At 42.8% G+C, this 57,671-nt stretch carries 52 protein-coding genes (1 of these 52 running past the window's edge); 35 read left to right on the forward strand and 17 right to left on the reverse strand.

Annotated features, from left to right (window positions below; genetic code table 11):
• Positions 1 to 131 precede the first annotated feature (131 nt).
• Positions 132 to 1,037 (reverse strand): LysR family transcriptional regulator, encoded by a 906-nt coding sequence (locus Q0788_RS07040; protein ID WP_298809057.1) that lies wholly within the window; start codon positions 1,035 to 1,037, stop codon positions 132 to 134.
• A 137-nt stretch (positions 1,038 to 1,174) separates the two neighbouring features.
• On the opposite strand from Q0788_RS07040, the gene Q0788_RS07045 reads away from it, so the two are divergent.
• From Q0788_RS07045 to Q0788_RS07055, 3 genes are all read left to right on the forward strand, one after another.
• Positions 1,175 to 1,555, forward strand: a complete 381-nt coding sequence (locus tag Q0788_RS07045) for a DoxX family protein (RefSeq protein ID WP_057761496.1) — start codon at positions 1,175 to 1,177, stop codon at positions 1,553 to 1,555.
• A 346-nt stretch (positions 1,556 to 1,901) separates the two neighbouring features.
• Positions 1,902 to 2,615, forward strand: a complete 714-nt coding sequence (locus Q0788_RS07050; RefSeq protein WP_298809061.1) for a pirin family protein — start codon at positions 1,902 to 1,904, stop codon at positions 2,613 to 2,615.
• A 109-nt stretch (positions 2,616 to 2,724) separates the two neighbouring features.
• Complete coding sequence (locus Q0788_RS07055) at positions 2,725 to 3,336, forward strand: nitroreductase family protein (protein ID WP_298809062.1); 612 nt, start codon at positions 2,725 to 2,727, stop codon at positions 3,334 to 3,336.
• Positions 3,337 to 3,519: 183 nt separating this feature from the next.
• Here the strand turns inward: Q0788_RS07055 and Q0788_RS07060 are convergent, their stop codons facing one another.
• The 3 genes from Q0788_RS07060 to nadR form a co-directional block, all read right to left on the reverse strand.
• Positions 3,520 to 3,954 (reverse strand): DUF962 domain-containing protein, encoded by a 435-nt coding sequence (locus Q0788_RS07060; RefSeq protein ID WP_102091859.1) that lies wholly within the window; start codon positions 3,952 to 3,954, stop codon positions 3,520 to 3,522.
• A gap of 221 nt (positions 3,955 to 4,175) precedes the next feature.
• Positions 4,176 to 4,907, reverse strand: coding sequence for a nicotinamide riboside transporter PnuC (pnuC, locus tag Q0788_RS07065; RefSeq protein ID WP_160022375.1), 732 nt, complete (start codon positions 4,905 to 4,907; stop codon positions 4,176 to 4,178).
• A gap of 126 nt (positions 4,908 to 5,033) precedes the next feature.
• Entirely contained in the window at positions 5,034 to 6,092 is a 1,059-nt protein-coding gene (gene nadR / locus Q0788_RS07070; RefSeq protein ID WP_298809072.1) for a multifunctional transcriptional regulator/nicotinamide-nucleotide adenylyltransferase/ribosylnicotinamide kinase NadR, read from the reverse strand.
• 746 nt (positions 6,093 to 6,838) lie between these two features.
• Here nadR and Q0788_RS07075 point away from each other — a divergent pair.
• The 4 genes from Q0788_RS07075 (at position 6,839) to Q0788_RS07090 (ending at position 11,202) form a co-directional block, all read left to right on the forward strand.
• Positions 6,839 to 7,051: a PspC domain-containing protein gene (locus tag Q0788_RS07075; protein WP_238052839.1), complete on the forward strand. Its 213-nt coding sequence runs from the start codon at positions 6,839 to 6,841 to the stop codon at positions 7,049 to 7,051.
• Between the two features lie 475 nt (positions 7,052 to 7,526).
• On the forward strand, positions 7,527 to 8,528 hold the full coding sequence (gene glyQ, locus Q0788_RS07080) for a glycine--tRNA ligase subunit alpha (protein WP_298809588.1): 1,002 nt from the start codon (positions 7,527 to 7,529) through the stop codon (positions 8,526 to 8,528).
• Positions 8,529 to 8,537: 9 nt separating this feature from the next.
• Positions 8,538 to 10,631 (forward strand): glycine--tRNA ligase subunit beta, encoded by a 2,094-nt coding sequence (gene glyS / locus Q0788_RS07085; RefSeq protein WP_298809082.1) that lies wholly within the window; start codon positions 8,538 to 8,540, stop codon positions 10,629 to 10,631.
• Positions 10,632 to 10,911: 280 nt separating this feature from the next.
• The gene (locus tag Q0788_RS07090) at positions 10,912 to 11,202 is read left to right on the forward strand and encodes a hypothetical protein (protein WP_238052841.1); all 291 of its coding nucleotides are present in this window, start codon (positions 10,912 to 10,914) and stop codon (positions 11,200 to 11,202) included.
• Positions 11,203 to 11,279: 77 nt separating this feature from the next.
• Here the strand turns inward: Q0788_RS07090 and Q0788_RS07095 are convergent, their stop codons facing one another.
• Entirely contained in the window at positions 11,280 to 11,741 is a 462-nt protein-coding gene (locus tag Q0788_RS07095; RefSeq protein ID WP_298809089.1) for a cell division protein ZapA, read from the reverse strand.
• Positions 11,742 to 11,849: 108 nt separating this feature from the next.
• Positions 11,850 to 12,290 carry a hypothetical protein gene (locus Q0788_RS07100; protein WP_057761479.1) on the reverse strand — a complete coding sequence of 147 codons (441 nt, stop codon included), beginning with the start codon at positions 12,288 to 12,290 and terminating at the stop codon, positions 11,850 to 11,852.
• A 212-nt stretch (positions 12,291 to 12,502) separates the two neighbouring features.
• On the opposite strand from Q0788_RS07100, the gene Q0788_RS07105 reads away from it, so the two are divergent.
• From Q0788_RS07105 to Q0788_RS07115, 3 genes are all read left to right on the forward strand, one after another.
• A complete protein-coding gene (locus Q0788_RS07105; RefSeq protein WP_057761477.1) occupies positions 12,503 to 13,156 on the forward strand; it encodes a UPF0149 family protein in 654 nt (217 codons plus the stop codon).
• Positions 13,157 to 13,203: 47 nt separating this feature from the next.
• Positions 13,204 to 14,472, forward strand: a complete 1,269-nt coding sequence (argE, locus tag Q0788_RS07110; protein WP_298809092.1) for an acetylornithine deacetylase — start codon at positions 13,204 to 13,206, stop codon at positions 14,470 to 14,472.
• A gap of 157 nt (positions 14,473 to 14,629) precedes the next feature.
• Complete coding sequence (locus Q0788_RS07115; protein ID WP_298809095.1) at positions 14,630 to 15,358, forward strand: LysE family translocator; 729 nt, start codon at positions 14,630 to 14,632, stop codon at positions 15,356 to 15,358.
• Positions 15,359 to 15,554: 196 nt separating this feature from the next.
• Here Q0788_RS07115 and miaB read toward each other — a convergent pair whose 3' ends face one another.
• Positions 15,555 to 17,048: a tRNA (N6-isopentenyl adenosine(37)-C2)-methylthiotransferase MiaB gene (miaB, locus tag Q0788_RS07120; protein WP_298809097.1), complete on the reverse strand. Its 1,494-nt coding sequence runs from the start codon at positions 17,046 to 17,048 to the stop codon at positions 15,555 to 15,557.
• A gap of 347 nt (positions 17,049 to 17,395) precedes the next feature.
• On the opposite strand from miaB, the gene Q0788_RS07125 reads away from it, so the two are divergent.
• The 4 genes from Q0788_RS07125 (at position 17,396) to Q0788_RS07140 (ending at position 22,599) form a co-directional block, all read left to right on the forward strand.
• Positions 17,396 to 19,528 carry a lytic transglycosylase domain-containing protein gene (locus Q0788_RS07125; protein ID WP_057761464.1) on the forward strand — a complete coding sequence of 711 codons (2,133 nt, stop codon included), beginning with the start codon at positions 17,396 to 17,398 and terminating at the stop codon, positions 19,526 to 19,528.
• Positions 19,529 to 20,023: 495 nt separating this feature from the next.
• Positions 20,024 to 20,704: a hypothetical protein gene (locus tag Q0788_RS07130; RefSeq protein WP_296208049.1), complete on the forward strand. Its 681-nt coding sequence runs from the start codon at positions 20,024 to 20,026 to the stop codon at positions 20,702 to 20,704.
• A gap of 376 nt (positions 20,705 to 21,080) precedes the next feature.
• Positions 21,081 to 22,064 (forward strand): malate dehydrogenase, encoded by a 984-nt coding sequence (locus Q0788_RS07135; RefSeq protein WP_101205831.1) that lies wholly within the window; start codon positions 21,081 to 21,083, stop codon positions 22,062 to 22,064.
• 295 nt (positions 22,065 to 22,359) lie between these two features.
• Positions 22,360 to 22,599 (forward strand): DUF2789 domain-containing protein, encoded by a 240-nt coding sequence (locus Q0788_RS07140; protein WP_057761462.1) that lies wholly within the window; start codon positions 22,360 to 22,362, stop codon positions 22,597 to 22,599.
• A gap of 77 nt (positions 22,600 to 22,676) precedes the next feature.
• Here Q0788_RS07140 and ribF read toward each other — a convergent pair whose 3' ends face one another.
• Positions 22,677 to 23,759 (reverse strand): riboflavin biosynthesis protein RibF, encoded by a 1,083-nt coding sequence (ribF, locus tag Q0788_RS07145; protein ID WP_298809100.1) that lies wholly within the window; start codon positions 23,757 to 23,759, stop codon positions 22,677 to 22,679.
• 215 nt (positions 23,760 to 23,974) lie between these two features.
• On the opposite strand from ribF, the gene Q0788_RS07150 reads away from it, so the two are divergent.
• Complete coding sequence (locus tag Q0788_RS07150) at positions 23,975 to 24,595, forward strand: GNAT family N-acetyltransferase (RefSeq protein ID WP_298809103.1); 621 nt, start codon at positions 23,975 to 23,977, stop codon at positions 24,593 to 24,595.
• A gap of 11 nt (positions 24,596 to 24,606) precedes the next feature.
• Here the strand turns inward: Q0788_RS07150 and Q0788_RS07155 are convergent, their stop codons facing one another.
• The 3 genes from Q0788_RS07155 to ampD form a co-directional block, all read right to left on the reverse strand.
• Positions 24,607 to 25,230, reverse strand: coding sequence for a hypothetical protein (locus tag Q0788_RS07155; RefSeq protein WP_298809105.1), 624 nt, complete (start codon positions 25,228 to 25,230; stop codon positions 24,607 to 24,609).
• A 129-nt stretch (positions 25,231 to 25,359) separates the two neighbouring features.
• Positions 25,360 to 26,910, reverse strand: coding sequence for a murein biosynthesis integral membrane protein MurJ (murJ, locus tag Q0788_RS07160; protein WP_102091874.1), 1,551 nt, complete (start codon positions 26,908 to 26,910; stop codon positions 25,360 to 25,362).
• 112 nt (positions 26,911 to 27,022) lie between these two features.
• Positions 27,023 to 27,652 (reverse strand): 1,6-anhydro-N-acetylmuramyl-L-alanine amidase AmpD, encoded by a 630-nt coding sequence (gene ampD, locus Q0788_RS07165; RefSeq protein ID WP_298809108.1) that lies wholly within the window; start codon positions 27,650 to 27,652, stop codon positions 27,023 to 27,025.
• A gap of 151 nt (positions 27,653 to 27,803) precedes the next feature.
• Between ampD and Q0788_RS07170 the strand changes: the two genes are divergently transcribed.
• The 12 genes from Q0788_RS07170 (at position 27,804) to lpxC (ending at position 43,207) form a co-directional block, all read left to right on the forward strand.
• Entirely contained in the window at positions 27,804 to 29,966 is a 2,163-nt protein-coding gene (locus Q0788_RS07170; RefSeq protein ID WP_298809111.1) for a DUF4105 domain-containing protein, read from the forward strand.
• Between the two features lie 209 nt (positions 29,967 to 30,175).
• A complete protein-coding gene (locus Q0788_RS07175) occupies positions 30,176 to 31,015 on the forward strand; it encodes an SDR family oxidoreductase (RefSeq protein ID WP_298809112.1) in 840 nt (279 codons plus the stop codon).
• A 102-nt stretch (positions 31,016 to 31,117) separates the two neighbouring features.
• A complete protein-coding gene (locus Q0788_RS07180; protein WP_298809114.1) occupies positions 31,118 to 32,152 on the forward strand; it encodes a hypothetical protein in 1,035 nt (344 codons plus the stop codon).
• Between the two features lie 62 nt (positions 32,153 to 32,214).
• The gene (gene pyrE, locus Q0788_RS07185) at positions 32,215 to 32,931 is read left to right on the forward strand and encodes an orotate phosphoribosyltransferase (protein ID WP_298809117.1); all 717 of its coding nucleotides are present in this window, start codon (positions 32,215 to 32,217) and stop codon (positions 32,929 to 32,931) included.
• A 65-nt stretch (positions 32,932 to 32,996) separates the two neighbouring features.
• Complete coding sequence (gshB, locus tag Q0788_RS07190) at positions 32,997 to 33,968, forward strand: glutathione synthase (protein WP_298809119.1); 972 nt, start codon at positions 32,997 to 32,999, stop codon at positions 33,966 to 33,968.
• Between the two features lie 296 nt (positions 33,969 to 34,264).
• Positions 34,265 to 35,350, forward strand: coding sequence for an undecaprenyldiphospho-muramoylpentapeptide beta-N-acetylglucosaminyltransferase (gene murG, locus Q0788_RS07195; protein ID WP_298809121.1), 1,086 nt, complete (start codon positions 34,265 to 34,267; stop codon positions 35,348 to 35,350).
• A gap of 65 nt (positions 35,351 to 35,415) precedes the next feature.
• On the forward strand, positions 35,416 to 36,855 hold the full coding sequence (gene murC / locus Q0788_RS07200; RefSeq protein ID WP_298809123.1) for a UDP-N-acetylmuramate--L-alanine ligase: 1,440 nt from the start codon (positions 35,416 to 35,418) through the stop codon (positions 36,853 to 36,855).
• A gap of 23 nt (positions 36,856 to 36,878) precedes the next feature.
• Positions 36,879 to 37,871 carry a D-alanine--D-alanine ligase gene (locus Q0788_RS07205; RefSeq protein ID WP_298809125.1) on the forward strand — a complete coding sequence of 331 codons (993 nt, stop codon included), beginning with the start codon at positions 36,879 to 36,881 and terminating at the stop codon, positions 37,869 to 37,871.
• Between the two features lie 377 nt (positions 37,872 to 38,248).
• Positions 38,249 to 39,037, forward strand: coding sequence for a cell division protein FtsQ/DivIB (locus tag Q0788_RS07210; RefSeq protein ID WP_298809128.1), 789 nt, complete (start codon positions 38,249 to 38,251; stop codon positions 39,035 to 39,037).
• 164 nt (positions 39,038 to 39,201) lie between these two features.
• Positions 39,202 to 40,494 (forward strand): cell division protein FtsA, encoded by a 1,293-nt coding sequence (ftsA, locus tag Q0788_RS07215; RefSeq protein WP_298809130.1) that lies wholly within the window; start codon positions 39,202 to 39,204, stop codon positions 40,492 to 40,494.
• 265 nt (positions 40,495 to 40,759) lie between these two features.
• Positions 40,760 to 41,965: a cell division protein FtsZ gene (gene ftsZ / locus Q0788_RS07220; protein ID WP_057761433.1), complete on the forward strand. Its 1,206-nt coding sequence runs from the start codon at positions 40,760 to 40,762 to the stop codon at positions 41,963 to 41,965.
• A 324-nt stretch (positions 41,966 to 42,289) separates the two neighbouring features.
• On the forward strand, positions 42,290 to 43,207 hold the full coding sequence (gene lpxC / locus Q0788_RS07225) for a UDP-3-O-acyl-N-acetylglucosamine deacetylase (protein ID WP_298809133.1): 918 nt from the start codon (positions 42,290 to 42,292) through the stop codon (positions 43,205 to 43,207).
• Positions 43,208 to 43,505: 298 nt separating this feature from the next.
• On the opposite strand, the gene Q0788_RS07230 is transcribed toward lpxC, so the two are convergent.
• Positions 43,506 to 44,021 (reverse strand): hypothetical protein, encoded by a 516-nt coding sequence (locus Q0788_RS07230; RefSeq protein ID WP_298809136.1) that lies wholly within the window; start codon positions 44,019 to 44,021, stop codon positions 43,506 to 43,508.
• 249 nt (positions 44,022 to 44,270) lie between these two features.
• Between Q0788_RS07230 and Q0788_RS07235 the strand changes: the two genes are divergently transcribed.
• A complete protein-coding gene (locus Q0788_RS07235) occupies positions 44,271 to 44,999 on the forward strand; it encodes a CHAP domain-containing protein (protein WP_160022325.1) in 729 nt (242 codons plus the stop codon).
• A gap of 139 nt (positions 45,000 to 45,138) precedes the next feature.
• Here the strand turns inward: Q0788_RS07235 and Q0788_RS07240 are convergent, their stop codons facing one another.
• Positions 45,139 to 45,912, reverse strand: a complete 774-nt coding sequence (locus tag Q0788_RS07240) for a hypothetical protein (protein ID WP_298809139.1) — start codon at positions 45,910 to 45,912, stop codon at positions 45,139 to 45,141.
• 219 nt (positions 45,913 to 46,131) lie between these two features.
• A complete protein-coding gene (locus Q0788_RS07245) occupies positions 46,132 to 46,443 on the reverse strand; it encodes a YhbY family RNA-binding protein (RefSeq protein ID WP_298809141.1) in 312 nt (103 codons plus the stop codon).
• Between the two features lie 334 nt (positions 46,444 to 46,777).
• Between Q0788_RS07245 and Q0788_RS07250 the strand changes: the two genes are divergently transcribed.
• The 6 genes from Q0788_RS07250 (at position 46,778) to Q0788_RS07275 (ending at position 52,638) form a co-directional block, all read left to right on the forward strand.
• The gene (locus Q0788_RS07250) at positions 46,778 to 47,410 is read left to right on the forward strand and encodes an SAM-dependent methyltransferase (RefSeq protein WP_057761424.1); all 633 of its coding nucleotides are present in this window, start codon (positions 46,778 to 46,780) and stop codon (positions 47,408 to 47,410) included.
• 401 nt (positions 47,411 to 47,811) lie between these two features.
• Positions 47,812 to 49,707 carry an ATP-dependent zinc metalloprotease FtsH gene (gene ftsH / locus Q0788_RS07255; RefSeq protein WP_057761422.1) on the forward strand — a complete coding sequence of 632 codons (1,896 nt, stop codon included), beginning with the start codon at positions 47,812 to 47,814 and terminating at the stop codon, positions 49,705 to 49,707.
• A 163-nt stretch (positions 49,708 to 49,870) separates the two neighbouring features.
• Positions 49,871 to 50,764: a dihydropteroate synthase gene (folP, locus tag Q0788_RS07260; protein WP_298809145.1), complete on the forward strand. Its 894-nt coding sequence runs from the start codon at positions 49,871 to 49,873 to the stop codon at positions 50,762 to 50,764.
• Positions 50,765 to 50,890: 126 nt separating this feature from the next.
• The gene (locus Q0788_RS07265) at positions 50,891 to 51,172 is read left to right on the forward strand and encodes a succinate dehydrogenase assembly factor 2 (protein ID WP_057761419.1); all 282 of its coding nucleotides are present in this window, start codon (positions 50,891 to 50,893) and stop codon (positions 51,170 to 51,172) included.
• 52 nt (positions 51,173 to 51,224) lie between these two features.
• Positions 51,225 to 51,683, forward strand: coding sequence for a hypothetical protein (locus tag Q0788_RS07270; RefSeq protein ID WP_298809147.1), 459 nt, complete (start codon positions 51,225 to 51,227; stop codon positions 51,681 to 51,683).
• A 241-nt stretch (positions 51,684 to 51,924) separates the two neighbouring features.
• On the forward strand, positions 51,925 to 52,638 hold the full coding sequence (locus tag Q0788_RS07275) for a YidB family protein (RefSeq protein WP_298809150.1): 714 nt from the start codon (positions 51,925 to 51,927) through the stop codon (positions 52,636 to 52,638).
• A gap of 208 nt (positions 52,639 to 52,846) precedes the next feature.
• Here the strand turns inward: Q0788_RS07275 and Q0788_RS07280 are convergent, their stop codons facing one another.
• From Q0788_RS07280 to trmB, 3 genes are all read right to left on the reverse strand, one after another.
• Positions 52,847 to 53,938 carry a regulatory protein RecX gene (locus tag Q0788_RS07280; RefSeq protein WP_290178793.1) on the reverse strand — a complete coding sequence of 364 codons (1,092 nt, stop codon included), beginning with the start codon at positions 53,936 to 53,938 and terminating at the stop codon, positions 52,847 to 52,849.
• A gap of 40 nt (positions 53,939 to 53,978) precedes the next feature.
• A complete protein-coding gene (recA, locus tag Q0788_RS07285) occupies positions 53,979 to 55,031 on the reverse strand; it encodes a recombinase RecA (RefSeq protein WP_101205782.1) in 1,053 nt (350 codons plus the stop codon).
• A 1,058-nt stretch (positions 55,032 to 56,089) separates the two neighbouring features.
• A complete protein-coding gene (gene trmB / locus Q0788_RS07290) occupies positions 56,090 to 56,929 on the reverse strand; it encodes a tRNA (guanosine(46)-N7)-methyltransferase TrmB (protein ID WP_298809154.1) in 840 nt (279 codons plus the stop codon).
• Positions 56,930 to 57,130: 201 nt separating this feature from the next.
• On the opposite strand from trmB, the gene Q0788_RS07295 reads away from it, so the two are divergent.
• On the forward strand, positions 57,131 to 57,671 hold the 5' portion of the coding sequence (locus Q0788_RS07295; protein ID WP_298809157.1) for a DUF2628 domain-containing protein. 389 nt of this gene lie beyond the right edge of the window; the window shows 541 of its 930 coding nt (coding positions 1-541); its start codon is at positions 57,131 to 57,133; its stop codon lies off the right edge, out of view.

Consider the following 57,671-nt stretch of genomic DNA (forward strand, 5'->3'; position numbering starts at 1 on the left):
CTTCTGTTATTTGTCATTGCTATTGACGCTGCTATTCGGGTTTACGGGGCTGACGATTAGTCGGGTTAAAGAGGGGACGGCGACCCAAAATCAATAGCAATTGATATCGTTAGGGAGAATAAGAGTGTTGATTAATATTGATCCCAGTATGGATTGTCACCGAATTGCTCGGCAATAAAATCAATCAAGTAACGACAACGCTGCGACAAAAAACGATTCTTTGGATAAACAGCATAAGCGGTTAGGGTTGGCAATTGATAGTGTTGGAAGACAGGTACAAGCTCGCCCAGCGCCAGTTGTTTATAAGCAATAAAAGTCGGTACAAAAGTAATGCCATGCCCTTTGACTGCCAAATCCACTAAGAACTCACCATTGGTGGCTTTGATTTTGGCATCTATCGTACGATGATGACTTCTGCCTTCAGTATCCACCAAGTTTATACTATTGGTTTGACCGAGACTGTATTGCAAAAGCGCATGGTTGTCTAAATCGTCTAGCGTTTCAGGCGTGCCCATTCTTGCCAAATAATCGGGACTGGCGCAAATCACACAACGAATCAATGCCAACTTTTTTGCTTGATAGCTAGAATCTTGTAGCTCTCCGATTCGAATGGCCAACTCATAGCCTTCTTCAATCAAATCAATACGTCGGTCAGAAAAATCCAGATCGAATCTCAGATTGGGATGTTTATTGGCGTATTTATCAATCACATCGTTCAGATGCATGAGTCCAAAGGACAACGGCGCTGTCATTTTTAGCGTACCTTCAATACGCATGGGAGCGTCAGTAGCATGCTCATTGACAGCGTCAACCGCACGCAAGATATTATTCACTTGCTGATAATATTGCTCACCAGCTTGCGTCAATTTAGATTGGCGGGTAGTACGGCTGATTAATTGACTGCCTAAACGCTCTTCCAATTCTTTAAGTCGGCGACTGACGGCTGATTTTGCAATATTTAACTGCTCAGCAGCCTTGGTAATACTACCTGCCTCAACAATGCGTACAAACATCGCCATGTCTTCTAATTGACCCATTATCGATGCCTCATGATTGTTCTTACCCCAAGAACTTACATTTGTAATTATTGCTGTTTATCCCATGCTAGTCAACGCCTATAATCGCGCTATTCTCTACTTAGAGACATGATTAAACACACTTTTGGAGCATCATTATGGACAAATTACAGCAATTTAGCGCACCGCTCGGTCGTCTATTATTATCAATCATTTTCATCTTTGCAGGCATTGGTAAAATCACAGATTATGCGACCACTCAAGGCTATATGGAGTCAGTAGGTGTGCCTGGTATGTTATTACCATTGGTAATCGCGTTTGAGGTACTAGGTGGTATCGCTATCTTGCTAGGTTATAAAGCTCGCCCAATCGCTTTCTTGTTTGCTGGGTTTAGCATCGTGTCAGCTATTATTTTTCATCAGTTCTGGACTGACGAATCACAGATGATCTCATTTATGAAGAATATTTCGATCGCAGGTGGGTTTTTGATGATTTTTGCTCATGGTGCGGGTGCTTACTCAATAGACAATAAGCGATAAACAATCAGTAGCTGAGTTACCTCTTATACGCTTACGAAGAATAATCATAAAGGGATAGTTTCAAATAAAGAGCATCATTAACATTTTCACAGAAAATTTCAACAGCAGACAGTTTTTTATATAAGCATAACTTAAAGTAATTTATATAAAGTTAGCTGTGCTAATATATGTAAAAAATCTACATTACGTTAAAACTGCTCTGATTGTTCTACAAAACAGAATAGTTAATTGCATTTAGCGTTGTTTATCTATGTATGGTTAATAATTATAATAAGCCCATTGTTTAAATAGATTAATCGATAATAAGTATATAGAGGATTAATCTGTTGATAGCTAAGGACGAATTATGAAAACAATCTATCATGCAGCAGACTCACGTGGCGATGCCAATCATGGCTGGCTTAAAAGCAGACATACCTTTAGCTTTGCCAATTATCATAATCCTGAGCGTATGGGCTTTGGTGCCTTACGCGTTATTAATGATGATTTTGTCATTGGTGGTCAAGGGTTTGACAATCACTCGCACCGTAACATGGAAATTATCAGTATTCCTCTATCCGGCAAGCTTGCTCACGGCGACAGTATCGGCAACGAGGGCGTCATAGAAACTAGTGAAATTCAAGTGATGTCAGCGGGTACAGGCATTACCCATAGTGAAATGAATGGTGACGATGCAGAGGCTGTGAGGTTTCTGCAGATTTGGGTGATACCAAACAAAATGGATGTCGCACCGCGCTATCAGCAAGTGCATATGGGCGATATCATGCGACCTAACGAGTTTAGCCAAGTGCTATCACCTAATGCCGATGATGCAGGGGTTTGGATTCATCAAGATGCTTGGTTTAGCATGGGTGGTTTTGACGAAGGCATATCGCAAACTTATCAGTTAAATAATCCCAACAACGGTGTCTACGTATTTGTGCTCAGCGGTGAAGTCGTGATAAATGGCCAAGTCCTGTCTACTCGTGACGGCCTTTGCATTTGGGATACTCAGAGCTTTACGATGGACGCAACAGTAGCTAGCCGTGTGCTAGTGATGGAAGTACCGCTATTTATGTAGTCATCGGATAGCAAAGTGCTTTATCAATTAAAGTACTCATACCAATAAATATTAATGCTAAAAATTACTCTTATTAATAACTATTTTACTAACAACGTGGAGAAACACTATGTCAGATTTAACAACATTACAGCAGCTAGCAGAAAAACGTCGTTCTATCTATGCGCTAAGCAACCAACTGCCAGTAGCTAACGACGAAATCGTGAAAATAGTTGAACATGCTATTTTGCACACGCCATCGTCGTTTAACTCGCAATCAACGCGCATCGTTGTATTGTTTGGCGATGATCATCGTAAATTGTGGGATATGACCGAAGATACGTTACGCGAAATCGTTGGTGACGAAGAGAAGTTCAAATCGACCAAAGAGCGTGTCAATGGTTTCCGTAACGGTGCTGGTACTGTATTGTTTTTTGAAGATCAAGCGGTCGTCAGAGGCATGCAAGAAGCAGCGCCACTATATGCTGATAACTTCCCAATCTGGGCAAGCCAGACCAGCGCCATGCATCAGTATGTTATATGGACGGCACTCGCCAGTATCGATGTTGGCGCAAGCTTACAGCACTACAATCCAGTAATCGATCAAAAAGTAGCTAGCGCTTGGGATATCGATAAAGACTGGACGCTAAATGCACAATTGGTATTTGGAACGATTGAGCAGCCAGCGGGCGAAAAAGCATTTAAGCCAGTCGAAGAACGTATGAAAGTGTTTGGTGCTTAAGGTAAGCTAGTTTATTCCATTTTATATAGCCCCAAAAGCTTACGTAAAAAAAGCGCCACTCAGTAATTTCTGGGCGGCGTTTTCTTATTGGTAATATTTTCTTGTTGAGGGTCAAGATTGTATAGGTTATCAATAGCCTACAGCTAAGCTAAATTCCTGCAAAAATTAAGCAGAGATTGACAACTATTTACGTTGCATCAAACTATTAGCCACCCATGCTGGACCGATTAATAAAAACTGTAGATCCTTAAAGAAAGAAGGTTTTTTGCCTTCGATTTTATGCCCGATGAATTGTCCAATCCACGCAACGACAAAGACCGCTGCCCACGCTTTGAATCCCCATGGCATCGCTGCCATCACTGACAGACAGATAAGAATAAACATCCCCATCGCTAAAAACAGTGGCGTAGATAAACGCATATAAAACAGTAGTACCAATGCGCTAAGCACCAAGGTAAACCACACAGATAATGACATACCCATACCTAGCAGACTGACAAAGATCGTCGGCACACATAGCCAATGGATTTTTTTATTGACCAAGTTTTGGTGACTGACAGAGTACTCACTAAGCCATTGCTCTAGCGTACGTTTGGACATTTTTGGTTGACGAGACATACTAACCTCCCTGTTAGTAAATAAGATAAGTAACTCATACTAGCTAATGGACTCGCTACTAATCTCAGTATGAAGATGATTGTTAACATCAGTTGTAGCACTAATTGCGCCTGTCTACCACGTTATCTGATAGACGGCACAGTCAATTTCACTTGTACTATTGATACTATATCAGCAAGATTTTATTCAAACTTCCAAGGGGTTTTTGTATAAGAGACGCGTTATCCTTGCTCGCTGCGATGCCATTCATAAAGACCGATAAAGGCGTTTACTTGATACACCATAGTCTGAATAGCAAAGATATAGTTGCCAGACATGAGGTTCACGATGAGCCAGACAAAGTTGACGATAATCCATAACCACCAGTTAAACGAATAACGCAGAATCATAGCTGCCTGAGCGGTAATAGAAAGCACAAAGGCAATCACATTAATCCAAAAGAAAGAGATAAATCCCAAAAACAGACTACTATCATCCTCTACGACCGCATAGCCATAGCTCGCCAGTAGATCATTTATCGTAGGAAACAAGGCAAGACCAATGATAATAAATGCAGCAGTGATTAACCAAACAGCTTTACTTGCTGATTTAGGTATCATGTCGCCATCAGGATCGGTGTGTTTCGACCAATAAAAAATACCGTAAACGTGGGTAAAAAAGTTAAATAGTGGAGCAAGCATCAAACCAACTGCGCCAGACGTTGCCTGCACGATGACTTCGCCGGCCGTTGCCCCCATACCAAAGCCATTGCCCATGACGTTTTTGCGGAATGATAACGAGACCACGCAAACCAAACCAATGAACGAGACCGCTAAATAAAACCAGTCAAGCGTGGTATGGTCTGTCGTGAGCCAAAAACCTGCGGATAAGGCAATGACACCGCAAATAAACCAAATGATAATCCATTGCATCGCCCATTTTCCGGTGATGTTGTCCAATAGCTGAATACGCATCGCTTTTCCCCTAAAGTAAATACTGATATCAATATAGTGCTAACTGTCATGTATTAGTTAAACAACGTGTGCTAGTTGAATAACATGTGCTAGTGAATAAATTATTATAAATATGCTCAGTACAGCTTATGATTTTTTGCCATAGATATATTGATCAATCAATAACAATGCTTGCTGGTAGCGAGCGTCATAGTCAGGCTGGTCAATCATATGCGGCGTAATATCGTGACGCGCAAAAATATCTATCAAACGCTGCTCAAAGCGTCCACGCGCTTCAGGCGTACCCAAAGATCGCATACCATCATCGACCCATGGCGTATTGTTATCTAGCATAATGGTGTGGTCTAAGCGAAACTCATCGATACAAGCATCCACAAAGGGATGCGTGCGACCCTCATACTCTTCACAAAATGCTTGCGTAGTGACAAAGTCAGTATCAACGATGGTGATAGGGGCCGTTGCATTGGCTTTAGCTTCTCGGATTGCTTCAGCATGATCAAGACATATAGGGCCATAATCACTGTACTGTAATCCAACCTCGCTACCGCCCAAATCCGTACCGACATACAGACGACCCATTTCTAGGGCAAAGCTGGCACCGTAATAATTGGCAAGCTTATGGACTAGCGTTGTCTTACCTGAGCTTTCACCGCCGACGATAGCGACAGTCTTGGTATAGTCGGCGCGGGCTTGCGGATGAAGTGCTGACCAATGGGCGACTGGATCACGCGCAATCGCATAAGAGTCAAATTCCGGCTGTAGCGGCGTAGTGACGACTGGCAAAAGCAACTGCTCTTGTATGTCATTGCGAGTGAGCGGATGGTTTTCCGCCATAAACAATACAGTCTCTGCTGATAGTGATAGTGCGTCCATTAAGCGTTGCAATTTGGCATTACTAGCAGCGCCATCGATACTGACATCATCGCTAGTGCTATACAGATGTTCGTGCAGCGGTAGCTCTATCTCATGAGTAGTATGAATATGAATAAATGGCAAGTCGGCACAGGCCATCTGTAGCCAACGCGCTTTGTCTTGTAAGGTAATGGTAAAATCAGGATGCGGCAATGGATGCGCCATAATAACGATATGTAAGGTTTTGGCTTGTCCTGCTGCATCCAATATGCTGCGCATCTGTCCTAAATGCAGGGGCTCGAAATGTCCAATCATCAACCCAGTGTCGTACATAGTTATCCTTATTATTTTTTTATTCTAATCTTAGTGTTCTATGTCTATTCTAAAAAATACGGTCGATACTGTCTAAGTTGAATGATCCAAACTAGATATCTATCAAGATCCAAATCAGCAATCTATTAAGACCTGTAACACTAACCTCGTTACTTACTTCTACTATTCTTCGTAAAGGTGTTTTTATCTAACAGTTGAGCAGTGTTATAACTTTCATCATAGAACGTCTGAAAACTTAAGTTGCTTATCAGCATGGTATAAAGCTTTTGGATGATTTGCAGGTGGGTTATTGTAAAAATAAGGTATATCGCACGTACATGGAATCGCACGTTTTCTAATTGAGGGTTCTTTTAATCGAGTAAACTTGGTCAGCTAAAATATTATTCAGTCTATCAAAAGTTTGACTCGATTTTAGCGTTGTAAAGCGCGCTTATCTCTTTGATTAAATTAAAAATTACAAGATATGTGAAGCTGGATTGCAAGGTTGTAGCAACAAAGGTGGTTTTGAAACATTTTGAAATAACTATTTAAAATCAGGGGCTTGCATGGTGCTATGACAGATTAGGGTAAGCTTGAGTAGCATAAACTCACAAAGTACTGCTATACCTTCAACAGATAAATCCTGAATTATTGATATACTGATTCGTAAGTTAGCAAAGCAAGATAATGTTTTAGCTATATACGTAAGACAATCAGAAAAATAGAATAAAAAATAAACAAGAATAGAAAATAGAGAGGTATTTGATTTGGCTAAGTTAGCAAAATTACATCGCTCACCAAACAATCGCATGATAGCAGGTGTGATGGGTGGCATTGCAGAGTATGCTGGTTGGTCGCCAACATGGGTGAGAGTATTATTCGTAATCATCTCATCGTTAAGCGCAGCAGTACCAGGCATTTTGATTTATATCATCCTATGGATAATTATGCCAAAAGCCAATAATCAGTCTTATCAATAATAGGAGCCTGATAGTTATTTTTAAAATTAGCTTTTTTAGAATTAGGTTTTCTGAACCAGTTAAAAAGACAAATTTAAGTTAGACGTAGTTGCTAAAAACAGTAGACCTCCAAAAAATAAAAAGCCTGATCAATCAGGATGCCCAAGATACAATTTTCCTCCTGCCCGAATGCTAGCGCATTTGGGTATTTTTTTATTTATTGTATTAGTGCGACTTCCATGATGATTTGCCTGAAAATACGCTATACAACTGAGGTTTTGTGCTCGCTATGCAAATTTAGTTGATGTAAATATGGATAAAATAGTCAATTTTTAGTAAGGTGAGCAGGCAGATAGAGTCGTTGCCGAATAGGTCGCGCGTGCGCTATCAGAGATTTATTTAATAATACTCATTTCACAGTGACTTTACTATGAAAACCGAAACTATGACATCCCAAGCGATAACCCCGATGACACAAGATAAAGATTCTCAACCGATGACTTTTCAAGATTTAATCTTAACTTTGCAAAATTATTGGGCCGATAAAGGCTGCGTTGTATTGCAGCCCTACGACATGGAAGTCGGTGCAGGTACTTTTCATACCGCGACGTTTTTGCGCTCATTAGGTCCTGAGCGCTGGAATGCAGCGTATGTACAGCCATCACGTCGTCCTACTGACGGGCGCTATGGTGACAATCCAAACCGCTTGCAGCATTATTATCAGTTCCAGGTCGTGCTAAAGCCAAACCCACCGAACATCCAAGAGCTGTATTTGGACTCACTACGAGCCATTGGTATTGATCCATTGGTGCATGATGTGCGTTTTGTAGAAGACAACTGGGAATCGCCAACTCTTGGTGCATGGGGACTTGGTTGGGAGATCTGGTTAAACGGTATGGAAGTCACGCAGTTTACCTATTTCCAGCAAGTCGGCGGTATTGAATGTTTCCCAGTCACAGGTGAGATTACTTACGGTCTTGAGCGTTTGGCCATGTATGTACAAGGCGTTGATAGCGTTTATGATTTGGTCTGGGCAGATGGTGAGTTTGGTCGCGTCACGTATGGCGATGTTTTTCATCAAAACGAGGTCGAGCAGTCTACCTATAATTTTGAGCACGCTGATGTGCCAATGATGGGCGAGATGTTTGATTTTTATGAGCAACAAGCCGACAAATTGGTCGATGCAGGATTGCCATTGCCAGCTTATGAGATGGTATTAAAAGCATCTCATGCGTTTAACTTGCTTGATGCACGTGGCGCTATTTCAGTGACTGAACGTCAGCGTTTTATCCTACGTGTGCGTACACTTGCTCGTAAGGTTGCTTTTGGTTATGTCGAAGCTCGTGCCAAATTGGGCTTCCCATTGGCTGATGAAGAGCATCGCCAAGCCGCGCTTGATAAGTATTTGCCAAAAGAAGACGTGTCAAAAGACAGCTTAGCAGCAGACAACTCAGCAAAAGAAACTACTGCCACCAACCAATCTACTAACGATAAATAGGAGCATCCCATGAGTACTATTCTATTTGAACTGGGGTGTGAAGAGCTACCTCCAAAGAGCCTAAAACCATTACGTGATGCGCTACAAGCCAGTGTTACTGAGCAATTAACAGCAGCAGATATCACCTTTGATAGTATCAAGGCTTTTGCTGCTCCGCGACGTTTGGCCATTCAGATTCAAGGTATTAGCGATAAGCAGCCTGATCGCACTGAGCAAAAACGCGGACCAGCGATTAAAGCGGCGTTTGATGCAGAGGGCAATCCAACACGTGCGGCCATGGGCTTTGCCAAAGGTTTGGGTATTGAAGCCAGCGAGCTTACGACGATTAATACCGACAAAGGTGACTATGTCGGTTTTGAGCAGACTATCCGTGGTCAAGCGACTACTGAGTTACTGCCTGCTATTTTCCAAACCGCGCTAGATAATTTGCCAATTGCTAAGCGTATGCGCTCAGGCGCTAGCCGCAACGAGTTTGTACGTCCAGTACAGTGGGCAGTATTGATGCAGGATGATACTGTCATTGATGCCACTATCCAGGGTCATCAGACTGGTACGCAAACGCGTGGTCATCGCTTCCACAGCCCTGACTACCACAATATTGCTCATGCCAATGATTATGAAGAATTACTAAGTGGTCTAAAAGTAGTGGCAGATTTTGATAAGCGTCAAATGCTGATCAAAAACCAAGTCAAAGCTTTGGCAGATGAAGTCAATTCTGATGCCATCGTACCGCAAGATTTGTTAGATGAAGTCACCGCATTGGTCGATTTTCCAATTGCACTACGAGCAAGCTTTGAAGCGCGCTTTTTACAAGTACCGCAAGAAGCGCTTATCTCGACCATGCAAGCGGATCAAAAGTATTTTTGCTTGACGGATAAGAATGGCAAGCTGCAGCCGTATTTCATTTTTATTACCAATATTGAATCAAAAGATCCTAACCAGATTATCGAAGGTAATGAAAAAGTTGTACGTCCACGTTTGGCTGATGCAGAGTTTTTCTTCTTACAAGATCAAAAGCAGCCGTTGTTTGCGCTTACAGAAAGCCTAAAAAATCGCGTATTCCAAGACAAACTGGGTACGATTTGGGAGAAGTCTGAGCGTATTGCTAAGCTTGCTGCATTCATCGCTACATTGATGCAGCAGCAAGGCCACGGTATCAATGTTGATGAAACCGTACGTGCAGGTATTTTATCTAAAGCAGATTTGGCCAGCTCGCTCGTCGGCGAGTACCCTGAATTGCAAGGTATCGCAGGTACTTATTATGCGCGTCTAAACGATGAGCCTGAAGCGGTTGCAGCCAGTTTAGAAGAGCAATATCTGCCTAAGTTCAGTGGCGATGTATTACCACAAACACCGATTGGTATTTGCTTAGCGTTAGCTGATCGTTTGGATACATTGGTTGGGATCTTTGCGATTGACCAAGCACCGACGGGTTCAAAGGATCCGTTTAGCTTACGTCGTTCTGCTATTGGCATCTTGCGTATTTTGATCGAAAAGCAGCTGCCGATTAATTTGGTTGCGCTCGTTGAGCAAGCGATTAAAGGCTATAGCGATGCTGAAGGTAGTAAGATTGAAAAAATGGGTGATACCTTTACCCAAGTCATGGCATTCCTAAACTCGCGCTACCGTGCGATGTATACGGAGCAGGGCGTTAGTGTCGATACGATTCAAGCAGTGCAAGCGATTAACCCGCATATGCCACTTGATTTTGATCAGCGTATCCGTGCAGTGCAAGCATTTAGCGAGCTATCACAAGCGTCGATGTTGGCTGATTCAAACAAACGTGTTGCTAATATATTGGCCAAGTCAGAAGTGAGCGTGGCTGATACAGTCGATGAAGCACTACTGTCTGAACCTGCTGAGCAAAACTTATATGCAAATGTGCAGCAAGCACAGACAGTGGTACAACCATTGCTGGAGCAAGCGGACTATACGCAAGTATTGCAAACGCTGGCTAGCTTAGATGAGCCGTTGACCCAGTTCTTTGATCAAGTAATGGTCAACAGTGAAGATGCCTCGCTTAAAAACAATCGCTTGGCATTGTTAAAGCAGGTTCGCGCCTTGTTCTTGACGGTAGCTGATATCAGTGAGCTACAGCTGTAACTCTGCTAAAAGCTGATGGTTACTTTAACTTGACGGTTACTTTTGATAAAAAACCTGGCTTATCATGGCCAGGTTTTTTGTTATGCAGTTGACTGGTTTACTCATACAGTTATCCGTTAGATATAGCCAGTCAGTTAGCGCAATTAGCAATTAAACGGTAAATGCATTGTATTATCGCTATTATTGACGGTAAAATTTATGCTATCAAAACGTATTAAATAATCTTATTTAGTAGATTTCGTTATTTCTTGCGTTTACCCGTAATCGAAGGAGCACTGCCGTGTTTGCTGTTATTATTGTCATCCTTATTATTTGGGCTTCAATGTGGGCTTTTTATAAGTTTATGTACCCGCGCGCACCTAAGAGTATGATGCCAAAAGAAGGAGATGTGACCACTCCGCGTCAGTGTAATTTCTGTGGCAACAGCTTGGCTGAATATCGCGGCGTACTTGAAACCAAACCAAGTACAGCTACCGATGGCAATGTTGAATCGAACCAAGAGTTATTCTTTTGCAATTATGAGCATCAAGCAGACTTTCATGCAGGCAAGACCTACACGCCTTATGCATAAATAGATAAATGATTGACCAAAAAAAGCGCCTAACTTTATTGGCTAGGCGCTTATATGTCTAATACAGTACGATGCATCTATAGAATAGAATGAGCATCTTTCATGATTTTATTCAGCAATGCTTCGGACTGTTTGTTTTTCTGCAAACGATCTTCATCACTTCTTTGATTGGCATGGATTTTTTCATATAGGTTCAAGCAGCACAGTACCAGTATGCTTTCTTGGCTAAGACTTGGCGCATCTCTTTTTAAATCAAGCGCATAGTTGTTGATATACGAAACCGCTGACAGTAGCTCTTCTTGCTCATGTACTGGACAAAATATTGGATAAGTAACCCCAGCAATCGCGATATCAACTTTTTTGATTTGTGGTTCAGGCGCTTTAGGTGTTTTGGTATTAGATTGTGTCATGGCGCTTGATATATTTGATGCTGCTGGTGTCGTTTTTTGCGCTGGTACTGGCACATTTGGTACTGGCGCACTTGGTGCTTGAGTATTTTTTGGTTGTTTGTCTATCGATTTGCTTTGGTCATCGGTCATGATAAATCCTACAATGTCTGGTCAGTGAAATGAGTGATATCAGATTTTACAAATAGCGCTGGGTAGCTCAATAAGCAGTACTTCTTTGCCATCTATTACAAGAGCGTGTTAGCCTTCTGCTTGATCGATACGGGTTAGGCGTTGTAACACGACTTGCGTACGCTCAGCTGCCAATTGGTTCTTCTTTTGCAGTTCACTGTTCTGTTGTTTGATATCGCTATACTGCTGCTTTAGCTCATTATTGTGTTGTTGCAGCTCGCTGTTTTGTTGTTGTAATTGGCTGATCTGTTTTTGCAGTTTGTCTTGTTCTTCACCGATCATATGGTGCGCTTCTGCAAGACTTTGATAGCGTTTATCGAGATCGTTCAGTTGTTTTTTGGCACCGTCACGTTCGTTATGACTGTTGTCTAATTTGGTTTTTAGGGCGGCAAATTCTTTTGAATCAGTAACAGGGTGTTGTTTTAAGCTGCTAAGTTCAGCACTGACAAGCTGATACTGTTTTTTGATGTCGAGTACCATTTTTTCTAATATTCTAAGTTGATCATACATAGTCAGTTTTTATCCTTAACAAGTAAGCGTGAATGAATTTTGTTCGCTGCATTTAATAATGCCATAGGTGACCGCATAATATCTATATCAACAAAGTAATTACAAGCATCAGGCTTTGTCTTTTCACTTTTATTTATCGATGATTTGTTCATGACATTTTATCGCGACTATTTTTATTTTATGAGCAGTAATCAATTACTAGGACATCTATTATGAATGATAATATCTCTGGCTGGAATACTTGGCTGACCGCGTTTGATGATTGGACTGACGTGTCTATCAGCGAAGTGCATGGCATGATGACAGGGCTTATGACGGCTTGTAATGCACCTGATGAAGCAACTTGGGCTAAGGTGTTTGAGGAGCTTAGCTTTGCTCCATTACCGGAGCCTGCATTGACCTTGCTGACAGAAGAAGCGGAAGACATCGTGTTTCAGCTAAAAGACAAAGATGATGCCTACGCGTACATGCCGCTCATCCCAGATGATGAACATGATTTATACGAGCGCGTGATGGCGTTGAAACAGTGGGCAAACGGTTTTATGACCGGTTTTGGTATTACTGATTGTGGTTTGACCAGTGAAGAAAACGAGATGCTATCTGATTTGGCTAAGATTGGCGCAATCCGTCTCGAAGATGATGAAGATTTTGAAGGTGGCGAAGAGTCTTATCTTTATATCTATGAATTTGCTCGTATGGTACCCGTAAGTTTTGCCACGCGTAAACGCAAGGCTGTCAAAGATATCGCGCTCATCGCTGGTTTGTCTATCGATGCCAAAACAACCAAAGAGCTACAGGCAGAAGGTAAGTTACCAAAACCAATGCCGCCAGTGGTGGATGTGATGAATCATAACAATCCATCGTAAGCAGCTCTGACACATCATAGTTCTGAAAATTGTAGTAAGGATATTTTATGATCCAAAATAACAGTAGTAATAGCGATAATGTCGGCAGTAGCAACGATGTCCAGCTGAAAAGTGCTGAGCATCCTACTCAAAGTCTCGATTGGCTAACACGTCTCATCGCCTTTGATACGGTCAGTCGTCACTCTAATTTGGCTTTGATTAATGATGTAAAGTCGTACTGTGAGCAGTTAGGCTTGACGGTAGATTTGACCTTTAATGAAGCTAAAACCAAAGCCAATTTGTTTGTGACTGTACCAGCTGGTGAAAACGCTGATATTATCAATAACGGTCTGGTCTTATCAGGTCATACCGACGTTGTGCCAGTTGATGGACAAGCGTGGTCTTCAGAGCCGTTTACCGCGACGATACGTGGTGATAAGCTATATGGACGCGGTGCATGTGATATGAAGGGCTTCATTGCTTGTGCACTAACGGTATTGCCGCAAGCCGTGCAGTTATCGAATAGCGGTCAGCTACGTCGTCCGTTGCATTTGGCATTGTCGTTCGATGAAGAGGTTGGCTGTTTGGGTGCGCCATTGATTTTGGCAGACCTAAAAGCACGTGGTATCACCCCTGATTATTGTATCGTCGGTGAGCCGACCAACATGGCTATGGTAGTTGCACACAAAGGCATCGCAGTTTATCGTTGCCGTGTACATGGCAAGTCGGCGCATTCGTCACTGATTGCACAAGGTGTCAATGCTATTAGCTACGCTAGCAGATTGGTTGGCTACGTAGATACGCTTGCTGAAGAGCTGAGTACTCGTGATGATAACGATGCGTCGTTTACAGTGCCATACTCGACATTGTCAGTAGGTACTATACATGGTGGTACAGCGACCAATATCGTGCCCAACTTATGCGAGTTTACTTTTGACTATCGTAACCTGCCGCACATGACGCAAGACGATATACTAGCGCCCATTCGAGCCAAAGTCGCTGAGCTAAATGCCCAAATGCAAGCACGTGCGCCAGAGACTGGTATTGAGCTGATGCAAGAAGAAAGCGTCCCAGCCATGACTGATGACGATAGTGCTGAGCTACAATCGTTAATCGCTGCGCTGACAGGAGATGATGAGCGTCATAAAGTGGCTTACGCGACTGAAGGCGGTCAGTTTACCAATGCAGGTATCCCAACGATTATCTGTGGCCCTGGTAGTATTGAGCAGGCGCACAAAGCGGATGAGTATGTGGAGCTTAGCGAAATTGAACGCTGCGATGCGTTTTTAAAGAAATTGTTAGATAGCTGTACGACTCAGCCATCTATGCAGTCATAATTACTCAGTAGTAGGCGTATCGGTCCTTTAATAATTTTTTTCGAGACTTTTTGATATATAGATATAAGTGACACCGTCTTAATGGCGGTGTTTATTTTTTAGTCGCATAGCCGTTCGTATTAGAACCATTTACACATGACAAAGTAGGGGTGGGTTGATGTCTTGGCATCTGTTTGCAGTGTTTTTCGCAAGTACGTTTTTTATCTCAGCGACCCCTGGTCCTAATATGCTGCTGGCGTTTCAGTATGGCATGAACTATGGCGTTAAACGAACCTTATGGACGCTGGCAGGTCTGAGCCTTGGTTTGTTTGTATTACTGCTATCGACACTGCTTGGCTTGGACGTAATTAGTCGCCAGTCACCGTGGCTACTGACCATCATCAAAGCAGTTGGCGCGGCGTATTTAATCTATTTGGGTATCAGCTCATGGCGCGATGCTGGTGACGGTAGCTTGATGAGTGATGCTAAAGAGTTGAGTGCCGAGGTAGCAGCAGACTATGCTGCCACTGACGGTGCGCCTAGTAAACCGCAGCCGCGTTCGCTCTCTAGTGCTGCTACCAAAATAGCGCCGAGCAATACAACCTTGTTTCGTACTGGTGTTTGGGTGTCATTATCTAATCCGAAAGCTATTTTGTTCTTTGCGGCCTTTTTCCCTAAATTTATCAATTTCAGTGCACCACTATGGCCGCAATATGTCCTATTGACTATCGGCTTGTTTTTGAGCGAAACGATTTGGCAAATCGTATATACGTTAGGTGGCAAAAAGCTAGCAAGTTGGCTCGATGTTGGTAATCGCTTAGCTTGGCTCAATCGTGGTTGTGGGGTAATATTTATAATTATCGCTGCTGCTTTATTGGCTGAAGTGTTAAATAGTTTTATGGTATAAAAGGTGCTATTCACGAAAAGGAAGATATCGACATCGTCCGCAAAAAACGTCGCCGCGAGACCAAGCAACAGTTACGGAAGACAGATTGGTTATCAGAATAATGATGGTTAATATTCACGCACAAAAAAGCCGTTCGCTATTATAGTGAACGGCTTTTTTATTCAAGCTTATAACTTAACCATTGTTACCTTAACCACTATGCCAATACTTCGATTAGCTCACCTTTTACCATGTGCGGGCTGACGAAATCAGTAATACGTACGCTCACGAGTTTACCCAACATCTCATCCATTTTCTCAACATCATGAGGGAACATGACGGTACGAGTGTTATCTGCCGTACCGATTAAGCAATCAGGATGACGGTTGGCAACTTGCTCCACCAAGACGCGAGTCGTAGTGCCGACCATCTCATGCGTTTTGGCAAGCGTTGAGTCAATGATGACTTTCTGGAATTCAGCTAAGCGGGCTTTTTTGGTCGTGAAGCTCACATCATCTGGCAACTCAGCCGCTGGCGTGCCTGGACGCTTAGAGTAGATAAAGCTGTAAGAGTGATCGAAGTTCAACTCTTTCGCCAAGTTCAAGGTATCTTGGAAGTCTTGATCAGTTTCACCAGGGAAGCCAATGATAAAGTCGCTCGACAAGTGAATATCTGGGCGAATGGCTTTTAGCTTATTAATCTGATTGATATACACATCAATCGTATGGTTGCGCTTCATCGCTGCCAAAATAGCGTTTGAGCCACTCTGAACCGGTAGATGTAAGTGCGATACTAGCTCAGGTAACTGTGCATACGCATCAATGATGTCATCAGTGAACTCTAGTGGATGGCTAGTCGTATAGCGAATACGCTCAACACCATCGACATGCGAGACATAATGCAATAGCTCAGCGAAACGGCAAATGCTGCCATCGTCTTTTTCGCCGCGATAGCCGTTAACGTTTTGACCCAATAGGTTAATTTCACGGATACCTTGAGCAGCAAGGCTGTCAATCTCAGCCAAGACGTCATCAAGTGGACGCGATAATTCTTCACCACGCGTATAAGGCACCACGCAAAACGAGCAATATTTTGAACAGCCTTCCATGATAGAGACAAACGCTTTGTAGCCTTCTACTCTTGGCTCTGGCAAAAAGTCAAACTTTTCGATGCTAGGGAATGATACGTCAATTGTGCCAATACGATTTTTTGGCGCGATTTCACGTTGTTCGTTTGATTGATCGTATAGCTCTGGCAGGCGATGCAAAGTTTGCGGACCAAATACCATATCGACATAAGGCGCACGCTTTTGGATGTTATCGCCTTCTTGTGAAGCGACACAACCACCGACGCCAATGACGAGGTCAGGGCGTTTTTCTTTTAGTTTGCGCCAGCGGCCCAATTCTGAAAAGACTTTTTCTTGCGCTTTTTCGCGAATAGAGCAGGTGTTCATCAGTAGTACATCGGCCTCATCGATATCATGAGTCACTTCCATACCGTGAGAATCACCGAGCACGTCTAGCATTTTGCCAGAGTCATAGACATTCATCTGACAGCCTTGTGTCGTGACAAAGATCTTTTTTGTCGCTGCTTTTCCGACAGGTGCTTGGGCTGAACTTGCTTCTTTGAGTGCAGTGACAGCACGTGCGGTGACAGTCGTCTCAGCAACAGCATCGTCATCGATGCGGGGATTGAATACAGTAACACTCATAAGGATAAGTCCATGATTGACCAAAAATATAGCGGAGTAGCCGATTAACAGGTGGCGTATTTTATCACAACCCTGTGCCAATGTGAAAAATTAGCACAGGCGATGAGGTATCAATATGATAAATAATTCATAGCAGTATCAATTATTTACTGTCGTTCATATTACTATTCATAAAAACTGCGGCTCGTTATCACTTCTATGTTACACCGTGCTGTCCTATTTATTAACAAAAGGTAAAGGAGATAGTTGAAAGCACAATGAGTATAGTATGATGATTGCTATACCCTTGGCGGTACTTAGCGAACCGTTATTCACATATTTATAGAGATATCATAAAGAGAGTCAGTATGACAAAGTTGCGTGTTGCGCATAGCATCAAGGATGAAGAGTCTATCAGTCAAAAACACGCGTCAAAGCGAATCACAGTAGGTACGCTACGGTTGAGCGCGTTGAGCGTGGCAACAGCGGTAAGTGCACTTGGTGTGTCACAAGTCGCTTGTGCCGAGTTGACCTGGGGCGATGAGGAAAGCTATCAACAAGAAAGTAACTATCAACAAGATTATCAGCAAGACAGTAGTATTGACTCATTTATGGCAGCCGCTATCGCCGCAGATCGCGGTGATGTGAGTGCGCTCTATAACTATGAGCAAGTCATGAGCGGCGGCTTGTTTGCGATGTATCCGACCTATTGGCGTATGAATCTAGATCTTAATTCACAGAGTTCAGCGGCGGTCTCGCAGTTTGTGCGTCAGTATCCAGACACGGTTATGGCTGAGAAATTAGTGGCTGATTTTGCGGAGACCAAAGCAGGATCGAATGATTATGCCTCGGTTAGACAGGTAGCCAATTTGATTACCAATGCCGATGCCAGTGAGCGCTGTGCGGTTGCGCTTGGGTTTAATAATGGCGGTGACACCATGCGTGCTATGGCAGCCAAATCTGATGTTTGGCTAACCACCAAAAAGCAACCAGCATTGTGCGATCAGCTAGCGATGGAGATGAACAACAACGCGCTGATTAGTAATCAAGATCGTGCGGCTCGTCTCAAGCGTATGCTACGTAAAGGTAAGACCGGTGATATTATGGCATTGTCCTCACGCCTTGGTACGCCAATTGCTTATTCGGCGCTCAGTGAAATTCAGCTAAATCCGTCTTCTTTCTTTAGCCGTTTTGGTCGTGAGCCTGCAAGCCAAACCAATCAATACCTATATATGTATGCAATCGGCCGTATGGCTGATAAGTCTTATCGTGAGGCGGCGCTACAGTTAGACTTTGATATCAAACAAGACAATCAGCGCGCGGTCAGATTGTTGAATGACGAAACCCGACGCTATGCTTATCGTACGCTTGGCGTACAGCGTATGAATCACAACACTGATGATGGCTTTAACGCTGAAGCAGTCGATTGGTTCCGCAACAGTTTGGATAATGATTTTAATTTTGAAGAAGCTGAAGATTACGCGATGGCAGCGATTCGCTTCGGTCGTTGGGATGATGTGGTCGAAGCTATCTCAAAAATGGACGGCGAAACCCAAAAAGAAGCCCAGTGGCAGTATTGGTTGGCTCGCGCGTATGAGCAGTCAAGCGATAGTAGCAAGCGCAATACGTCCAAAAAAATGTATCAGAACTTAGCAAAAAGTAATGACTACTATGGCCTAATGGCAAAAGATAAAATAGGGCAGCGTTTTGATGCTAGCCGTTTAGGCGGTAGCAATTTGCCTAACGTCAGTACTGCTGACCGTGCGCGCGTCATGCAAGACGCCAATTTTGCTCGTGCGTTTGCGTTGTACAACTCTGAGGCCAGTCGTGCTTATGCCAACCGTGAGTGGAACTGGGCTGTAAAGCAAGCTCGTGATAATCGTGATGACAATTTAATCATTGCCGCTGCTCGTCAAGCCTATGATATGGGCTGGCTCGATCGAGCGATTTATGCGGTTGATAATACTGATAGGGTGGATAGCTTAGCACTCTCGCATCCGATGCCACATCAAAGCGCAGTCGTACGTTATAGTGAGTCAGCAGGTATTGATCCAGCATGGGCGTACGGTATTATGCGTCAAGAAAGCCGTTTTGTATCCTCTGCGCGCTCAAACGTGGGCGCGAGCGGACTGATGCAGGTCATGCCTGATACCGCAAAATATATCGCTCGTAACCTAGGCGAGACGTATAGTGCGAGCCGTGCTAACAGCGGTGATACCAATATCCGCTATGGTACGTGGTATATGGGTGATATTTTGGGCAAGCTTAATTATCAGCCAGTATTGGCAACCGCAGGCTATAACGCTGGTCCTAATAATGCCAAACGCTGGCAGCCAGTTTATGGTTCGCTCGCCGCAGATCAATATGTAGAGTCGATTGCATTTCCTGAGACACGTAACTATGTCAAACACGTAATGGAAAACGCCACTATCTACAGCAGTCTGTTGGGTCGTGGTCAGCCGATTACTCAGCGTATGGGTACGGTGCCCGCTGGCTTTTAATCACTGAACTTGTATTTGATAAACCACTAATGATTCATTGTTAGTGGTTTATTTTTATCTGCTGATTTGCTTTGCTAATTGTCAATTGGTTAAATTTGCTTTGCCCAAGCAGCACTCATCTGGTTAAGGTAAATTTCACAGTCTTTATCCTTTAGTGCTTTATCAACATTTATCGAGATTCCTGACGATGTCGTCAACGTTTACGTTTTTGCTATAGATTAAAAAAAACGTTTTGTTACCATTGCCTTAATGGGAAACCCTATTTTTCAGTCTTGTTCTTAGGTCAATGCGTGTTTTATGTATCGCGTCTAATGATTTAAGTTATAGCCTATGTCTTATCATTGCTAACTAACTGCCTTCAGTCCTATGATCAAAAAATATTTTAGTCTGTCTACGTCGTCAAAAACCAAATATTCGTTATCTAATCGGATATGCTTTTTATCGAAGGCAAATACAAAGACAGATACAAACCTGAGCAACAAGGCTGCTAACTCTATGATGCGATTGCGTGCAGAGTTGGCTAGCAAACACCGTGTAGGTAGTATCAAAGCGACATTGAGCTTCGGCGCTTTACTGCTTATACAAGGCGTTATACTGCTACCAGCACAGGCAGCTAGCACGGTTAAGACTGGTCAGCGTGTACTGATGATTGAGATGACCCCAGCATTATGTAATATGCAGCCAACGCGGGCGCGTATGCGTCAGTGTTTAGAAGGGTATTCATTGACCGTATCTGGTCTGGACATGGGATATGGTGAGCGCTGCGGTCGCGGTAGTGAGCCACGCCTTACCCCGCTACAACTAAAAGTCGTTAACCGCATCATGCCTGACACAACGGTACGTAGCCAGACGTGGCAACGTTACGGAGCCTGTAGTCCGCTTAGCGCCAGCAGTTACTTTCGGCAGATTACTAACTATGCAGGTGGATTAAAGCTACCGAATGAGCTAAATACGGGTAATAGTTATACCGTTTCCAAATCACGGTTTGTCAGTCAAATGACCCGTCTCAATAGTGGTATGTCATCAAACAGTGTGGATCTCATCTGTCAAGAAGGCAGCCGTCGCCAATCGATACTCACTGATATACACGTATGTTATGAAGGCAGTGATTTTGGGACTTGTCATGACGTTGTAGACAGCTGTGGCAGTAAATTTATCATTTCAGGTGGACGATAACCTTTACTTAGTTACCTGCTTAAACCTATTTTTCGATACCGTTTTTCATTTCACTTAGCCGAATTTAATGGTGCAAATTGCCTATTTTGACTATTATATCTACGTATAGCATAGTGAAAACGTGCTTTAGTTATCACGTGATAAAACACTCTATCGCTTTAACCATAAGCGATCAGCCTCTATAAAACTCCTATTGTATAAAATGTAACAATATAATCCCTGACGGGTCTATGACTGTATCTAGACGGTCACTGCGATGAAGTGCTACACTAGCTCTCGGTTTATACATGCTGCTATGCGGCAAACAAGTCGATATCTAAAATGATAATCGTTCATTAGAATTATCTAATAATTAATTAGGGAGTATTCAATGTCAATGAAACAGCCTTTACGTGTTGCCGTCACTGGTGCCGCTGGTAATATCAGCTACGCGATGCTATTTCGTATTGCATCTGGCGAGATGCTAGGTAAAGATCAGCCAGTTATTTTGCAATTACTTGAAATTACGCCAGCTCTTGACGCCCTAAAGGGTGTGGTCATGGAACTAGAAGACTGTGCATTCCCATTGTTGGCTGGTATCGTCCAAACTGACGATGCTAACGTCGCATTCAAAGATATCGATTATGCTTTACTGGTTGGTGCACGTCCTCGTGGCCCAGGTATGGAGCGTAAAGATTTGCTAGAAGCCAACGCTGCGATTTTCTCAGCACAAGGTAAAGCATTGAACGAAGTCGCTAGCCGTGATGTAAAAGTATTGGTAGTCGGTAACCCTGCCAACACGAACGCACTTATCGCTCAGCGTAATGCACCAGATCTTGATCCACGCAACTTCACTGCAATGACTCGTCTAGACCATAACCGTGCTATGGCACAGTTGGCTGGCAAGACTGACAGCACTGTAAATGACGTGAAGAAAATGATCATCTGGGGCAACCATTCGTCAACTCAGTATCCAGATCTAACCGCTTGTACAGTAAACGGCAAGCCTGCGCTAGATTTAGTTGATCGTGAATGGTACGAAGCGACTTATATCCCAGAAGTACAACAGCGCGGTGCTGCGATCATTAAAGCTCGCGGTGCATCATCTGCCGCTTCTGCTGCCAACGCTGCTATCGCACACATGCGTACGTGGGCGCTAGGTACTGATGAGAACGATTGGGTATCTATGGGCGTTTACTCAAACGGCGAATATGGTATTGCTGAAGGTTTGATCTACTCATTCCCATGCACATGCACTAACGGCGACTGGTCTATCGTAGACGGCGTTGATGTATCATCAGATTTCTCAAAAGAGAAAATGGCTGCCACTGAGCAAGAGCTTAGTGAAGAGCGTGATGCAGTAGCACATTTACTACCGTAAATCTAAGCTGCTATCCAGTAAGCTATGATTTAAGTAGTAAAGATAAGTAGTATAAAAAAGCCCTCTGAAATATGAGGGCTTTTTTTATGTCTATAAGAAATAGGCAAATGAGAGCAATTCAATCATCATTTTGAACGAATAAAATCAGTTTACCGTTAATACAATTGATAACGTTAGATAAACGTTGATTAACAGCTATTAAAATAAAGCTTGTTACAATGAATATGTCAATTTGAATAATAAGCACATTAAACAATAAGTACGACTATATTCGTACCATTTAAGGAGAAAAATTATGTTGGGTGAACCAGAATACAGTATGAATGAGTTATTTGCTCAGTTAGGTCTAGACAGCTCTGATGAAGCAATTGATAATTTTATCGCAGCAAACCAACTAGCTAGCGAAGAAAAACTGACAGAGGCTAGCATTTGGACGGACAATCAGCGTATGTTCCTGCAAGAAGAATGGCAAAAAGATGCAGCATGGGTAGAAACCATCGATGAGCTAAATGTCCGTTTGCATCCTGATGCATAAAAGTTTATCAAGAGATAAAAAACCCCGTGATAGTCTTAATATCGCGGGGTTTTTTATATCTGGAGGAACACTAAACCTTAAATTTGCTTGTCGCGCCACTCAAGTAAGTCTGCAACATCTTGATGAATACCCGCTTTTAATGCTTCTATTCCATCATAGCGACGCTCACCGTGCAAAAAGTGTAGGAAACGTACGTGTAAGTTCAATCCGTATAAATCAGCTTGCAACTGTGGAAAGTGGACTTCTAGTCGCCAGTCATCACCTTTATCAACAGAAGGTCTTTTACCAATATTAGCCGTGCCGAACACACTATGCGGACGCAATCCGGCAACACCTGTATGACCGTCGGTGGCAAGCGCAGTCAAACCATCAGCGATCACATTACCATTGTCATCTAAGCTCACCACATCGACTGCAAAAATACCATGCAGGGCAGGCTTTATTCGTTGCAAATCGATATTTGCGGTAGGAAAGTCTATTGTTCGACCTATCTGGTCGCCGCGCACAACCACTCCTGTGATTGCATAGTCACGACCAAGCAACCGGTTGGCCGCCTGAAGGTCACCTGCCAATAGTAAATCACGAACGCGAGTAGAGCTGATACGGGCAGCGTCGTTATCGGTCGTATCAATACTGTCGCTATCAGTATTATCGTTATTAGTATTGCTATCAGTGACCGTATGCAGGTTGGTCACATCCAAACCATAATCACGCAAAAACTGACTGTCGCCAGTACGATCATGGCCAAAGCGAAAGTCATCACCCAGCACCAACGCTTTTACATTCAAACGCTTGGCTACTATATCGGCAAATGCTTGTGCTGATAGCGAGCGAAACTCCGTATCAAAACCTGCTACGATCAATGTTTCAACACCATATTCTGCCAGCAGTGCTTGCTTCTCTGCCAGATTAGTCAAACGTGCAGGCGCTTTAGCAGGTGCAAAAAACTCGCGTGGCTGCGGCTCAAATATCATGACCGCCGCACCCAAATTTTGGGTATGTGCAATCTCACGAACTTGGGCTAGCATGGCTTGGTGACCAAGGTGCACACCGTCGAAATTGCCGATAGTGAGCACGCAAGATGCCAACTCTACTGGGACAGTGTCCGTAGATGAAGTGTGTGGCGACGAAATCAGTTGCTCAAGAAAATAGGTTTTCATAAGTTTTCAGCTATGATGAGACCAAATAAAAAACGAAAAAACACATCTATGCTTAAAATTGATGTGTCTAAAATCAGCCATTATAAAGTAAAATAGCCACACTAACATCCTATAGTCTACGTGTAATGCAAGTATGGCGCATAGGGTGGCTATTCTTTATTGCCAATGATGCTAATACCAATCCTAACAACAATCTCAACAACGATGGAGATCTTATGTCTGCTGCTGCCTTAAATACTATACCAACCGAACTATCGACATATCAGCTCACCGATCAGTTCGTTGTGCAGCGTGCAAGTAAAGAAGATTTAGCAGAAGTTTTAGCCATTTATAATCAAAGCATACCGGGCAAACAAGCAACAGCCAATCTTGCATTGGTTACGCTAGAGGAGCGTGCCGCTTGGTTTGAGGAGCATTTGGAGAGCGCAACCAGACCAATATATGTGGTCAAGGCACTATCATCAGATGATGTAGATCAAACAAAGGCACCGATAGTCGCATGGGGCAGCTTCAGCGATTTGTACGCACGTACGGCCTATCACATCAGTACCGAGATTAGCATTTATCTAAATCAAGATTATCAAGGCAAAGGGTTGGGCAGTTTGCTGACCCGTTGGATGTTGACGCAAGCACCAAGCCTAGGTATTCGAAATATCATCGCCCTTGTCTTTGCTCATAACCATCCAAGCTTAGGATTATTCCGTAAGCTTGGCTTTGAGCAATGGGGTTATATGCCAGAAGTTTGCGATATGGAAGGGTTTATCGCTGATGTTGTAATGCTGGGTAAAGCAGTTACGTCAGACGATATCTCAGATAAAGCGCCTGAGGCAATCTAACTTAAAAAGCTCTAACCTAAAATCTTCCATTGACCTTCTATTTTCTGTAGCTGGTAGGTCAGTGGTGCAGGTTCACTCTGTCCTTTTAGCATCAGCTCGCCAGTAATGGTGGCACGAGTTTTGTCATCATTGTATTTGGTATCAGTAATCGTAACGCCATCCACCGTTTGCTGAAACGCAGACTGGGTGTTGGCAAGCTCTTCTTCAAAGTTTGCCATGTCGACTTGGTAATATGACGCCGCATCTTTTACCTCACCATAATACAAGCTGTTTAAGGCCTGTTTGACAGTATCTTCTGGCGTACCGGCTTGAGTCGGATTAGTCACTAGGCTTTTCTGTTTAGTCGCATCGGTGACTGGATTAATGTTATCACTATCAATTGCTGTCTTATTTTCAGCGCTATCTGTAATTTCGCCTGTTTCGCTAGCACTGTCATCGGTTATTGCTTGGTCAGTCGTATCATTGTCTAATGTGACGTCTTCTGAGGTATCCACGGTCGCTGCCACATCTTCATTATCGGTAGCAGTTTCAGCCGACTCATTATTGCTACAGCCGCTAATAAGGAGTCCAGTGCTTAGTACACCAGTTGCTAGCAAAATTGGTAAGCGCTGGAAGATTGGCTGTTTCGTTGTCATATCAAACCTCAAATGTCATTTATTCATTAATGATCTATTATGACAATTATCAGCAGCGAGCATTGTCATTTCTCATAACAGGCTTGTTTTGGTTTCGTAAGCCTGTCATAAGTTTGCTCATATTTTATCCTAGCCGTGCTTTAGCTGACGCGGACGGAACCCAGTCGCTAGCAATACCACACCGTAAACTAGCGCTCCGACGGCACACATAATAATCAGCGCGACGATACGCTGCCACTGAGCCTCATCGGTAGGAAAATAAGGTAGCATAAAATAAAGCACGCCAATCATAGAGCCAGTCGAGATAGCAAACTGCGTAAACAGCTTTTTCCAATGTGGACCGAAACGGAAAATATCACGCTTGTGTAAGAAGTAATATAGCAGGCCTGCGTTTACAAAAGCCGCGCCAGTCGTAGCTAATGCTAAACCACCATGTAGTGGTATCTCTAAGAAATAGAATATCCCGATAAAAATAACACTAAAAATCATATTGGCGATGACAGATATAATGCCGATTTTGACAGGGGTTCTGGTATCTTGACGCGCAAAAAATGCAGGGGCAAAAATCTTAATAAGCATAAATCCTAAGATACCACCTGCCATACTACGTAGGGCCAGTGAGCTCATCTGGGCGTCACGTAAGGTAAACTCACCGCGTAAAAACAGCGCTTGCATCAATACATCTGCCAGTACAAATAAGGCAGCCGAGGCAGGCACACCGACCAAGATGATAAGGCGTGCTGCCCAGTCGATGGTCTTTTTAAAACTGACATCATCTTTTTGAGCTTCACTTTTTGATAGGCTTGGTAATATGACGGTACCAATCGCCACACCAATCAGACCCAGTGGTAGCTCGCTCATACGTTCAGCTGCGTAGAGCCAAGAGACGGAACCGCCAATCATTAACGAGGCAAAGATGGTGTTTAATAGTAAATTAATCTGAGTAACAGAAACACCAAAGATAGCAGGTAACATCAGTTTTAAAATCCGACGAACGCCTTCGTGCTGGAAGTCAATCTTTGGTGCGACGAGCAGCTTTTGTTGCCAGAGCTGCGGCAGTTGAATCAAGAACTGTAGCAAACCTGCGATAGCAACGGCATAGCCGAGTGCCATAATGGGAGTATCAAACATCGGCGCAAAAATCAGTGCGCCACCAATCATACATAGGTTCAATAACACGGGCGCAAAGGCGGGCGCGGCGAAACGACCGTAGCTTTGTAGAATACCACTCGCAAAAGCTGTCATAGAGATGAATAGCAAATACGGAAAGGTAAGACGCAATAACTCAGCAGTAATGGCAAACTTATCAGGCTGATCGGCAAATCCAGGGGCAAACAACGTCACTACCCAAGGTGCGATTAAGATGACCACCACTGTCAACATCGATAATACTAGCAATAATGCACCCGAGGTGCGACTGACCAAAATCTGTACTTGTTGTAAGCTGTACTTTTCTTTGTATTCGGACAGTACTGGCACGAAAGCTTGGCTAAACGCACCTTCTGCAAACAGTCGTCGTAAGAAGTTTGGGATTTTGAAGGCGACCAAAAAGGCATCCATCAAACCACCTGCACCAAAAACCCCTAGCAATACAACATCACGTACCAAACCTAAAATACGCGATAACATGGTCATACTGCTGACCACCATGGTTGAACGAAATAACCGACTTTTTGCCATGAGAACCTATCTTGCTAAGTTGTATATTGAGTTATGTGCTGATGTGATATGGATAAAAAACTGACAAATTATATCACTTTCACCATTGAGATAAATGGATTGAGTATGGAAATCACTTATGTGACGGTACACCGTTTTTCGTTGCATCAGCCACTAACTGGCGCAATCTTGCCCATTCAAAATAATCACCAGGGTCAGTCTTACGCCCAGGCGCGATATCGCTATGGCCTGTTAAGTGGCGACGTGTTTTGGGATAGGCCTTATAAATGGCGGCAATTACTTCGGCTAGCTGCTCATATTGAGCAGAGGTGAAGGACACAAAATCCGACCCTTCAAGCTCAATGCCAATGCTATAATCATTACATTCAGGTCGACCCAAGTAGCTAGACCGCCCAGCATGCCACGCCCGTTCGTTGAAATTGACAAACTGAGTGATAGCGCCATCACGTTCGATAAATAAATGCGCTGATACTTCTGCACCTTTAATTGTTTGAAAATAAGGATGAGCATCCCAGTCTAATTGATTGGTAAATAATGCTTTCACATAATGTCTGCCACTAGTGTCGCAGGCACCAAATTCATTCGGTGGTAGGCTGATATTGTGTACGATGATGGCGTCAATACTCAAACCTTTTGGCCTTACATTGTAATTAGGTGAGGCTAGCCAAGTAGCTGTTGATAGTAGTCCATCTTTGATGATCATTGGCGACGTAGATGTTGAGTTTGGTGATAATACGGGCATAATGCTCTCTTTTTATACTAGTATTGATAATGGTGTGATAGACAATCTATCTAAATAGTTAAATGATAGTGGGCGATGTGTTTGATTTTTTGACCCAGCAACTTTAATAACGCTGATAGCGTATGAATAATAACGTGCGAGATTCTACTTCATGTCTACAAAACTGACGTCCATACCTATCGATTGTACGCTAATGACCATTGGCCTGCGAGCACGTCTACCATTGGCTATAGCAGGGTTGTTGCTCTCGGCTCAAACACAGGCATTTTTACCAACGCCGCTGTCTGTCCTTGAATCAGATGTATTGTCACCTGACGCATCTAGCATAGCACCTACTAGCACAGCACCTACTTATTCTAATTCAGATGCATTATCTGAGTCGGGTAGCATCAGTAGTGCTGAACCTAATATTCAAAATAGTACTTTATCTGAATCAAGCTTAGCGACAGAGCAGCTACTATCAACATGGCGGCAACAAGTAAAAACAGACAAATTGGCACAGCATACAACATGGCGACGCTTGTTGTATTTTTACGATGATAAAAACAGTGTATTGGGTAAAAAGAAAACCGAGAGTTTGGTTGATGATCCGAGCTTTTTTTTAAGTAAAAATGGTCAACGAGATTCAGGTGCAGAGTTAGATGCGATGCTTGTGGCACTCACACAAGAGTTGGTGCCATCATCAGCGACTGGTAACGACCAAGCCAAAACTGATGCCAATAATAATTCTGTCTTATGTCGTTTCCCAGCGCGAGTGGCATGGTTGACAGAGGTGCTATCGATCGATGCTGCAAGTCTATCTGCTGAGTGTCCAGAATTGGATGAGTGGATGTCGACATTGGCGCCTGAGCAGCTATCTATCATGTTTGCGCAGGAGTACTTGGACAATCCGCTCTCTGCGTTTGCTCATACGCTGTTACGCATTGACTCAAAAGCGAGTATCGCCGATCCAAACCAAATTGATAAGGCTTATGCGCTGAACTATACGGTAGACGGTGATCCAAACGACAGTTTCCCGATATATGCTACTAAGTCAATGATTGGTAGCTACAACAGTGCTATCGAAATCGACCCATATCCAGAGATGCTAGCGAAATACCTGCAAGATGATGAACGTGATACGTGGACATATCAGTTGAGTCTGACGCCAGCGGAAGTGCAGCAGATTATGCGTCACGTTTGGGAAACCAAAGCATTAAAGATGCCGTATTACTTTACCACGGACAATTGTGCTTCTGAGATTCTGCGTCTCATTGATGTGGTCCGTCCGCAGCAAAACTTACTGAGCCAACTGTCTTACGCCGTCGTGCCTTCTGACGTAATTCAGTTATTAAATGACGAGCAGTTGCTGGCAAGTACCACTTATACGCCTGCTGATAATACCTTACGTCAAAATCAGCTAAATGAGGAAAAACAACAGCGCGCGCAGTTGGGCTATCATAATAGCGCCAAACAAACCGTGAATGAGATTAAGTCTGCGCAGCTCAACCCTGTATCGAGCATGTCAGCTGATGGGCAAACACTACTCAAGCGTCAAATCGACGTATCGGATAATAATCCGATAGACAGGCATCCGCTACAACTGGGTACGATAGGTATAGGGCAGCGTGGCGATGATGACTATATGGATATTGGGTTTCGAGCGGGGTTTCATGATACGCTTGACCACGCCTCAGGGTATCCACAATTCTTTAATTTAGAAGGGCTGGCTGCGACATTACGATTGTATGACACAGATGACAGTAAGCCCAATCAGCCAGACAGTGTGGCCTTGCAAAACGTCACTTTGATTCGTGGCCGCTCTTTTAACCCTGTTAATGCTGCCAAAAAAGGCAATACTTGGGGCGCCAGTATTGAGGCGACGCGAGTAAACGATGGATCGCAAGAGGTAGGTACGGATCATTTGGTCGGTAGCGTGGGTTACGAAAAAGGCTGGTCATGGGCATTTGGTACACTAGCTGCAGGTACTGGTGAGATGCCGCCGCAACTGTGCTATACGTTTTTGGCAGGTACGGGGCAAGTAGGACGCGGTATCAATAAAGGCTTTCGTCTAGGCGCAGGTATCAATGCTGGCTGCCGTTATCAGATTAACAATCAGTTACGCGCGCAAGCTGAATTGCAATTGCCATATTGGTATCATGGCAGCAGCGATGAGTCGAACGTTCGCGGTCATTATTGGCAACCAGTCTCAAGCTTAGGGCTGCAATACGATATTGATAAAAAACAAGCATTACGTATTAATGCCAATTACGAATGGCAAGAACGTATCGATGCCAATGATGATATACAGCTGTCATACAGACGTTATTTTTAGACACTGATTTAGACACTGATTTAGACACTGATTTAGACACTGATTTAGACACTGATTTAGACACTGATTTAGGCATTGATTTAGGCATTGATTTAGGCATTGATTTAGGCATTGGTTTAGGCATTGGTTTAGGCATTAATTTAAACAAAATGGCTTCTAAGCGCTGTAATGGTTGTATAAAGAAGGTTGTATAAAGGAAAACATGCTTTATGAGTACGAAAAATTTACTAATTATCGGACAAGGTGATATCGGCCTACCAGTGACCAATAAACTTGCCCAAGATGGCTATTGTGTGACTGGGCTTGCTCGTAGTGAGCGCCACCATTATGATTTAGTAGATAATGCAGATTTTTTGCAGGTTGATGCGTTGACGCTGACGACTGAGCAACTGCAAGCGTTTACTCATATTGCGATTATCGTCACCCCTGACGAGTACTCGACCAGCGGTTATCACGACAGTTATCTAGCGATTAGTCAGCATTTAGCAGCGCTTACTCCACAGCTCGCCAAACTTGAGCGTGTAGTATTTATTTCTTCTACTGGTGTCTATGGTCAGGACAATGGTGAGTGGATTGATGAGCATACTGCACCCGCCACGCCTGCGCGTGAAGCCTCAAAGGTCATATTGCAAGCGGAACAAGCGCTGCAACAAGGCTTTGATGATAAAGCTATTATTATTCGCCCTAGTGGTATCTACGGTCGCGAGCGTTTAATGCGGCTACGCAAGGCTCGTGAGTCAAATAAAGAGCCAGTGCCAGCTGAGCATTGGAGCAATCGCATTATGGATCGCGACTTGGTTAATATCATCACTAAAGTGTTGACGATAGAGACACCAAAGTCTGTCTATCTAGCGACGGACTATCGACCTGTTACTACGTTTGAGCTAGGGGTTTGGCTCAGTGAGCAGGTTGGCGAGACACCTCCTACTATTGATAATACAAAAACTTCAGTGACAGGAAAACGCTTGCACAGCAATATTCCGTTAGCTTGGCTTGAGTACGCTGATTGGCAAATAGGCTATCGTGATATTTTAGCTCACCAAGAGTAAGCTCTTCGGTGTAAGTATTTAAGTATAAGCTCTTAAGCTTAAGATCGTCTTTTAGTTCGATCGTTTTTATTGATTTTATAGTTTATTTTGTATGGAGATTTCATGTCCCAGCCTTCTACTTCTGATGACCGTTTATCCCATGCTAATCTGGCAACAGAAGGTGGGCAGCTGGCAGAAGGTCATGTCCAAAAAAAGGCTGAGCAATCGTCTATATTAGCTGATTCACAGCAACCTGCGATCGTACATCCTAACTTTGATCCCAAACAATCTCCTCTTGATCCTGCCAGACCATTGAGTGATATTCCTGAGCCTGCTCGTCGCCTAAATGGTCAACTGCGCAGGCTCTACGGTAACTCGACTCGGTTCTATCAGCCCAATGCAGACAGCTTATCGAAATGGTCGCTGATTGCTTCAGAGGCATTGGCTGAGCATTTATCGTTGCTGAATGCAGCACAGCTTATTGAGTTGCCGGATAGCTTTTATCAGAATCATAGTGAGCAGCCACTAATATCGACATTATCAGATATGACATTATTAGATATGTCAGATATTCAACAGGCGATTCGCGCTTATCCAAAACTGAACCGTTATGGGTTTTTACCGACTGATAGTTCTACAGTGGTTAAATCAGATAACGATTCAAACAACGATTCAAATAATGACAGCAAGGCTCAAAATTCTGCATTATCTATGCGCGCATTGACCAAACGTTATAATCCTGATGAGCTACTCAATAGTCTGTATGCCGACGATTGGCAAGTGATACTACAACCGCAGCAGTTTGATACAGGTGAGGGCAGTTTGGCCACAGATATCATGGCATGTAGCGTGGCCGTCCATGCGCTAAAGCAATGCAGTAGCCGTAAAAGTATCAATCATAGTTATAGCGCCGCAGAAATCTGCCAGCATGTGCGTAGCTATTTGCTCAGTCAGATCGTTTGTGAGCCGTCGCAACGCCACGCATATCGTCAGATTCGACTATTTGCTGGTCATATTATTGTTGCCGCTTATCATTTGGGTTGGGAGATACAAGTACGAGCAGACGGACAGAGCTATTTTAATATCTCGTCGCGTAGTGGTTTGTTGACTCGCTATGCCAATATGCAGGATTATGAGATCAATGGTTGGTCAAGCTGATCAATAATGCGTACAATAATGCAAATTTTTTGCCCCCTCTTTTTGCTGATAGGAATGTCATAATGTCTCATGTAACACGCCCTCAAGACCCTACATTTTCATCTCATCAATTTATTCAACTGGCTCTAGACAACCAAGTGCTCAAATTCGGTGAGTTTGTCCTAAAGTCTGGTCGTATCAGTCCGTACTTTTTTAATGCAGGTTTGCTTGCGACTGGTGAGATGTTGTCACTGCTAGCACGTGGTTATGCAGATGCCTTAGCTGAACAAATGAATACAGCAAATAATGGCGATAACGGGCAAGAGCTGGTCATCTTTGGTGCAGCTTATAAAGGTATTCCTTTTGTAGCAGCGACGGCGCAAGCGTTATGGCTACATCATGGCATCAATGCTAAATGGGGCTATAACCGTAAAGAGGCCAAAACTCACGGTGAAGGCGGTAATTTGGTAGGTGCTGACGTAAGTGGCAAGGCCGTTTGGGTGCTTGACGATGTCATCACAGCGGGTACAGCAATGCGCGAAGTGGTCGAGATTTTAGAGCAAGCAGGCGCAAGCGTTGCTGGTATTATTGTTGCACTCGATCGTAAAGAAAAAGGTCAAGCTGAGCATTCTGCTATCCAAGAGCTTGCCGCGACACTAGAAGTGCCTGTACGTGCATTGGTCGATATCGATGATTTAATCAGTTATTTGGCCGATGACCGTGGTGCACAAAACGGCCAACATAAAGACGCGACCCAGTTAGCCAAAATGCAACACTACCGTGAGCAGTACGGCGTATAGTTGGGCACTGATGTTGTTTAATAAGTTCGTTTCATATCAATAATATAACGTAAGTGAGTCTTATCATGAGCCAACAAAAACAAGAAAAGTCGCTAAAAATACTCGTTATTATGGATCCTATCGAACGGGTTAATTATAAAAAAGACACCAGTCTCGCTATGATGTGGGCCGCTCAAGACCGAGGACATCAGCTCGGTTATTGTCAGATTCAAGACCTGTGGTTGGACCGTGGTCAGTTGATGGTTGATACGCAGCCACTGACAGTAAAGCGTGATCCTGCAGATTTCTATACGTTGGGTGACAAAGCAACAGGGCCAGTGGGCGACTATGACGTGATTTTGATGCGCAAAGATCCACCGTTTGATATGCGCTTTATTTATGCCACTTATATGCTTGACCATGCCAAAGCAGCAGGCGTGCTCGTGGTCAATGACCCACAGGCGATTCGCGACTGCAATGAAAAGTTATTTGCGACGTGGTTTAGCGATTATATGAGCCCAACGATTGTGACTAGCAAACAAGCACACATTCGTAAATTCATCGCTGAACAGCAGGATGTAATCGTCAAGCCATTAGATGGTATGGGCGGTACAGGTATTTTTCGTTTGACTGCTGATAGCCCAAACATCGGAGTGACGTTAGAGATACTGACTGAGCTTGAGACTTTGCCCATCATGGCGCAGCGTTATTTACCAGAGATTAAAGAAGGCGATAAGCGCGTATTGATCGTCGATGGAGTCGTGGTAGATTATAGTTTGGCTCGTATTCCAACCAAAGGCGAGACCCGTGGTAATCTAGCAGCTGGTGGTAGTGGTGTTGCTATGCCATTGACTGATATTGAACGCCAAGTAGCAGAAGTAGTGGCACCAATTGTCAAAGAAAAAGGCCTAATGTTCGTTGGTCTAGACTTGATCGGTGGGCGTATCACTGAAATTAACGTTACTAGCCCAACATGCGTACGTGAGATTGATGACCAATGCGGTACAGATATCGCAACCGACTTTATCATGGCGATTGAGAATAAATTTACTGCGTAGCTTTCGCTATGTTCAGGAATGTTTTGAGTTCAGGAGTATTTTGATTACGTAAAACCCATATTTTGAGGTATTGTTAGTCATTGATTTTTCTTACCGTTTATTAGTATCACACGACGCCAAGCCGTGACCGATCATGGCTTGGGTTTTTGTTATTTTTGCTGCATAAAGTACTGTATATAAGATAATGATTTCCTCTATACTATGCGGGCTTTGACTAGGTCATTATTTTTCATAATTGTCACTGCAGCAGTGAGATAAACCCTTCATATAAATAAAGTAAAGATAGGCAGGCGTTCATGAAAACACCGCATATATTGATGATGGCAGCTGGTACGGGCGGGCATGTTTTTCCAGCGCTTGCAGTGAGCGACGAGTTGACCCAGCGCGGTGCGGTCATTCATTGGTTGGGAACGCCAAATGGTATGGAAAACGGTTTGGTTGAGCCGACAGGTTATCCTTTTCATGCTATTAATATGCAAGGGCTTCGTGGCAAAGGCGTTGGTCGACTATTGAAGCTACCAATGACTCTGCTATCCGCGACGATGGCAGCCGTAAAAGTGATTCGTAGTAATCAGATTGACGTGGTCGTTGGGTTCGGCGGTTATGTGAGTGCACCTGGCGGTATCGCTGCGCGCATGACTAACACCCCGTTGATTATCCATGAGCAAAATGCCATCGCTGGCATGAGCAACCGCTACTTATCTAAACTGTCGACCAAGACATTACAAGCGTTTGAAAATACCTTTGCCAATAGTCAGCAAGATACCAAGCTTGAGACAGTGGGCAATCCTGTGCGTAATGCCATTACTGGTGTCGCAGAGCCAACGGTACGTTATGATATAAATGACAGTTCACCGCTTAAGCTGTTGGTAGTCGGCGGTTCACTTGGCGCTCAGGTATTAAATGATACAGTACCAAAAGCATTAGCATTACTAGATCAGCCATTTGAAGTCTTACACCAGTGTGGACGCAACAATGAAGCAGCCACGCAAGCGGCTTATAGCGAACAAGAATTAAACAACCATCAGTTTACTGTACAACCGTTTATTAATGATATGGCTGCAGCTTACAACTGGGCAGATATCATCGTTTGCCGCGCAGGTGCGTTGACCGTGACCGAGATTCAAAACGTCGGAATTGCTGCTATTTTTGTACCGCTACCGCATGCAGTGGATGACCATCAGACGGCTAATGCGCGCACGCTGACCTCGCATGATGCTGCAGTTTTATTGCCACAGTCAGAGCTAACTGCCAATAGTTTAAGTGACGAGCTTGGCGCACTCAATCGAGAGAAGTGCTTGGCGATGGCGAAAAAAGGCCATGCATTGGCCAACCGTAGTGCGAGTAAGCAAGTTGCTGATATCATTTGGCAAGCGCTATAGTCTGTAATCTATACCCTTATTTGAATTTACTAAGTTTTATTGACCTTTAATAAAGAGAGATCCTTATGCCTACCTCTGCGAAAGCTCTACCTAAGCGTTTGATTGAAATACCAGAAATGCGCCGCATTCAGCATTTGCATTTTATCGGTATTGGTGGCTCAGGCATGTGCGGTATCGCTGAGGTGATGAACAATCAAGGCTATCAGGTCAGTGGTTCTGATATCGCAGAAAGCTTGGTGACTAAGCGTTTACAGCAGATTGGCATCGAGATATCTATCGGCCATGACTCTAAAAATATTGCCAATGCTGACGTTATCGTTGTCTCATCAGCGATTGATCGTAGCAACCCTGAGGTAAAAGCGGCACTTGAAGCTCGTCTGCCAGTAGTACGCCGCGCCGATATGCTTGGCGAGCTAATGCGCTATCGTCATGGCATCGCAGTTGCTGGCGCACACGGTAAAACGACGACGACGAGTTTGCTCACCACGATGATGGCAGAAGGACAGCTAGATCCTACTTATGTCATCGGCGGTAAATTAAATGCGTCAGGCAAAAACGCGGCATTGGGTAGCAGCCGTTTCTTGGTAGCAGAGGCTGATGAGTCTGATGCATCGTTCTTGTCATTGCATCCGATGGCCGCGATTGTGACCAATATCGACCAAGACCATATGGAAACCTACGAAAACAGCTTTGATAAATTAAAAGCCGCTTATATCCAATTTCTACAAAATATGCCGTTTTACGGTTTAGCAGTGGTTTGCGGTGATGACCCTGAACTGTATGCAATGATCGATGATATCGGTCGTCCAGTATTGACCTTTGGTCTTGAGCCGTTCAATGATGTACAAGCTGTAGACTTGGTGACAGAAGGAACTAAAACTCACTTTACCGTATTGCGCCGTGACCGTGAGCCATTACGCCTAACGTTAAACATTCCTGGTACACATAACGTTTATAACGCTCTTGCTGCCATCACGATGGCGACCGACGAAGGCGTCGATGATGCAGCGATTGAGCGTGCTCTGCAGAAATTTGAAGGCGTGGGTCGTCGTTTTGAGCAGCATGCTTCTGTCGATATCGATGATGGCAATGTCTTATTAATTGATGATTATGGCCATCATCCAAAAGAAGTTGATGCGACCATCAAAGCCGCTCGTCAAAGCTTCCCTGATCGTCGTTTAGTGATGCTATTTCAGCCACATCGTTATAGCCGTACCCGTGATTGCTACGATGATTTTGTAGAAGTGCTATCGAGCGTTGATGAGCTATTATTATTAGATGTTTATTCAGCAGGTGAGAGTCCGATTACGGGCGCTGATACCAAGTCACTAGCGCGCAGTATCCGTTTGCGCGGTGAAGTTGAACCGACTATTATTGATAAAGACAATCTAGCCCCTGTTATGCGGCGTTTGTTAAAAGCTAACGATATGCTGATTACCCAAGGCGCTGGTAATGTCGGGCAGATTGCTATCGATTTGGCTGCCAATAACCTTTATATTAAGTAAGCTAAAATTTAGGGACGATCCTCATGACAACTGATAATAAAGACAATAATAGCACTCAAAATGCAGCTATCAATGATACATCTTTAGACACGACGACTCATACAAAAGACGCCAGTCAGTTTGGCAAAGTAGCCGTTATTTATGGTGGCAGTAGCAATGAGCGCAGCGTGTCTTTGGACAGTGGTGCGGCAGTATTGCAAGCGCTGCAAAACCAAGGTGTTGATGCGACTCATTTTGATCCAAAGCACCAAGACATTACTGAGCTACGCAAATTCGACCGCGTATTTAATGTGTTGCATGGTCGTGGCGGCGAAGATGGTTTGCTGCAAGGCGTATTACAGTGGTTTGATATACCGCAAACTGGCTCAGGCATTCTAGCTTCTGCACTGGGCATGGACAAAGTACGTACCAAGCAATTATGGCAAGGTTGCGGCCTCTCAACTGCACCATTTTCATTATTGACGGCTGATACTGACTGGCAGCAAGTGGTTAATATGTTAGGTTTGCCCCTTATCATTAAACCAGTTCATGAAGGTTCAAGCATTGGCATGACCAAGGTCAATCATCTTGATGAATTGCCTGCCGCTTATGCAACTGCAGTGGAATGTGGTGATGCGGTGATGGCTGAGCGCTGGATTACAGGTCGCGAGTTTACGATTGTGATTATCGATGACGAAGCCTATCCAGTTATTCGCCTTGAGCCTGCCGACATTACTAACTTCTATGATTTTGAAGCCAAGTATAATCGTAACGATACCAGTTACTATATCCCCTGTGGATTGAGCGCGGCTGATGAAAAGCACCTGCAAGATTTAAGCCTTGCGGCATTTCGTGCAGTAGATGCAAAAGGCTGGGGGCGTATCGATGCCATGCAAGATGAAGCAGGCAATTTTTGGTTGCTTGAAATCAATACCGTACCAGGTATGACCAGTCACAGTTTGGTTCCGATGGCGGCCAAAGCTCGCGGACTAGATTTTGATGCACTATGCTGGCACATTTTGGCGCAAACACTATAATTACCAAATCAACTAAATTGAGCAGATAGTGATGACTCTTTGTGTCACTAGAGCTGCTATACCACAGCTTCATGTAAACTTGTGTAAATTCGCTGCTACTAGTTGGTGTTTGGCTATTGTTTAACCATAAAATACGTTAATATTGTAAGAATAGGTCTATTTCGGTGATATTTATGTTGTTTTGTGAATACAACTGATAACTTATTCATAATTTAAGAAAAATGTTACGTTTAAATTAACGTAATCGCTGTATATAAGCTATATTTTTAATAAAATTTGATAACATATCGACTTAATAAGCTTCTGCTAAAAATACGCAGATTTATATCAATAAATAGCATGATCAGTTTTATGCAAATATAGGGACAAAGGTCGTTATGGCTCAAACTGTCAACGAGGTAACTGACTTGATGAGTGATAAAGCCGGTCGCCCAAAATCTAAGCTCCAAATACCGGCAACGGTAAAGTATCTATTTATGGTACTGGTCTTAGGCTTGCTAGTGCTAATATTAATGATGGGCGGAAAAGCACTACGTGATGCACCGCCAGCAAATATTTATGTCAGTAATCAAGGTTTGTCTGCTGCTCAGCATCGCTCATTGCAAGATGTGATGAAACAACAACAAGTAAGTAGCTTTTTTACTTCTGATTTGCAAGCATTGCGAGACATTACAATGGGCTTAGCTTGGGTAGACCAAGTAAGTATCTCTCGTGATTGGCAACGTGGCATCGTCGTCAATGCGTTACCCAAACAAGCAGTTGCTAATTTTGGTACAGAACGTTTGGTCGATGCAAAAGGCGCTGTGTTTGTTCCTGCTGATAGTAGAGATTTAACACAAGAACGTTTTGCAACCTTACAGGGTGAGATGTCTCAAGCACCAGTTATTATGCAACAAATGCAGCAAGTTAATGATTGGTATGCACCGCTTGGGATGCAGGTTGAAGATATCATTCTGTCACCGAGAATGACTTGGCTAATCCGCTTTGACAATGGGCTACGTGTGATTGTAGACAATGAAAACACGGCGCAAAAACTACTGAATTTAAGCCAACTGCTTGGCAATCAGTTAAGTACGCGTCGAGATGAAATGCAATCTGTAGATTTACGATACAAAAATGGCTTTACCATTGCTTGGAACGTGACACAGAATGCTGAATCAGAATAGCCTAAGTAAGCAGTACATCTATACATAACCGATATGAGCTAATACGGTTTATTTAGTTTGAAGAAAATATGTACAACATCATAGCGTATTAGTAACGCTTTTTTTAATGATTTAATAGAAGAGCATTACTTGCTCTTCTATTTAGCGATAATTTGTCTGGTACCATGAAAAATAATGAAAATCTGGTTGTTGTCCATCTAAGTGCCACGGCAGTATATGTCGTCATAGGCAATGTTGTCTCTGCAAAAGACATTCGTATTTTGGGCGTAGGACAAGTTAAAAACAGCGATTTTTATCAAGGTCAGATAAAGCATCGTGAACGTCTGCAAGGTGCTATTAAGCAAGCCATTCAAGAAGCGGAAGACACCGCTAACTGCCGTGTGCATAGTGTTTGGTTAACCCTTGCGACCCCTGAGCTATCTAGCAAAAACAGTGCTGGAGAGGTCAAAGTAGAAGATGAAGTGGTACGTGCCAAAGACATGGTACAAGCATTGGCTAATGCAAAATCGCGTGATTTATCATCTGACTATTATTTGATGCATTGCTGTCAGCAAGGTATCTATGTCGATGAGCAAGATTTTATGGTGGATGATGTCATCGAGATGATGGCACACAATATCACCGTGATGTACCACATGATGATGATGCCTGTTGCCAGCCGTCAGAATATCCAAAAGCTATTACAAAGTTGTGACGTCGGCATTGATCATATTGTTTTCGATGCAGTGACCAGTGCTGAGTATAGTTTGATGACTGAGGAACGCCAGCAAGGGGTTTGCTTGGTCGATATTGGCGCTAGTACGACCAGCATTTGTGTGTATAAAGAGAATAAGCTGATTTTTACACATTGTATAGCAACAGGCAGTCATGAAGTGACAATGGATATTTCAGCTGATTTTGGTATTTCCATGATTGAAGCTGAAAAGCTGAAAAAGTCTCATGGTACAGCTGATGTCAATAGTGTCGATCCAAGCGCATTCTTTTTATTCAAACCTCAAGGATCGGGCGACGAAATCAATATTGGTATCTATAACTTGGCACGTATTATTGAAGCTCGTTACGTTCAGATATTTACTGAAGTAGCGCGTCAATTACACGAAGCAGGTTTGATAGGCTATATCGATAAAGGGATTGTGTTGACTGGCGGCGGTAGTACGATTAAAGGTATGATACCCTTTGCCAAAAAGCTACTAAAAATGCCTGTTGTATTGACCAATACTCATCCTGCTATCAGTGCTTATAATCATTTTGATAATGATGAGTCATTTAAGCTACTAAATAGTCAAGTAAATGATCGCGCTTATCAGACGGCTTTTGGTACGTTGTTATACAGCCAGAGTGAGCAGTTCCGCCGTAGCGAAAAAAGCGAACCTGAAGCGATCCAAAACAATCGAGTATCAGGCGTGTTTCGGAATGCGGGTCAACGGTTTGCGAATGTTTTAAAGAAAATACTATAGACCTGTTTAATATCGTATCTAGAGCATCTATACATCATGGAATACCTCTAAATTGATTAAGCAAAAAATAAAGTAACATTGCGAATAAATTAGTTTTAAAAATAAAGTATTAAGTAGTAATGACATATTATTGTCTATACTGATCGATTTTAGCCATACCCTGTTTTATTTAAATACATTTATATATAGTATGTCGATAGCGCGCCACATGAGTGCGTTACTATGTATCGACTTACACGCTATCTGCAACTGGAGAATCTTTTTTATGTCAAAATACACCATGCCAGATGATAATCAGCTTCAAAACAATGGCCAAGCAAGCTTCACTGTATTCGGTGTTGGTGGCGGCGGCGGTAATGCAGTTGAACATATGGTACAGCAAGGCATCAGAGGTGTAACGTTCGTTTGTGCCAATACAGATAAACAAGCGCTAGATCGTCTTACTGCACCGCATAAACTGCAACTAGGTGCAAAAACGAACCGTGGTCTAGGAGCTGGCGCAAATCCAGAAGTGGGTCGTGAAGCAGCAGAGAGCGAAGAAGAAGCGATTCGCGCATTGCTTGAGCACTCAGATATGGTATTTATCACTGCTGGTATGGGCGGCGGTACTGGTACAGGCGCAGCGCCAGTTGTTGCTCGTATTGCGAAAGAAATGGAAGTACTAACAGTTGCTGTTGTGACTACGCCATTCAAATTCGAAGGTGGTAAGCGTATCAAAGCTGCTAAAGCAGGTATTGAGCAGCTGACTAACTTTGTCGACTCAATTATCACGATTCCAAATGATAAGTTGATGAGTGTATACGGCAACATCTCTATGCAAGATGCTTTCAAAAAAGCGGATGATGTATTGCTGCATGCCGTTCAAGGTATTGCGGAAACCATCGCTAGCGAAGGTATGATCAATATTGACTTTAACGATATCCGTACGGCGATGACTGCGAAAGGTCATGCGATGATGGGTATTGGCCGTGCCAGCGGAGATGATCGTGCGCGTCAAGCGACTGAAAAAGCCATCAGATCACCACTACTTGATGATTTGCGTTTAGAAAATGCAAAAGGTCTACTGGTCAACGTTATTTCTTCAGAGTCATTGTCACTAGATGAGATGAGCAAAATCAGTGCAATAGTCGAAGAAATTACTGACATCGACGACGCTCACATTTTCTACGGTTCTGTAATTGATGAAAAAATGGGTGACGACTTACATGTAACCGTCATCGCAACTGGCTTAACGTTAGATGAAAACGCAGGTCAAGAGCCAGAAGTAGTAGAGCAGCCAGTACCTTCTGTTAATAGCACGCAACCTGTTGATCCTAACGTGCATACCAGCGCTTTAAACAGTCAGAAGCAGTCACAAGCTCAGCAGTATCAAGATAGCGTTGCACGTCCTAGCGCAAGTGCACCTCAAGAGCAGCCTAAGACTAAAACAAACAGTATCCAAGACTATTTAAAGCGTCAACAGAATAAATAGTACTTCTAATTTACTGTGAGTAAGAAAAAGCCAGCGTTTTGACGCTGGTTTTTTTGTGTTTAAGGAAAGGTGAAGCATTTGCGATAAGGAAAATTATGACAATTTTCTATGTAATATATATGTATATGACTGTCGAAACTTATGTGAGTCTCGTTGTTTTATAGCGTTAGATAGGCTATATAAAGTAAAAATCAGCAATAGAAAGTTGACGATAAGTGTTATCAATCAAGGAGATAAGAAAATTAGCGCTTTTTATATATAGCGAATAAGGGGTCGGTAGTGGTACACTATGTCAATTGTAACAAAATATGTGAGAAGACAACCATGAACCAAAGAACCATAAAAACAGCAATAGCCGTTACGGGTACTGGTCTACATAGTGGTCAGCCTGTTGACTTGGAGTTTCATCCACAGCCGATTGACACTGGTATTGTTTTCGAGCGCTCTGATATAGAAGGTAGTCAACCAATTCCAGCGAGTGCGTTTTTAGTACAAGACACGATGATGTCATCGAATTTAGTGTTTGGTGGTACGCGCGTGGGCACCGTTGAGCATCTGCTTAGTGCCATCGCTGGTCTAGGAGTAGACAATCTGTTAGTTCGGGTTTCTGCTTCAGAGATACCAATTATGGATGGTAGCGCTGCGCCTTTTGTTGCGCTCTTACTTGATGCAGGATTTTGTGAGCAAGAAGCGACCAAAAAGTTTATTAAAATTATACGTCCAGTACGAGTAAAGCTAGAAGATAAGTGGGCAGAGCTACGTCCTTATGAAGGGTATGAATTAAATTTCGAAATTGATTTTGATCATCCTGCGTTTGATAAGAACTTTCAGCATGCACAGTTGCAGTTCTCTACACAGAACTTCATCGAACAATTAAGCACTGCGCGTACTTTTGGATTTTTACGTGATATAGAAGCGCTACGTCAAAATAACCTAGCATTAGGTGGCAGTATGGAAAACGCCATCGTTATCGATGATGCCAACATACTTAATGCAGAAGGCTTACGTTTTAACGATGAGTTTGTCCGTCATAAAATTTTAGATGCTTTGGGAGATTTGCATCTGATTGGCTACCCAATTTTAGGTCGTTTTAATGCCTATAAGTCTGGTCATGCTCTGAATAATTTATTGGTACGTGAAATACTGTCTGACGAAGATAACTTTGAAATTGTAACTTTTGATGACAATGTAACCTGTCCTATCGAGTATTTACCGCTTAACGATTTGGTTATTGAAGGATAAATACAGGAATATACAGGAAGTATCGAAACATTTACGCAATATTACATAGACGGCTCATAATTACATTTATATAATATTCTATATTTTAAATATATCGTCTATATGAATATATGAATTTTCCGTTAAGGCCTATAATACAAAAGCTGTAGATGATTTTTAAGTCCTTTGTTAGTTATATCCATGATCTGGATGTAACTAACGGAGGATTTTTTTTGTCCAATGCATTACAAAAATCCATCTTTATCAATGCCATCACCTGCTCTTATTTACATAACTTTACATTTAACGGTCGGTATTTTTAATGATTAATCAAACGTAAAAGAGCTTTTTTGAGATTCTCATCAGTGGTGACATGCTCTGCGGCCTGTGATATAGTCCGTTTTGTGTTCTGGCTAAGCGCCTGATTTTCATTGGCTTTACGAGAATTTGGCAAGTGCAGTGATGATGTTGATGATTGTTTGGATGAATAATTATTGCCAGAGCTTTTAGCCACAACGACGCGAATTTGCTTGAGTTGTTTAAATGTAATTGACTGCTCTGTTAGTATTTGCAAATACGAGCTATGTAAATAGCGAATATGATTTGCTGCTGTCATTGAGCTAACACTTAATATCAACTGCTCAGGTGTTAAGCCTACAACCCAACAGGTATTGAGTATTTCTTCAGGTAGACAGTCTACCAATAGCTCTTTTATCTCGTTGGTTGCTTCTATATATAGGCGCATGTTATTAGCAAGGGTTTGAGGTAGCGCGCTACCAGCAAATGCTTGATGATCTATAAGCTGGGCAAGCCGATTAGGTTGTTTTTTTGACATCGTAAGTACTCATCTAATAGGTGACAAACTCGATACTCATAACAGACATGCTAAAAGCAATATATAGCAGATGGCTTATAAGATAGTTGACTAGGTGGGAGGTACTACTGGCACTAGTCACTATTTGAAAAGAATGAACCGTTGTAATAGGGATTTTATCACGTCTATTTGATGATTATATCCTCTAAATTAATTGATGCTTCGTTATGGATGACGAGCAGACTTGTATTAACAATAGGTAGTAAATTTATGAAACAAGCTTTATTAATTTTGTCAGTATTGGGAATGGGTATCGCACAGACGAGTGGTGCTGCCGAAACAACCTTTCAACCAAATAATACCTTGAGTCATACCATCACAAATATTTCTACTTCTGCGAACTATGGTTCTAGTCGCAACATCTATAGCACTAACAGTGGTGCCCATGTATATAGCAACGATGAGATCAGTCAAGCAATTGACAATCTAAGTGCTCATGCTAAGCAAAAAGAATATCAGCTCGCTTCACTGACCAGTCGTTTGTCTTACGAGCAGCGTCAGCAGCAAGCAAGCCGCGTACCTGACCGCAACTCTGCTCCTGCTATTGCAGCAGCAAATGCCTCTCGCGTCGCTCTATCTAGAAGCTCTGGCTACTGTGCTCGCTATGTACGTAAAGCATTACAATCAGCAGGTTACGAATTTACGCCTAACCCTTCAGCATATCAGTACGCCTCTCGTGGTACGCTAGCCCAAGCTGGCTTTACCAAAATCAGTAACGACATGGCACCACAAGTTGGTGATGTCGTTGTCTATAACCGCACGTCAAGCCGTCCACATGGTCATATTCAGATTTTTGATGGCAATGACTGGGTATCTGACTTCCGTCAAAACAGCATTAGCCCTTATAGCGGTACATACAGCTATACGACATGGCGTGATTCGCAGTATGTTGATGATGCATCAGATCGTGGTATCTACCTTGCGATGGCTGACAAATAAACATCGGTTAAATGAAGTAAGCATCAGTTAAATAGAACTAAAGTTTTCTCCAAACTCAGTAATGCTCTTTATGACATTACTGGGTTTTTTTTGTGCTTTAAACTGGGATGCCTAAGTGAGTGAAGCTCATATAACCAAATCAAAGCTCAAATTTTGGCCAATAGTCGCGATTGTGAAAATCAGGCGGGGAGGCATGACCCGAGGCAAAGTATAAAGCAGTTTCGCCAAACGATAAGATGACACAAGGATGTATTTGTTCGAGCCTCATGTTTGCAATAGCATATTGTTGATTCGGTAGTTGAGTTATAGGCAGGCTAAAGCTGCGCTCATAATGAGCAGGTGTCTGCACTACAGTTGGAGTGCTAGATAAATGGCTTTCTATTGATGTGGCTGTCAAATCCTTATGGTTATTCCAATTAATAGATGCGCATGTGGTTCCGTCGGTCTCATACAACGGTACTGGCGGTAGTGCCGCAGGGTTACGATAGCTCTCAAATTGATAAACAGCGTAACGGCCATCAGGGCTAGCATTAATCTCTATATAAGCAGTTGCTTGCTGAAATGGTATCTTGTGAGGTTCTGGCTGGTGAATTGCTACGATATCTTCGTTATCAAGCTTACAGCCATCAATCTCACTGCCAGCAATAAAACATTCAAGGCACGTTTCTTCCCATAGATAATCAGTGAAATTTACTTGAGTTTGTTGCCATGTTGGCCAATTGAGTTGGTTTGCTAGAAATTGGCTAGGCAGAGTTACTTGATAGGTCAGCACTAGTTGCAAAGCTGGTTGCTTGATGATCTCTACACTTACTTTGATAGAGATATTCTCTAGCTCTTCTATAGATACACCTAATTGCTGAGCGTCTTTCACTATTGTCTCGGTGGCTATACAGAGGTTAAAAGATTGGTTCATTATGAGTACATCTCGACGGTAATAATAAAGAGGTGATAGTGACAAGAGAAATCATACTAATTCAGGGCACTAATACTATATGGTAAGTATAACCGAGACTATCGGAAAACATAAAAGCCGCGAGCAAGATGCGTCGCGGCCTTTGTATTTCATTATCGTTTGGCTATGGTATAAGTGAACATAAAACTCAGTCACTTAAGTCTAGTCGGTCATGACATATTACTGTGCGTGACGTGCTAGGTTAGACAGTTTTGGGTTGGCATTTGGGTTTTTGCGTAGTAATAATGCCATACGACCAATAGAGTGAACCAAAGACGCATTAGCCGTTTTAGCAAGTTCAGCGCCAACGATGTCACGCTCTTCTTTCGTGCCAGCAGGCAATTTCACTTTGATAAGCTCATGATCTGTTAGCGCGCGATCGATTTCTTCAGTAATGGTTGGGGTAATACCTTTGTTGCCGATCATAACGATAGGCTTTAGCTCGTGACCGATGCCTTTTAGACGTTTGATGGTAGCGTTATCGAGTTGCATAGAATTCCTAGGTGTTGGTAAAAATAAAAATGGTACTGTCATAAACAGTTAGTGATCATTATAGATAATCTGTGACCATCTTGCATGAGATCAGCAGGATTTTGCACGATTTTACGTGACGAAAATGTTAAACTGAATGTTTGGTACATTATAAACGCTACTGCCTTATAAAACAGTTATTTAACCAATAGAATTTGGTCAGTTTGCAACCAACTATGAATAAAAAATCTGATTAACACCGTATTTAGAATAATCCGCAACGGATTAATATCAGTTTGTAAGTGATAGAGCAATTAAAGCAGCTAGATTTAGTAAAGCAATAGGAGCAGGTATTTTGGCCACGCGTATTGAAAACAAAAAACTATCAAAGAGCAGTAGTGCTTGGATGAAAGAGCATATTGACGATCATTATGTACAAAAAGCTCAAAAAGATGGCTACCGTGCCCGTGCCGCTTATAAGTTGTTAGAGATTAATGAAAAAACCAACCTGATCAAAAAAGGCATGACGGTCGTAGATTTGGGCAGTGCACCTGGTAGCTGGTCACAAGTTGCTGGTCGGTTGGTAGGTGATGATGGTATCTTGATTGCCTCTGATATTTTGGCGATGGACACTTTGCCTGATGTGACCTTCATTCAGGGTGATTTTCGTGAAGCTGAAGTGTTTGACGCCATTATGGCAGAAGTGGGTGATAGACAAGTCGACGTGGTATTGTCTGACATGGCACCCAATACTGCGGGAAATAGCGCTATCGATCAGCCACGTATGATGTACTTATGTGAGTTGGCAGTAGACTTCGCGCTCGCAACCTTACCAGAAGGTGGCGCACTTATTATGAAAGTGTTTCAAGGCGAGGGTACACAAGAATTACGCAAGCAGATGCAGCAGGATTTTAGTAAGATTCGTAGTATAAAGCCAGGTGCGTCACGACCACGCTCAAAAGAGATGTTTTGGATAGCGATTAAATAGTTTTAACATCAATAGGTTGCTGCTCTTGTAAGCGAGAGGGTAAACCACCATAAAGTGTTATTATCGCGATATAAAAGCTGCGTCAATTGTTAAATGAATAATCGTGAAACCTGCTTGAATTATGCGGGTTAGCACCATATATCATGGTATATTACCTTTGTTTTTAGCATACGTTTTAGGCAAAGTCGTCTGATAATAAGCGTTTTACAAGCTCAGTGATCGTATATCTATGTTTATCTCATAATGATTATTTATAAAAACAATTTTTAGGCTACCTATAAATCATATAAGTTTAATTTAGCAGTTTTTTATTATCAGGATATTCGTTAAAAATGAGCAATACGTTTATAGACGTCACGTGTTTAATAAACACACCAATAAGTAAGGGATGGGAATAACTAGTGAGCGACATGGTAAAAAATACCTTATTGTGGCTGGTGGTAATCGGCGTTTTGGTGCTGGTGTTTAGCGGCTTCGATCAATCCTCTGAGCCGGATAACCTTAACTACTCTGAGTTTGTGACCGCAGTGTCAGAAAACCAAGTAGCCAGTGTCGAGATCGACGGCGAACAGATCACCGGCGAAAAGAAAAATGGCTCATCTTTTGAGACCATTAGACCAGCTGTGTCAGATGACCAGCTCATGCCAATGCTACGTGAGAACCAAGTCGAAGTTCAAGGAACTGCACCAAAGCGCCAAAGCGTATTAATGCAACTACTGATAGCCAGCTTCCCAATTCTATTGATTATTGGTCTGTTCTTATTCTTTATGCGTAACATGCAGGGCGGCGCTGGCGGTAAAGGTGGCGGCCCAATGAGCTTTGGTAAATCGAAAGCAAAAATGCTAACTGAAGATCAAATCAACGTTAACTTCGAAGATGTAGCTGGTTGTGAAGAAGCCAAAGAAGAAGTTGTTGAAGTGGTTGAGTTCTTACGTGATCCAGACAAATTTACCAAACTGGGTGCAACGATTCCTCGTGGCATCTTGATGGTAGGTCCTCCAGGTACAGGTAAAACCTTGTTAGCGAGAGCTATTGCTGGTGAAGCTAAAGTGCCTTTCTTCTCAATTTCAGGTTCTGATTTTGTTGAAATGTTCGTCGGTGTTGGTGCATCACGTGTCCGTGATATGTTCGAACAGGCGAAGAAAAGCGCTCCTTGTATCATCTTTATTGATGAGATTGATGCAGTCGGTCGTCATCGTGGTTCCGGTATGGGCGGCGGTAATGATGAGCGTGAGCAGACATTGAACCAACTATTGGTTGAGATGGATGGTTTTGAAGGTAATGAAGGCGTTATTGTTATTGCCGCAACCAACCGTGCTGACGTGCTTGATAAAGCGTTACTTCGTCCAGGTCGTTTTGACCGTCAGGTACAAGTAGGCTTGCCGGATATCAAAGGCCGTGAGCAAATCTTGAAAGTCCATTTGAAGAAACTACCAAACACAATCAGTGTAGATGCAAGTTCTCTTGCTCGTGGTACGCCTGGATTCAGTGGTGCCCAGCTTGCCAACCTTGTAAACGAGGCTGCATTATTTGCCGCACGTCGTAACAAGACTAGCGTCGACATGAATGATTTTGAAGATGCAAAAGACAAGCTATATATGGGTCCAGAACGCAAGTCCATGGTGATACGTGAAGAAGAGCGCCGTGCCACTGCGTATCATGAAGCAGGTCATGCGCTAGTAGCTGAGCTATTGCCAGGTACAGATCCGGTGCATAAGGTTACTATTATGCCGCGTGGCTTTGCCCTTGGTGTCACTTGGCAGTTGCCTGAGCATGATCAGACCAGTATGTATAAGTCGAAAATGCTGAGCGACATTGCTATTTTGTTTGGTGGTCGTATCGCTGAAGAAGTGTTTATTAATCAGATGTCAACGGGTGCTTCAAACGACTTTGAACGCGCTACTAAAATGGCACGTGCGATGGTCACGAAGTACGGTATGTCTGATGCACTTGGTATCATGGTGTACGAAGATGACGACAACTCGCAAGGATATTTCGGCGGTGGTGGACGTACTATCTCTGAAGCTACTCAGCAGAAGGTCGATGAAGAAGTGCGTCGTATGCTAGAAGAGCAGTATGATATCGCTCGTGAATTGATTGAAGCCAACCAAGACAAAATGCATGCGATGGTTGATGCGCTTATGAATTGGGAAACTATTGATCGTGACCAGCTGCAAGATATTCTAGCAGGTGAAGAGCCACGTCCACCGAGAGTTTACCAGCATAACGAAGTAAACTTATCAAAAAATGACGTTAAAACAACGGGTGCTACTCCGCCTCCATTACCAGCGATGTAAGTGCTAGCATATTCGTGTTTGATAAAAAGCCCTTTATGATAAAGGGCTTTTTTATTGTCATCATTTTATGAAGGGTTTAGAACCCCATAAGATTTACTGGTATCATAAGCATAGATAATAATAAATAAAGCTGCATTATAAATTTACTTGTGATGGATTATTCATGTCATTATTCCAACCTTTACCCAACTATCAAGTGTCTAGTCGTGATAAAACTTTAGATTTATCGCAGCCGCATGTCATGGGCATCTTAAACGTAACGCCAGATTCATTTTCAGACGGTGGGCAGTTTAACGCAGTAGATAAAGCCGTTGCGCACTGTCAGCAGATGATAAATGAAGGCGCTACTATTATCGATATCGGTGGTGAATCTACTCGTCCAAATGCGCAAACTGTGGCAACTAAAGATGAGATACAACGAGTTGTGCCAGTGGTTCGAGCTATTCGTCAGCATTGTGGTGATGCCATTTGGCTATCGATTGATACTAGCAGCCCTGAAGTCATGCAGGCAGCATTTAATGAAGGTGCTGATATTTGGAACGATGTACGAGCACTGAAACGTACTGGTGCGGCAGAGCTGGCAGCTAAGCTTGATATACCTGTTATGCTAATGCATATGCGCGGTGAGCCAACGACAATGAATAATCTGGCACAGTATGATAATGTGATCGATGAAGTGCGTACAGAGCTGCTCGACCGTATTAACGAAGTAGTTAGCATCGGCGTCAAACGAAGCAATATTATTATCGACCCAGGTTTTGGTTTTGCTAAGAACTATGAGCATCACTGTGTATTACTAAGCCAGCTGAGCAGCTTACAAACATTAGGACTGCCAATGATGTTTGGCATTTCTCGTAAGCGTTTTTTAGCAGAAGTATTGACCAAAAGTGGTGCTGAAGCTGTGAGTACGACGCAAGCGGTAGAGCGTGATTCGGCAGGAACCGCAGCTGGGCTATTTGCCTTACAGCAAGGAGCAAGTATCATTCGTACGCATAATGTGGCGATGATGCAGCAAGCAGTGGCCTTATGGAGTCAACTGTCAGCATATCGTTGTTAAACTCATTCTACATGTCCGAATGCATAGTGAGATTTCAAGACTATAAATATTCTATACGCTATGCCTGATATTTTTTTCTAAACTATCTAAACCCGCAAAACTATATAACTTAATAAGAGTAAATCTATGACAAGTACAACTCAGCCAGAACCAACCAATGAACAGCGCCGTATCATTTATCAAGCTCGCCGCGGATTAAAAGAATTGGATTTTTATATTGATCCTTACGTCAAGGAGCTGTATCTGACAGCAGATGCTACTGAACAAGCAACATTTGCAGAAATGCTCACTCATGAAGACCCAGACTTACTAGACTACTTTACCAATCAAAATCGTCCAGAAGAGGACGACATCTGGGCATTGGTCAATAAGATAAAAACATGGCGCCATACCAAAGACTTGGTTTAGGTCTTAAGGAACAGGTCAGTACAATATCTAACGTTTCCCATGGTACGCTTATATGACGCCAGTAACTTCGCTACGTATTGATACAGCTATCAAGCCTGCCAGTTATGTACGCGCGCTGCTATATGTAGGCTTGACTGGCGTTATGATGATATTGGCATGGTTTGCATCTTTGACTTTGTGGCAGTATTTACTAATCTTAATAGTCTCGGCAGCAGTCGCAAGTTATCTGATTATATCGAGACCAATCCTATTACATATTAGTCAGCCAGCGCTCAGTCAGCGTGTCGATAAAGAATGGCAATTACTGATACGAGCGGGACGCGGCGATGAGTTATGGCAAGCAGAGTTGGTCGATATAAATCGCTATCAATGGGCGATGAGTGTCGAGTTCAATATCGTTGAGCCTTATCAAAGAACGTTTTCGACTACTATATTCCGCGACCAAGTGAATCACGAGCAATGGCGACGATTGAATATTTTAGCGAATACCAGTAAGGGTAATATTAGATAGCTGAGTATTTATGGAGCTTAGGTTTTTCCTTTTACGATGAGAAATCCCTACACGTCATAACAAAATAGCTATCTCAAAGGACAAAGAGGTTTGTTATATTAAAATCTGTTATATTAAAAATAGAAAATAAAACTCGTAATTCTGCTGTCCCGTTATTAAAGAACATATAGGCAGATATGAGGTTTCATAAATTTTAGCAGTATTTTTGTACTAAACAATACGATAAAAAGAGGAATAGATAATGAGCTTATTAGGGAATTTAGTGAGCCAAGTGGCACGTAGTGCAATGAATCCAGACGATGCTCAGCGCAATCCAGTTAACCAACGTACTGAAACACGGCAGACGGGCGGACTAGGTGATATTTTAGGTAGTGTGCTGGGCGGTGGCAGTCAGGCAGGTGGTTATAGCCCTCAACAAAATAGCCGTCAAGCAGATAATGGTTTTGGCTTAGACGACATCATTGGTGGTCTCACGGGCGGTAGTCAGCGCGGCGGTATGAGCTCAGGTGCTGGCGGACTAGGTGATATTTTAGGTAGTGTATTAGGTGGTCAGCGTACTAATAGTGGGTTTGGTGGTAAAGGTATGCTCGTTGCTGCATTGATGCCTATGGTGCTTAGCTGGATCAAACGTAATGGTGGTTTGAGTGGGGCGTTGTCAAAAATCACTGGTATTGGCTATGAAGGTCAAGCACGCTCTTGGATGAGTAATAACGAAGCAAACGATAATTTAAATCCAGACGAAATTAACCGTTTATTTGACGAAAACGAAATTCAGCAAGTAGCCGCTCATACTGGTGCTAATGAAACTGAGGTAAGACAGGGACTTGCTGAGCTATTGCCTGAGGTCATGAATCAGCTAACGCCTAATGGTAATCTAGATAATGAGTCTGAAGCCAATGAAGAGATAGATCAAATCATTAGCCAGCTATCTAGCCGTCTTGGTAATTTTAAGTAGTTTGTTCAAGTATTTTTGCAGCTTAGAATTCGAAAATTTCTAACTGAATACTTAAAAGTCATGTAGATTAAAATAATTGATAGTATTGATTAAAGGGCACGTTATATAACGTGCTCTTTTTTATGTCTATCACAAGAGCATGACTGTCGGTAAATACCGCTTGGCAGCGACAGGCTTGGCAGGGACAAGTGATAGTAATAGTAAGCCCTTAGAATCGTTCGTCTAGCGTCTCTGTTGTATGGTTAAGTGCGGCAAAGCAGATATCAGTATTAAACCCTCTATACTGTAAAAAACGTAGCTGCTTAGCTTTTTCCTTTTGCTCAACTGGTATCTCATTACCGTATTTTTTGGTACGTGCTATCACCGCCAGTTTCAGCCAATCCACACCATCGACTAGGTTGTCTGCATCATCATCTACAAACTCACTAAATTCATCAGACTCAGTATTTGCCAGATCGATTAGCTCATCGATGTTACCTGGCATAGCAATCTTCTTGCGATAGAATTCTTGTTTGATCCGACCACGTCCGCGGCCTTTGCGAATGTTCTCACGTATCAACATTAGGGTAGTGCGATAATCACTTTGATAACCTTTTTCTTCAAACTCATCGAGCAGTGCGTCAATTTTTTCTGGGTCTTGCTCTTTATCGATCAGCTTTTGCTTTAGCTCAGCCTTACCGTATTCACGGCGTGATAAATAATAAAATGCGAGCCAACGCAATCGACTTTCAGCTTTAATCGCATCGATTTCTGCTTGTTTTTGTTCAGGGGTTCGTAAGTAGGCTTTGAGCGCGGCTGGTATGTTATCGTTTTGGCTGTCTGTTTCACTATCATTGATAGCAAAAAACTCAGCTTCATGTTTTGAGTTTTTGGATAGCGGCTCAGTGCTACGACCATTATCTGTTGCTAAGCTGTTGTCAACTTCGTCATTATGAATGTCGAGTTTGACTTCTGCCAGCATCTCTTTGATGGTTTGTGCTTCAGGGGGTTGATATGTAGGGGTATCACTAGGCTCAGCGGTAAAATTGGCTGCTGGGTGAAAACGCTTTTTACGTTTTTTAGATTTAGAGTTCTTTTTTGACTTAGGAGAGGAGTCTTCGAAAAACGCTGTATCAATAGTAGCGTCATTCTTGACTGAATCATCTTTATTTGAGCGGGTAGTCCGTTTACTAGATTTCTCTCGTTTTTTATGCTCTTTCGTATGAGAGTTTTTGGACAGTTTTTTTGGTTTGCTATCAACAGAACTAGCTGAGTCGGCACCCGACTCAGCTAGAATTTCAGCTAAGGTTTTAATTTTCATAATGAATCATAGTTACTGACAACGGTTAATCATTAAACCATTATTGTACAGGTTCAGAAGCCTGTTCTGCTTCTTCAGTTTCGTCGGCTTTGCTATTTTTTTTCGTACCAAGCTTTTCGTCACGAATCTTGTCTTCAATTTCTTGAGCAATGGCAGGGTTCTCTTTTAAGAAAAGCACAGAGTTGGCTTTACCTTGACCGATTTTTTCGTCGCCATAGCTGTACCAAGAGCCTGCTTTGCCAACGGCTCCAATCTCCACGCCTAAGTCAATGACTTCGGCTAAGTGATTCGTACCTTCACCGTAAGTAATTTCAAACTCAGCTTGGCGGAAAGGTGGTGCCATTTTATTTTTAATGACTTTGACACGGGTCTGGTTACCGATGATTTCATCACCGTTTTTGACCGCACCAATACGGCGGATATCCATACGTACAGAGGCGTAGAATTTCAGCGCGTTACCACCAGTCGTAGTCTCAGGGCTACCGAACATAACACCGATTTTCATACGGATTTGGTTAATAAATACCACCATACAGTTAGAGCGTTTGGCGTTACCAGTGATTTTACGTAGGGCTTGGCTCATCAGACGCGCTTGCAGACCCATGTGTGAGTCGCCCATTTCACCTTCAATCTCGGCACGTGGTGTCAACGCAGCTACTGAGTCAATCACGATCATATCGATTGCGCCTGAGCGTACCAACATATCTGTAATTTCAAGTGCTTGCTCGCCATTGTCAGGCTGCGAGAGCAATAAGTCATCAGTGTTTACTCCAAGCTTGCGTGCATAAACAGGGTCGAGCGCATGCTCGGCATCTATAAAGGCACAGGTACCGCCTTGCTTTTGACATTCTGCAATAGCTTGCAGGGTCATTGTCGTCTTACCTGAGCTTTCTGGGCCGTAAATTTCAACGATACGGCCTTTTGGTAGACCGCCAATGCCAAGCGCAATGTCTAATCCTAGAGAGCCTGTAGAGACCACATCGACATCCATAATGGCCGAGTCGTCGCCTAGATGCATGATGGTGTTTTTACCAAATTGCTTTTCGATTTGACCTAATGCCGCTTTGAGGGCTTTGGCTTTATTGTCGTCCATATTGGATTCCTTGTTTTCGGTAGTTAAGTTGATGCTATAAATAAAATATTGGTACGGTTAAAACCTTTGGCAAACGCATACTGACTGTTATGAAGTCGGCAATTATTGTTTGGCTGTTTTATCGAAAAATAGGTTGTCACGTGACTGGTATAGATAGTAGTATCGAATGTATCGTTCTACTATACAGTAAAATTAAATAGCGAGAGAAGTAAAAATAAGTCCGTACTATACTGTCGTTATCGTTGTTTTTAAGTCAGACTTGGCATGCTAATTACTTGACTCAACTTCTTAACACTGTTGATTTGATAAGGTAATTATAACAAAAGCAAAGCACTATAATGAGCGTTGAGGGATGCTAGACGACACTATCTGTCGTATGGTATGAGGCTGAAAACTTGTAGAAAGGATGCGATAGGTCGCTGTTGTTTTGAACCTGATTATGACTGTGCTTGTCAATAGATTTAGGAGTTGTCCACAACAAATAAAAGGCTTATTTTCACTGATTGTGAAACATTATGAATAATTAAATTATTTTAGAAATTATTTAAAATAATTTTTTATGTGTGTGAATTTAATATAAGTATTTGATTTTAAAGGTTTTATAAATTGTACAAAAAATGAACGATTTTACCTTATCCTTTAAGTTGCTTAGCTATAAAGTTGTCAAGTAGTGACTTATGCACAGGGTTATCCACAGCTTATGGGGAGAACTCTGTAAAGCCTTATAATACATAAGTTTACGTAGATTATTAGTGCTAGGAACGGATTTTATATTTCGTTTCTAATCACTTTAGAGAAGCAGTTTTGTCTATAAACAACGCTATGAGCGCTATGTTTCACAAATTATAAATTTATCTTTTTTTATGCATAGTCATACTATAGGCATTAAAAGTCAGGAGTATGACTCAAGATATACACCTAAGATGTCAGTAGACATAGTTATGCATAGAATGTCTAGTATTTTTAGAGATATTTTCTATAGCTTATAGAAGGCCACAAAAAAGCGGCTACATCAGATAGCCGCTTTGTCAAAACACTTAAAAGTAGAGCTGTATTGATCAGTCTTTGATATAGATCAAATCCCAGACGCCATGCCCACGATCGAGGCCACGACGCTCAAACTTAGTCATTGGACGAAAGTCAGGACGCTCAGTGAAATTACCTGTACCTGCTTTGTTGGTCAATCCAGCGAAACCATCCAATACTTCAACCATCCAAAATGCATAATGCTCCCAGTCAGTTGCTGTATGGAACCAGCCGCCTTGTTTTAAGCTGCGTGTAACGATGGTCATACGTTCAGGACTGACAAAACGACGCTTATAGTGACGCTTCTTTTGCCATGGGTCAGGGAAGTATAGCTGAATACGGTCGATATGGTTTTCTGGTAGCTGCTTGAGCAATTGAATGGCATCACCATTGATGATTTTTACGTTGTTTAAATCTTGGGTGCCTGCCATATACGCACATTTACCAATACCAGGCTCATGTACTTCTACACCGACAAAATTACGAGTAGGGTCAGCGGCCGCCATTTCAATAAACGAATCACCCAAGCCAAAACCAATCTCTACCGTAAGCGGCGCATCTGGACCGTTAGGGCTATCAGCGAATAACGTACGTAGGTTGTCAATACCGGTAAGATCGCCATCACCAAAACTGTTGTTGACCAAATACTCAGAAAATTCTGGAGCAGTTAGTGCAAGCTCGGCGTTTTTGTTCATGTGCGTACGGCGCTTCATAAACGTATTGACGATGCGGATATGCTTGTCAGAGGTCGGTTCTACCTCTTGGTTGGTGCTGTTATCGATATCGATAGGCTCGCTTGTGCTATTAAGGGTTTGCTCATCAGTAGTATTGGTACTATTGACGTTGTCATTGATATCAGAATGTTGACTCATAGGATTCGTAAGGCTTAATTAGGTGGGTGATGTTTGCTTATTATAAGTTAAATCCATACAACTGTGAACGGACAATCCTATTTTCGCGTATTTGCTGGTCGGTGCTGTGGTTTCTCTATGTTACACACGGGTTTTAGCGTTATCATATAATGGTATTTTTCAAATGCTTTTTCTAAGAGTCAGTAAGTAGAGCGTGTTGCCATGTTATTTATCGAGACCGATTCACCGCCACCATTTTATCAAGAGTCGTTAACACCTACTAAACGTAAGCAGTTAGACAAGTGGTTCATCGGTAATCGTACCCAGCGTTATTATCTCAAACGTTTTGAGCAGTTTGATCAGCAAGGTTATCTGTCACCAAAATGGCATTGGGCTGCGTTTTTTATCACCTTTCCGTGGCTGCTATATCGCAAGCGCTATATGGATGCGATTGTCTATAGTGTCGCAGGGTGGTCTTTTATCCAGCTAAATGTGGCACTGGTGCTAGTTGCCTTTGAGTTTGTAGCGATGTCCTATGTACCAGATGCTTATCAGATGGCAACACGTATCGGTATTGCTGCCGTTATTTGGCTGTTTTGGTCGTTTATGGTGGCACGCTGGACTGATGCGTATTACTACCGTATGGCAAGGCGTGAGATCGCTGATGCGATAAATGATCATCCGCGAGATGAGTCAGCACAGAAGGCACATCTGAAAAGAGAAGGTGGCGTTAGCTTGTTCGGACTGGCATTAGGGTTTGGTT

It is taken from the genome of uncultured Psychrobacter sp., assembly GCF_947500265.1.
GTDB lineage: Bacteria > Pseudomonadota > Gammaproteobacteria > Pseudomonadales > Moraxellaceae > Psychrobacter.

What these genes read in the sequence shown, in the direction of transcription:
- Q0788_RS07270 (WP_298809147.1), top strand. Translation starts at nt 51,225, where the DNA reads ATGACGCCAGTAACTTCGCTACGTATTGATACAGCTATCAAGCCTGCC.
- ftsA (WP_298809130.1), top strand. Translation starts at nt 39,202, where the DNA reads ATGAAAAATAATGAAAATCTGGTTGTTGTCCATCTAAGTGCCACGGCA.
- Q0788_RS07115 (WP_298809095.1), top strand. Translation starts at nt 14,630, where the DNA reads ATGTCTTGGCATCTGTTTGCAGTGTTTTTCGCAAGTACGTTTTTTATC.
- nadR (WP_298809072.1), bottom strand. Translation starts at nt 6,092, where the DNA reads ATGTACGACACTGGGTTGATGATTGGACATTTCGAGCCCCTGCATTTA.
- pnuC (WP_160022375.1), bottom strand. Translation starts at nt 4,907, where the DNA reads ATGCGTATTCAGCTATTGGACAACATCACCGGAAAATGGGCGATGCAA.
- Q0788_RS07240 (WP_298809139.1), bottom strand. Translation starts at nt 45,912, where the DNA reads ATGAACCAATCTTTTAACCTCTGTATAGCCACCGAGACAATAGTGAAA.
- Q0788_RS07280 (WP_290178793.1), bottom strand. Translation starts at nt 53,938, where the DNA reads ATGAAAATTAAAACCTTAGCTGAAATTCTAGCTGAGTCGGGTGCCGAC.
- ribF (WP_298809100.1), bottom strand. Translation starts at nt 23,759, where the DNA reads ATGAAAACCTATTTTCTTGAGCAACTGATTTCGTCGCCACACACTTCA.
- Q0788_RS07045 (WP_057761496.1), top strand. Translation starts at nt 1,175, where the DNA reads ATGGACAAATTACAGCAATTTAGCGCACCGCTCGGTCGTCTATTATTA.
- ampD (WP_298809108.1), bottom strand. Translation starts at nt 27,652, where the DNA reads ATGCCCGTATTATCACCAAACTCAACATCTACGTCGCCAATGATCATC.
- murC (WP_298809123.1), top strand. Translation starts at nt 35,416, where the DNA reads ATGCCTACCTCTGCGAAAGCTCTACCTAAGCGTTTGATTGAAATACCA.
- Q0788_RS07155 (WP_298809105.1), bottom strand. Translation starts at nt 25,230, where the DNA reads ATGACAACGAAACAGCCAATCTTCCAGCGCTTACCAATTTTGCTAGCA.
- Q0788_RS07130 (WP_296208049.1), top strand. Translation starts at nt 20,024, where the DNA reads ATGATGCGATTGCGTGCAGAGTTGGCTAGCAAACACCGTGTAGGTAGT.
- Q0788_RS07040 (WP_298809057.1), bottom strand. Translation starts at nt 1,037, where the DNA reads ATGGGTCAATTAGAAGACATGGCGATGTTTGTACGCATTGTTGAGGCA.
- Q0788_RS07140 (WP_057761462.1), top strand. Translation starts at nt 22,360, where the DNA reads ATGTTGGGTGAACCAGAATACAGTATGAATGAGTTATTTGCTCAGTTA.
- folP (WP_298809145.1), top strand. Translation starts at nt 49,871, where the DNA reads ATGTCATTATTCCAACCTTTACCCAACTATCAAGTGTCTAGTCGTGAT.
- Q0788_RS07275 (WP_298809150.1), top strand. Translation starts at nt 51,925, where the DNA reads ATGAGCTTATTAGGGAATTTAGTGAGCCAAGTGGCACGTAGTGCAATG.
- trmB (WP_298809154.1), bottom strand. Translation starts at nt 56,929, where the DNA reads ATGAGTCAACATTCTGATATCAATGACAACGTCAATAGTACCAATACT.
- Q0788_RS07170 (WP_298809111.1), top strand. Translation starts at nt 27,804, where the DNA reads ATGTCTACAAAACTGACGTCCATACCTATCGATTGTACGCTAATGACC.
- Q0788_RS07095 (WP_298809089.1), bottom strand. Translation starts at nt 11,741, where the DNA reads ATGACCGATGACCAAAGCAAATCGATAGACAAACAACCAAAAAATACT.
- Q0788_RS07230 (WP_298809136.1), bottom strand. Translation starts at nt 44,021, where the DNA reads ATGTCAAAAAAACAACCTAATCGGCTTGCCCAGCTTATAGATCATCAA.
- Q0788_RS07210 (WP_298809128.1), top strand. Translation starts at nt 38,249, where the DNA reads ATGGCTCAAACTGTCAACGAGGTAACTGACTTGATGAGTGATAAAGCC.
- Q0788_RS07055 (WP_298809062.1), top strand. Translation starts at nt 2,725, where the DNA reads ATGTCAGATTTAACAACATTACAGCAGCTAGCAGAAAAACGTCGTTCT.
- Q0788_RS07180 (WP_298809114.1), top strand. Translation starts at nt 31,118, where the DNA reads ATGTCCCAGCCTTCTACTTCTGATGACCGTTTATCCCATGCTAATCTG.
- lpxC (WP_298809133.1), top strand. Translation starts at nt 42,290, where the DNA reads ATGAACCAAAGAACCATAAAAACAGCAATAGCCGTTACGGGTACTGGT.
- ftsZ (WP_057761433.1), top strand. Translation starts at nt 40,760, where the DNA reads ATGTCAAAATACACCATGCCAGATGATAATCAGCTTCAAAACAATGGC.
- Q0788_RS07235 (WP_160022325.1), top strand. Translation starts at nt 44,271, where the DNA reads ATGAAACAAGCTTTATTAATTTTGTCAGTATTGGGAATGGGTATCGCA.
- Q0788_RS07060 (WP_102091859.1), bottom strand. Translation starts at nt 3,954, where the DNA reads ATGTCTCGTCAACCAAAAATGTCCAAACGTACGCTAGAGCAATGGCTT.
- argE (WP_298809092.1), top strand. Translation starts at nt 13,204, where the DNA reads ATGATCCAAAATAACAGTAGTAATAGCGATAATGTCGGCAGTAGCAAC.
- Q0788_RS07105 (WP_057761477.1), top strand. Translation starts at nt 12,503, where the DNA reads ATGAATGATAATATCTCTGGCTGGAATACTTGGCTGACCGCGTTTGAT.
- Q0788_RS07265 (WP_057761419.1), top strand. Translation starts at nt 50,891, where the DNA reads ATGACAAGTACAACTCAGCCAGAACCAACCAATGAACAGCGCCGTATC.
- gshB (WP_298809119.1), top strand. Translation starts at nt 32,997, where the DNA reads ATGAGCCAACAAAAACAAGAAAAGTCGCTAAAAATACTCGTTATTATG.
- Q0788_RS07125 (WP_057761464.1), top strand. Translation starts at nt 17,396, where the DNA reads ATGACAAAGTTGCGTGTTGCGCATAGCATCAAGGATGAAGAGTCTATC.
- murJ (WP_102091874.1), bottom strand. Translation starts at nt 26,910, where the DNA reads ATGGCAAAAAGTCGGTTATTTCGTTCAACCATGGTGGTCAGCAGTATG.
- Q0788_RS07175 (WP_298809112.1), top strand. Translation starts at nt 30,176, where the DNA reads ATGAGTACGAAAAATTTACTAATTATCGGACAAGGTGATATCGGCCTA.
- glyS (WP_298809082.1), top strand. Translation starts at nt 8,538, where the DNA reads ATGAGTACTATTCTATTTGAACTGGGGTGTGAAGAGCTACCTCCAAAG.
- recA (WP_101205782.1), bottom strand. Translation starts at nt 55,031, where the DNA reads ATGGACGACAATAAAGCCAAAGCCCTCAAAGCGGCATTAGGTCAAATC.
- Q0788_RS07100 (WP_057761479.1), bottom strand. Translation starts at nt 12,290, where the DNA reads ATGTATGATCAACTTAGAATATTAGAAAAAATGGTACTCGACATCAAA.
- Q0788_RS07205 (WP_298809125.1), top strand. Translation starts at nt 36,879, where the DNA reads ATGACAACTGATAATAAAGACAATAATAGCACTCAAAATGCAGCTATC.
- glyQ (WP_298809588.1), top strand. Translation starts at nt 7,527, where the DNA reads ATGACTTTTCAAGATTTAATCTTAACTTTGCAAAATTATTGGGCCGAT.
- miaB (WP_298809097.1), bottom strand. Translation starts at nt 17,048, where the DNA reads ATGAGTGTTACTGTATTCAATCCCCGCATCGATGACGATGCTGTTGCT.
- murG (WP_298809121.1), top strand. Translation starts at nt 34,265, where the DNA reads ATGAAAACACCGCATATATTGATGATGGCAGCTGGTACGGGCGGGCAT.
- Q0788_RS07135 (WP_101205831.1), top strand. Translation starts at nt 21,081, where the DNA reads ATGAAACAGCCTTTACGTGTTGCCGTCACTGGTGCCGCTGGTAATATC.
- pyrE (WP_298809117.1), top strand. Translation starts at nt 32,215, where the DNA reads ATGTCTCATGTAACACGCCCTCAAGACCCTACATTTTCATCTCATCAA.
- Q0788_RS07150 (WP_298809103.1), top strand. Translation starts at nt 23,975, where the DNA reads ATGTCTGCTGCTGCCTTAAATACTATACCAACCGAACTATCGACATAT.
- Q0788_RS07050 (WP_298809061.1), top strand. Translation starts at nt 1,902, where the DNA reads ATGAAAACAATCTATCATGCAGCAGACTCACGTGGCGATGCCAATCAT.
- Q0788_RS07245 (WP_298809141.1), bottom strand. Translation starts at nt 46,443, where the DNA reads ATGCAACTCGATAACGCTACCATCAAACGTCTAAAAGGCATCGGTCAC.